Origin of the sequence: Neoroseomonas marina (assembly GCF_012927745.1) — a bacterium.
Taxonomy (GTDB): domain Bacteria; phylum Pseudomonadota; class Alphaproteobacteria; order Acetobacterales; family Acetobacteraceae; genus Neoroseomonas; species Neoroseomonas marina.
On record NZ_JABBKX010000002.1, the window covers coordinates 751,023 to 806,628 of the forward strand.

Annotated in this window: 52 protein-coding genes and 1 tRNA gene (2 of these 53 only partly in view); 25 read left to right on the plus strand and 28 right to left on the minus strand. The window is 71.7% G+C overall.

All coding sequences use genetic code 11. From position 1 onward, the window contains the following. The 3 genes in view from GWK16_RS08895 to GWK16_RS08905 are tightly spaced (at most 36 nt apart) and all read left to right on the plus strand, a layout consistent with a single transcriptional unit that may run on beyond the window. On the plus strand, positions 1-217 hold the end of the coding sequence (locus GWK16_RS08895) for a hypothetical protein (RefSeq protein WP_170053563.1). Its footprint begins 962 nt before the window's first position; the window shows 217 of its 1,179 coding nt (coding positions 963-1,179); the start codon falls outside the window, past its left edge; it ends in the stop codon at positions 215-217. Positions 218-253: 36 nt separating this feature from the next. Next, complete coding sequence (locus tag GWK16_RS08900) at positions 254-1,006, plus strand: ABC transporter ATP-binding protein (protein ID WP_170053564.1); 753 nt, start codon at positions 254-256, stop codon at positions 1,004-1,006. Continuing rightward, positions 1,006-1,809: an ABC transporter permease gene (locus GWK16_RS08905; RefSeq protein WP_170053565.1), complete on the plus strand. Its 804-nt coding sequence runs from the start codon at positions 1,006-1,008 to the stop codon at positions 1,807-1,809. The genes GWK16_RS08900 and GWK16_RS08905 overlap by 1 nt, the downstream gene beginning before the upstream one ends. 138 nt (positions 1,810-1,947) lie before the next feature. Here the strand turns inward: GWK16_RS08905 and GWK16_RS08910 are convergent, their stop codons facing one another. Next, the gene (locus tag GWK16_RS08910) at positions 1,948-2,436 is read right to left on the minus strand and encodes a GNAT family N-acetyltransferase (RefSeq protein ID WP_170053566.1); all 489 of its coding nucleotides are present in this window, start codon (positions 2,434-2,436) and stop codon (positions 1,948-1,950) included. Positions 2,437-2,494: 58 nt separating this feature from the next. On the opposite strand from GWK16_RS08910, the gene GWK16_RS08915 reads away from it, so the two are divergent. After that, the gene (locus tag GWK16_RS08915) at positions 2,495-3,133 is read left to right on the plus strand and encodes a histidine phosphatase family protein (protein WP_170053567.1); all 639 of its coding nucleotides are present in this window, start codon (positions 2,495-2,497) and stop codon (positions 3,131-3,133) included. Positions 3,134-3,309: 176 nt separating this feature from the next. Further along, positions 3,310-4,143 (plus strand): lipid-binding SYLF domain-containing protein, encoded by an 834-nt coding sequence (locus GWK16_RS08920; protein WP_170053568.1) that lies wholly within the window; start codon positions 3,310-3,312, stop codon positions 4,141-4,143. Between the two features lie 67 nt (positions 4,144-4,210). Here GWK16_RS08920 and GWK16_RS08925 read toward each other — a convergent pair whose 3' ends face one another. After that, complete coding sequence (locus GWK16_RS08925) at positions 4,211-4,645, minus strand: DoxX family protein (RefSeq protein ID WP_170053569.1); 435 nt, start codon at positions 4,643-4,645, stop codon at positions 4,211-4,213. A gap of 112 nt (positions 4,646-4,757) precedes the next feature. On the opposite strand from GWK16_RS08925, the gene GWK16_RS08930 reads away from it, so the two are divergent. From GWK16_RS08930 to GWK16_RS08955, 6 genes are all read left to right on the plus strand, one after another. Then, entirely contained in the window at positions 4,758-5,708 is a 951-nt protein-coding gene (locus GWK16_RS08930; RefSeq protein WP_170053570.1) for a LysR family transcriptional regulator, read from the plus strand. A 546-nt stretch (positions 5,709-6,254) separates the two neighbouring features. Then, complete coding sequence (locus GWK16_RS08935) at positions 6,255-7,856, plus strand: GMC family oxidoreductase (protein WP_170053571.1); 1,602 nt, start codon at positions 6,255-6,257, stop codon at positions 7,854-7,856. 59 nt (positions 7,857-7,915) lie between these two features. Next, positions 7,916-8,572 (plus strand): MlaA family lipoprotein, encoded by a 657-nt coding sequence (locus GWK16_RS08940; RefSeq protein ID WP_170053572.1) that lies wholly within the window; start codon positions 7,916-7,918, stop codon positions 8,570-8,572. A gap of 98 nt (positions 8,573-8,670) precedes the next feature. Beyond that, positions 8,671-10,509 (plus strand): transglycosylase domain-containing protein, encoded by a 1,839-nt coding sequence (locus tag GWK16_RS08945; protein WP_170053573.1) that lies wholly within the window; start codon positions 8,671-8,673, stop codon positions 10,507-10,509. 55 nt (positions 10,510-10,564) lie between these two features. Then, on the plus strand, positions 10,565-11,431 hold the full coding sequence (locus GWK16_RS08950; protein WP_170053574.1) for a DMT family transporter: 867 nt from the start codon (positions 10,565-10,567) through the stop codon (positions 11,429-11,431). Positions 11,432-11,597: 166 nt separating this feature from the next. Continuing rightward, a complete protein-coding gene (locus GWK16_RS08955; RefSeq protein ID WP_170053575.1) occupies positions 11,598-12,302 on the plus strand; it encodes a class I SAM-dependent methyltransferase in 705 nt (234 codons plus the stop codon). A 6-nt stretch (positions 12,303-12,308) separates the two neighbouring features. Here GWK16_RS08955 and GWK16_RS08960 read toward each other — a convergent pair whose 3' ends face one another. The 5 genes from GWK16_RS08960 to GWK16_RS08980 form a co-directional block, all read right to left on the minus strand. Continuing rightward, positions 12,309-12,956, minus strand: a complete 648-nt coding sequence (locus GWK16_RS08960; protein WP_170053576.1) for an ankyrin repeat domain-containing protein — start codon at positions 12,954-12,956, stop codon at positions 12,309-12,311. Between the two features lie 151 nt (positions 12,957-13,107). Continuing rightward, positions 13,108-15,195, minus strand: a complete 2,088-nt coding sequence (locus GWK16_RS08965; protein WP_170053577.1) for a hypothetical protein — start codon at positions 15,193-15,195, stop codon at positions 13,108-13,110. A gap of 148 nt (positions 15,196-15,343) precedes the next feature. Further along, a complete protein-coding gene (locus GWK16_RS08970; protein WP_211187206.1) occupies positions 15,344-18,076 on the minus strand; it encodes a DUF4159 domain-containing protein in 2,733 nt (910 codons plus the stop codon). Beyond that, positions 18,076-18,924: a DUF58 domain-containing protein gene (locus GWK16_RS08975; RefSeq protein WP_338144438.1), complete on the minus strand. Its 849-nt coding sequence runs from the start codon at positions 18,922-18,924 to the stop codon at positions 18,076-18,078. Before GWK16_RS08975 ends, GWK16_RS08970 begins: the two co-directional genes overlap by 1 nt. Before the next feature lie 251 nt (positions 18,925-19,175). Then, positions 19,176-20,183 (minus strand): AAA family ATPase, encoded by a 1,008-nt coding sequence (locus GWK16_RS08980; RefSeq protein WP_170053578.1) that lies wholly within the window; start codon positions 20,181-20,183, stop codon positions 19,176-19,178. Between the two features lie 121 nt (positions 20,184-20,304). Between GWK16_RS08980 and GWK16_RS08985 the strand changes: the two genes are divergently transcribed. Together GWK16_RS08985 and GWK16_RS08990 are read left to right on the plus strand one after the other, a co-directional pair. Beyond that, entirely contained in the window at positions 20,305-20,889 is a 585-nt protein-coding gene (locus tag GWK16_RS08985) for a DUF1285 domain-containing protein (RefSeq protein WP_338144439.1), read from the plus strand. Then, positions 20,886-21,512: an NUDIX hydrolase gene (locus GWK16_RS08990; protein ID WP_248291222.1), complete on the plus strand. Its 627-nt coding sequence runs from the start codon at positions 20,886-20,888 to the stop codon at positions 21,510-21,512. The genes GWK16_RS08985 and GWK16_RS08990 overlap by 4 nt, the downstream gene beginning before the upstream one ends. On the opposite strand, the gene GWK16_RS08995 is transcribed toward GWK16_RS08990, so the two are convergent. Further along, positions 21,509-22,264, minus strand: a complete 756-nt coding sequence (locus GWK16_RS08995) for a class I SAM-dependent methyltransferase (protein ID WP_170053579.1) — start codon at positions 22,262-22,264, stop codon at positions 21,509-21,511. The two genes, GWK16_RS08990 and GWK16_RS08995, sit on opposite strands and share 4 nt — an antisense overlap. Before the next feature lie 78 nt (positions 22,265-22,342). On the opposite strand from GWK16_RS08995, the gene GWK16_RS09000 reads away from it, so the two are divergent. Continuing rightward, positions 22,343-23,320 carry a Bug family tripartite tricarboxylate transporter substrate binding protein gene (locus GWK16_RS09000; RefSeq protein ID WP_170053580.1) on the plus strand — a complete coding sequence of 326 codons (978 nt, stop codon included), beginning with the start codon at positions 22,343-22,345 and terminating at the stop codon, positions 23,318-23,320. Between the two features lie 37 nt (positions 23,321-23,357). Here GWK16_RS09000 and GWK16_RS09005 read toward each other — a convergent pair whose 3' ends face one another. Beyond that, positions 23,358-24,425, minus strand: a complete 1,068-nt coding sequence (locus GWK16_RS09005; protein ID WP_248291223.1) for a S1C family serine protease — start codon at positions 24,423-24,425, stop codon at positions 23,358-23,360. A 75-nt stretch (positions 24,426-24,500) separates the two neighbouring features. Then, positions 24,501-24,905, minus strand: a complete 405-nt coding sequence (locus tag GWK16_RS09010; RefSeq protein WP_170053582.1) for a hypothetical protein — start codon at positions 24,903-24,905, stop codon at positions 24,501-24,503. A gap of 99 nt (positions 24,906-25,004) precedes the next feature. Here GWK16_RS09010 and GWK16_RS09015 point away from each other — a divergent pair, with 99 nt between their 5' ends. The 5 genes from GWK16_RS09015 (at position 25,005) to GWK16_RS09035 (ending at position 29,392) form a co-directional block, all read left to right on the plus strand. Further along, entirely contained in the window at positions 25,005-27,377 is a 2,373-nt protein-coding gene (locus tag GWK16_RS09015) for a heavy metal translocating P-type ATPase (RefSeq protein ID WP_170053583.1), read from the plus strand. Continuing rightward, positions 27,374-27,763 (plus strand): Cu(I)-responsive transcriptional regulator, encoded by a 390-nt coding sequence (cueR, locus tag GWK16_RS09020; RefSeq protein WP_168043688.1) that lies wholly within the window; start codon positions 27,374-27,376, stop codon positions 27,761-27,763. The genes GWK16_RS09015 and cueR overlap by 4 nt, the downstream gene beginning before the upstream one ends. Positions 27,764-27,768: 5 nt before the next feature. Next, positions 27,769-27,996 (plus strand): cation transporter, encoded by a 228-nt coding sequence (locus tag GWK16_RS09025; RefSeq protein WP_170053584.1) that lies wholly within the window; start codon positions 27,769-27,771, stop codon positions 27,994-27,996. A 79-nt stretch (positions 27,997-28,075) separates the two neighbouring features. Further along, positions 28,076-28,780 carry a Crp/Fnr family transcriptional regulator gene (locus GWK16_RS09030; protein ID WP_170053585.1) on the plus strand — a complete coding sequence of 235 codons (705 nt, stop codon included), beginning with the start codon at positions 28,076-28,078 and terminating at the stop codon, positions 28,778-28,780. Between the two features lie 63 nt (positions 28,781-28,843). Beyond that, complete coding sequence (locus tag GWK16_RS09035) at positions 28,844-29,392, plus strand: carboxymuconolactone decarboxylase family protein (RefSeq protein ID WP_170053586.1); 549 nt, start codon at positions 28,844-28,846, stop codon at positions 29,390-29,392. A gap of 72 nt (positions 29,393-29,464) precedes the next feature. Here the strand turns inward: GWK16_RS09035 and GWK16_RS09040 are convergent, their stop codons facing one another. The 4 genes from GWK16_RS09040 to GWK16_RS09055 form a co-directional block, all read right to left on the minus strand. Continuing rightward, positions 29,465-31,681, minus strand: coding sequence for a N,N-dimethylformamidase beta subunit family domain-containing protein (locus GWK16_RS09040; RefSeq protein ID WP_170053587.1), 2,217 nt, complete (start codon positions 31,679-31,681; stop codon positions 29,465-29,467). Between the two features lie 4 nt (positions 31,682-31,685). Next, positions 31,686-33,275 (minus strand): ABC transporter substrate-binding protein, encoded by a 1,590-nt coding sequence (locus tag GWK16_RS09045; protein WP_170053588.1) that lies wholly within the window; start codon positions 33,273-33,275, stop codon positions 31,686-31,688. A 109-nt stretch (positions 33,276-33,384) separates the two neighbouring features. Beyond that, positions 33,385-34,920, minus strand: a complete 1,536-nt coding sequence (locus tag GWK16_RS09050) for a serine hydrolase domain-containing protein (protein WP_170053589.1) — start codon at positions 34,918-34,920, stop codon at positions 33,385-33,387. 408 nt (positions 34,921-35,328) lie between these two features. Continuing rightward, positions 35,329-35,799, minus strand: coding sequence for a PRC-barrel domain-containing protein (locus tag GWK16_RS09055; RefSeq protein ID WP_170053590.1), 471 nt, complete (start codon positions 35,797-35,799; stop codon positions 35,329-35,331). A 430-nt stretch (positions 35,800-36,229) separates the two neighbouring features. Here GWK16_RS09055 and GWK16_RS09060 point away from each other — a divergent pair, with 430 nt between their 5' ends. From GWK16_RS09060 to arsB, 3 genes are all read left to right on the plus strand, one after another. Further along, positions 36,230-36,601 carry a hypothetical protein gene (locus GWK16_RS09060; protein WP_170053591.1) on the plus strand — a complete coding sequence of 124 codons (372 nt, stop codon included), beginning with the start codon at positions 36,230-36,232 and terminating at the stop codon, positions 36,599-36,601. 80 nt (positions 36,602-36,681) lie between these two features. After that, positions 36,682-37,038: an ArsR/SmtB family transcription factor gene (locus GWK16_RS09065; protein WP_170053592.1), complete on the plus strand. Its 357-nt coding sequence runs from the start codon at positions 36,682-36,684 to the stop codon at positions 37,036-37,038. Beyond that, positions 37,035-38,108 carry an ACR3 family arsenite efflux transporter gene (gene arsB / locus GWK16_RS09070; protein WP_170053593.1) on the plus strand — a complete coding sequence of 358 codons (1,074 nt, stop codon included), beginning with the start codon at positions 37,035-37,037 and terminating at the stop codon, positions 38,106-38,108. Before GWK16_RS09065 ends, arsB begins: the two co-directional genes overlap by 4 nt. 61 nt (positions 38,109-38,169) lie before the next feature. On the opposite strand, the gene GWK16_RS09075 is transcribed toward arsB, so the two are convergent. Beyond that, positions 38,170-38,373, minus strand: coding sequence for a hypothetical protein (locus tag GWK16_RS09075; protein ID WP_170053594.1), 204 nt, complete (start codon positions 38,371-38,373; stop codon positions 38,170-38,172). A gap of 449 nt (positions 38,374-38,822) precedes the next feature. Here GWK16_RS09075 and GWK16_RS09080 point away from each other — a divergent pair, with 449 nt between their 5' ends. Continuing rightward, on the plus strand, positions 38,823-39,617 hold the full coding sequence (locus GWK16_RS09080; RefSeq protein WP_170053595.1) for an SDR family NAD(P)-dependent oxidoreductase: 795 nt from the start codon (positions 38,823-38,825) through the stop codon (positions 39,615-39,617). A 210-nt stretch (positions 39,618-39,827) separates the two neighbouring features. Here GWK16_RS09080 and GWK16_RS09085 read toward each other — a convergent pair whose 3' ends face one another. Beyond that, positions 39,828-40,088, minus strand: coding sequence for a VOC family protein (locus GWK16_RS09085; RefSeq protein ID WP_211187209.1), 261 nt, complete (start codon positions 40,086-40,088; stop codon positions 39,828-39,830). A 564-nt stretch (positions 40,089-40,652) separates the two neighbouring features. Continuing rightward, positions 40,653-40,727, minus strand: a tRNA-Thr gene (locus GWK16_RS09090). A gap of 124 nt (positions 40,728-40,851) precedes the next feature. Between GWK16_RS09090 and GWK16_RS09095 the strand changes: the two genes are divergently transcribed. Both GWK16_RS09095 and GWK16_RS09100 read left to right on the plus strand, forming a co-directional pair. Further along, positions 40,852-41,844 carry an efflux RND transporter periplasmic adaptor subunit gene (locus GWK16_RS09095; protein WP_170053597.1) on the plus strand — a complete coding sequence of 331 codons (993 nt, stop codon included), beginning with the start codon at positions 40,852-40,854 and terminating at the stop codon, positions 41,842-41,844. Next, complete coding sequence (locus GWK16_RS09100; protein WP_338144440.1) at positions 41,841-43,085, plus strand: ABC transporter permease; 1,245 nt, start codon at positions 41,841-41,843, stop codon at positions 43,083-43,085. The genes GWK16_RS09095 and GWK16_RS09100 overlap by 4 nt, the downstream gene beginning before the upstream one ends. On the opposite strand, the gene GWK16_RS09105 is transcribed toward GWK16_RS09100, so the two are convergent. The 11 genes from GWK16_RS09105 to GWK16_RS09155 form a co-directional block, all read right to left on the minus strand. Further along, a complete protein-coding gene (locus tag GWK16_RS09105; RefSeq protein ID WP_170053598.1) occupies positions 43,082-43,843 on the minus strand; it encodes a glycerophosphodiester phosphodiesterase in 762 nt (253 codons plus the stop codon). The genes GWK16_RS09100 and GWK16_RS09105 overlap by 4 nt on opposite strands. A gap of 14 nt (positions 43,844-43,857) precedes the next feature. Further along, positions 43,858-44,679, minus strand: a complete 822-nt coding sequence (locus tag GWK16_RS09110) for an ABC transporter permease (protein WP_170053599.1) — start codon at positions 44,677-44,679, stop codon at positions 43,858-43,860. Positions 44,680-44,681: 2 nt separating this feature from the next. After that, on the minus strand, positions 44,682-45,617 hold the full coding sequence (locus GWK16_RS09115) for an ABC transporter permease (protein ID WP_170053600.1): 936 nt from the start codon (positions 45,615-45,617) through the stop codon (positions 44,682-44,684). Further along, positions 45,618-46,592 (minus strand): ABC transporter ATP-binding protein, encoded by a 975-nt coding sequence (locus tag GWK16_RS09120; RefSeq protein WP_338144441.1) that lies wholly within the window; start codon positions 46,590-46,592, stop codon positions 45,618-45,620. It abuts the gene before it with no gap. After that, complete coding sequence (locus tag GWK16_RS09125) at positions 46,589-47,578, minus strand: ABC transporter ATP-binding protein (protein WP_170053601.1); 990 nt, start codon at positions 47,576-47,578, stop codon at positions 46,589-46,591. The genes GWK16_RS09120 and GWK16_RS09125 overlap by 4 nt, the downstream gene beginning before the upstream one ends. Further along, positions 47,578-49,194: an ABC transporter substrate-binding protein gene (locus GWK16_RS09130; RefSeq protein WP_408903909.1), complete on the minus strand. Its 1,617-nt coding sequence runs from the start codon at positions 49,192-49,194 to the stop codon at positions 47,578-47,580. Before GWK16_RS09130 ends, GWK16_RS09125 begins: the two co-directional genes overlap by 1 nt. Before the next feature lie 191 nt (positions 49,195-49,385). Beyond that, positions 49,386-51,071, minus strand: a complete 1,686-nt coding sequence (hutU, locus tag GWK16_RS09135; RefSeq protein ID WP_170053602.1) for a urocanate hydratase — start codon at positions 51,069-51,071, stop codon at positions 49,386-49,388. A gap of 44 nt (positions 51,072-51,115) precedes the next feature. Continuing rightward, positions 51,116-52,654, minus strand: a complete 1,539-nt coding sequence (hutH, locus tag GWK16_RS09140) for a histidine ammonia-lyase (protein ID WP_170053603.1) — start codon at positions 52,652-52,654, stop codon at positions 51,116-51,118. After that, positions 52,644-53,840: an imidazolonepropionase gene (gene hutI / locus GWK16_RS09145; protein WP_170053604.1), complete on the minus strand. Its 1,197-nt coding sequence runs from the start codon at positions 53,838-53,840 to the stop codon at positions 52,644-52,646. The genes hutH and hutI overlap by 11 nt, the downstream gene beginning before the upstream one ends. Positions 53,841-54,022: 182 nt before the next feature. Then, positions 54,023-54,712, minus strand: coding sequence for a UTRA domain-containing protein (locus GWK16_RS09150; RefSeq protein WP_170053605.1), 690 nt, complete (start codon positions 54,710-54,712; stop codon positions 54,023-54,025). Positions 54,713-54,783: 71 nt separating this feature from the next. Continuing rightward, on the minus strand, positions 54,784-55,606 hold the 3' portion of the coding sequence (locus tag GWK16_RS09155) for a hydantoinase/oxoprolinase N-terminal domain-containing protein (RefSeq protein WP_170053606.1). 722 nt of this gene lie beyond the right edge of the window; the window shows 823 of its 1,545 coding nt (coding positions 723-1,545); the start codon falls outside the window, past its right edge — the gene reads right to left on this strand; its stop codon occupies positions 54,784-54,786.

Here is a 55,606-nt window from a genome sequence, read left to right on the forward strand (position 1 = left end):
GCGGGCGGGGCTCGACCGCGTGCGGCTGCGCTGGTCGCCGGGCCTTCCGGCCCTCGGCAGCACGGGCGCCGAGGCGCTGCGCGCCGTCCTGCCCGCGGCACCCGACGCCGTCGTGCTGGGCGGCGTCGACCGCCCCGCCGCCATCGCCTGGGGGTGGGAGATGGGCATCACGCTGTTCCAGGGACGCCTGATCGAAAGCCGTCGCCCGGCCTCGTGACTTGGCGGCGCCCCCGCGCCGTCCGATATGGGCGGAATGGAAACGCCGGCGCTGCTCGTCGAGGGCCTGACCAAGACCTACACCCCCGGCGCCAGGCCGGCCGTGGACGGCCTCAGCTTCACCATGCCGCGCGGGGAGACCTGGGGGCTGCTCGGCGGCAACGGCGCGGGCAAGTCCACCACCATCGCCATGCTGCTCGGCCTGCTGGTGCCGTCCTCGGGGCGCGTGCTCGCGCTCGGCCACGACATGGCGACGGACCGCTTCGCGGCGCTGGCGCGGATGAACTTCTCCTCCCCCTACATCGCGCTGCCGCACCGGCTGACGGTGCGGGAGAACCTGCGCGTCTACGGCCATCTGTACGGCGTGCCGGAGATGGAACGCCGCATCGCCGACCTCGTCGCGGAATTCGACCTGGGCGACTTCGCCGACCGCCCGGCGGGGCAGCTCAGCGCGGGGCAGAAGACGCGCGTCGCACTCGCCAAGGCGCTGATCAACACGCCCGCGCTGCTGCTGCTCGACGAACCGACCGCCAGCCTCGACCCCGACACCGGCGACTGGGTGCGCAGCGCGCTCGAGCGGTATCGCGCGGAAACTGGCGCGGCGATCCTGCTCGCCAGCCACAACATGGCCGAGGTCGAGCGGCTGTGCGCCAACGTCCTCATGCTCAAGGGCGGGCGCGTGGTCGATGAGGGCAGCCCGGCCGCGCTGCTCGCGAAATACGGCCGCGACGACCTCGAGGAGGTCTTCCTCGACATCGCGCGCGGGCGCGAGCGGGCGGAGGCGCTGTGATGGGCGCGTCCTCCGCACGCCGCATCTGGGGCCTGGTCTACCGGCACCTCGCGCTCTACCGCCGATCCTGGCCGCGGGTGCTCGAACTCATGTACTGGCCCGTGCTGCAGATGGTGGTCTGGGGCTTCATCACCGCTTATCTCGCGGGCGTGCAGCAGAACACGGCGACGATCGCCGCGGGCGTCCTGCTCGGCGGCGTGCTGCTGTGGGAGATCACGCTGCGCAGCCAGATGGGCTTCGCGATCTCCTTCCTCGAGGAGGTGTGGTCGCGCAACCTGGGGCACATCTTCGTCTCCCCGCTGCGGCCGTGGGAGATGGTCACCGGCCTCGCGGCGATGAGCGTGCTGCGCACCGTCGCGGCGGTGCTGCCGGCGATGTTGCTGGCCTTCATGCTGTATGGCTTCGGCGTTTGGAAGCTCGGGCCGGTGCTGGTGGTCTTCGTCTCCGCGCTGATGGCGATGGGCTGGGCGGTCGCACTTGCCGTCACCGCGCTGATCCTGCGCCACGGTGCGGGGGCCGAGGCGCTGGCCTGGGGCGTGATGTTCGGCATCGCGCCCTTCGCCGCGGTCTTCTACCCGGTCGCGGTGCTGCCGCCCTGGCTGCAGCCGGTCGCGCTGTCGATCCCGGCGGCGCATGTCTTCGAAGGCATGCGCGCGGCGCTGATCGACGGGCGCATCGCCTGGGACCACCTGGCCTGGGCGGTGGCGCTGGACGGCGTGTGGCTCGCCCTGGCCGCGTGGATCTTCCTGGCGCAGTTCCACCAGGCGCGGGTGCGGGGGGCGTTGCTCAACATCGGGGAGTGAGGATTGGAGGGGCCTTGCCCCTCCAAGCCACCCCACCAGGGGGCTGCGGCCCCCTGGACCGCGAGAACCCGGTATCGGTTTCCAAAGGCCTTTCGGCCTTTGGCGGGGGTGGTCCGGAGGGGCGGCGCCCCTCCGCCGTCACGCAAGGCGCAGCGCCATCCTGCGCTCCACCACGCGCCGCCCCCATTGTTGCGCCGCGACCTCCTCGGTCACGCGAAACCCCGCCTGTTCATACAGGTGCGTCGCGGCATCGAGCCCCGAGAGCGTCCAGAGGTAGATCTCCGGCAGGCCAAGGCGGCGCGCCTGGTCCACCGCCTCCGCGAGCCATCGCCGCCCCAGGCCCTTCCCGCGCAGGGCGGGGTCGAGGATGAACCAGCGCAGATGTGCCGATCCCGGGTCCTCCCCGCAATCCAACGCGATCGACCCGAGGACGCGCCCTTCGCCCGCGGCGCAGCGGAACAGGTCGCGCGCGGGATCGAAGCGCAGCAGGAATTCGCCCAGTTCGCGGGCCACCTTGGCCTCGAAATAGGCCTCGAAGCCGTGGCTCGCCGCATAGGTGCGGGCATGGAGCGCGGCGATGTCCCCGATCGCGCCCGGAATCCAGGCGCTGTGCAGCATGATGTCCATGGCTGCCATCCTGGCACGGGCCTCGTCAGCCCGCGCGGGGTGCGGTAGAGCGCCTGGCGTGACCCCGACCCGTTTCTTCCTCGTCCGCCATGCCCTGGTGGAACCCTCGGCCCGCGCCGTGCTCTACGGCTCGATGGACGTGGCGCTCTGCGACCTCGCGCTCCGGCAGGAGGCGGCGTCCTATCGCTGGCTCGCGCATCGCCTCCCGCAGCCGGCGCGATGGTTCGTGACCAACCTGTCGCGCACGCGGGCCACCGCCGCGGCGATCTTCGCCGCCGGCTACCCGGAAGCGGAGCTCGACGCGGAATCCGACCTGGCCGAACAGCATCTCGGCGAATGGCAGGGCATCCCGCATGAGGCGCTGCCGGCCCTGCTGCGCCACCCCCCGCATCCCTTCTGGCCCCATGGCGGGGAGGAGCACCCGCCCGGCGGCGAATCCTTCCGCGAGGTCCAGGCCCGCGTCGCCGCGGTGATGGAACGGATGGCGACGCTGCTCGAAGGGCAGGACGTGGTGATCGTCGCCCATGGCGGATCGATCCGCGCCGCGCTGGCCCATGCGATGGGGCTGACGCCGGACCAGGCGCTGGTGTTCAGCATCAAGAACCTCTCGCTGACCCGGATCGAGAAGCATGGGCGCGACTGGCGCGTCGCCGCGGTCAACGAGGAACCCTGGACGCCGCCGCCCATCGAGGGCTGAGGCACGCCGAGGCGAAGGACCGCGGGTGCGGTCCACCCAGTGTCTGCGGGCACAAGCAGCGCCTTGTCGTCGCGGCCGGAACCCCGGGCTCACGCTTTCGGCATCGCGAAACCTTTGTGTTGCCCGAGAACCACGGTTAGAAGGACGGACATTCAAAGGCTTGGGAGGTTCGCTTCATGCGCCGTCTCGCCCTTTTCGCCGTTGCGCTCTGCGCCGTGGTCCTTGTCGGGCGGGAAGCCCGCGCGCAGTCCGAGGAGCAGACGCTCGTCGATCGGGCGGCGTTGTCCCTGCGGGAGGTGTTCGACCTCGGCGACATGAGCGCCGATGCGCGGTCGCTGCTCGGGCGGGCGCGCGCCGCGATGATCTGCCCGCAGGTCATCCGCGGCGGCTTCGTCATCGCAGGCCAGGGCGGCGACTGCGTCCTGGTGGCACGCGACGGCGGCGGATCCTGGTCCTCGCCCGCCTTCTACACGATGGGCGGCGCCTCGGTCGGGCTGCAGATCGGCGTGCAGGACGCGCAGGTCGTCATGCTGATCATGAACGACAAGGCGCTGGATGCGGTGCTCGACAGCCAGTTCCGGGTGGGGGCCGACGCCAATGTGGCGCTCGGCACGCTGGGACGCGGGATTTCGGGGTCGACGACGGCGGCGGTCGGCGGCGACATCGTGACCATCGCCCGCGCGCGCGGCCTGTTCGCGGGCATCTCGCTCGACGGCGCCATCCTGTCGGCGCGCAGCCAGTACATGCGGAACTATTTCGGCCGTGACATCTCGCCGCGCCAGGTCGTGGTCGGGATGGAGGCCCACAACCCGGCCTCCGATCCGCTGCGGGCCGAGCTCATGCGCACGGCCCAGGCGCCGGCGTCGAATGCGGCTCCGGCCGCCCCGCCGCAGGGATCGGCGCCGCCCCAGGCGGTGATCACGCCGGGTCCCGGTCCGGGTCCGGGAACGACCTCCGGCCGGGTCCAGACCGAAAGCCTGACGGCACCGCCGCGCAACGGGACGCGCTGACCGGCGCAAACGAAAAGCGGGGGAGGTTGTCCTCCCCCGCTTCGGTCCCTGCGCGGAGCGGGGCCGGTCAGGCCGCCGCGGGGACGCTCCGGCGGCCGGTGAGGCGGCCGAGGTCGAGGGCGAAGGCGCCGGCGCCGAGGCCCGCCTGGACCAGCAGCAGCACCGTCCAGAAGGCCGGGAACTCCCAGCCGCCGCCACGGGCGCTGAACATCCAGCCATTGGGCAGGTGCTGCAGGGTCGCACCGATCATGATCGGCAGGGCCAGCAGGCTGACCGCCCGCACGCCGACGCCGAGGATGAGGGCGATGCCCGCGCCGATCTCGCCCGCGATGACGAGGATCGCGAAGAAGGGCGGGTAACCGAGCGAGCCGAAATAGCCCATCGTGCCGGTGATGCCGAAGGTGCCGAGCTTCAGCAGCGCGCCGTGGGCAAGGAACAGCAGCCCCATGCTCACGCGCAGCAGGAAGGCCGCATAGGGGGTGGTGGTCCGGGTATCGATCATCGTCGTGGATCCCATCTGGTGAAGGCCCGCGGCCTTCCGTTGGCGGGGAACATGCGTCTGCGGTCCCCCGGCTTCCAACGGGACCTCCGAACGTCCATCATCACCGGCGCGAATGGCGGACCTCTCCACCCTCGACCTCAACCTGCTGCGCGTCTTCGACGCGGTGGCGCGAGAACGGCACGTCACGCGGGCGGCGCGGCGGCTGAACCTGTCCCAGCCGGCGGTGTCCAACGCGCTCGCGCGGCTGCGCGCGGCGCTGAACGACGAATTGTTCCTCCGCCGGCCCGGCGGGGTGGAACCGACCGAACTGGCGCTCGCGCTCGCCGGCCCGGTCGCGGAAGTGCTCGACCGGCTGCGCGATACGCTCGCGGTCCACGCGCCCTTCGATCCTGCGACCTCCGATCGCGTCTTCCCGGTCGCCTTCAGCGAGTATGCCGAGGCGGTACTGGTGCCCCGCGTCGTGCAGCGCCTGGCGCGCGAGGCGCCGGGCTGCCTGCTGGCGGTCCGCCACGCCGACCGGACCAACTGGCAACAGCTGCTCGAACGCGGGGAGACGGAGCTCGCGCTCGGCGTGCTGCCCGAGCCGCCGGCGATCTACACGCGCATCCGCCTGCTGCCCGAGGGATTCAAGACGCTGATGCGCGAGGGCCATCCGCTGGCCGAGGGCGTGCTCACCGAGGACCGGCTGATCACCTTCCCCCACCTGCTGCATTCGCCCAACGGATCGCGCAACGGCGCCGTGGACGTGGCGCTCGCCACGCGGGGGAAGCAGCGGCGCCTCGGTGCGGTGGTGGCGCATCTTTCGGCGGTGCCGGAGATCCTGCAGCGCACCGACATGGTGATGACGCTGTCCGCGCGGCTGGCCCTGGCGCTGGCGGAGGCGCACGGGCTCAAGGTGCGCGAGAGCCCGGTCGAGATCCGCCACACCCGCCTGTCGATGCTGTTCCATCGCCGCTTCGAGAGCGATGCCGGCCATGCCTGGCTGCGGCGGCTGATCCTCGCCGTGGCGCGCGAGGTGCCGGCGGTGGAGCAGGGGGACGCGCCGCGCGGCGATGATGATTGAATGACCGACGCTTCTACGGCTTCCAGTCGTCAAACAGATCGAGCGTCTCGCTGTCACGCCCGTGCCCTAGGCCCTCCGCGACATGCAAGCATGGGTGCTTGACGCGGCGCAGTCCGGTACCTCCCTCGAAATGCGCCCATCCGCCATTCGGCATTGGAACGCTGAAAATTCTCGCGCCGCATCGTGGGCACGGCCGACTGCGCCGTCGTCGATTCGGCGGCGCGAGATCACGACCTTGCCAAGTATCGCGAACGTATACGCACTTGCCTGACTTCAAACGGCGGACGTGGGCCCGGCGACGACTCCAATTGCGTTCCATGGGGCACTTTCTCGGGCGGAATCCCGGGGGGCTCACGTGGATCAACTGCAACTCAATGCAGCGCGGTGCTCGATTCGCTCCAGCCAAATCCTTCATCGAACACTTCGGGACGGTGACGATGTCTCGGCCGCTCAACGGCTGTGCTGCACGCGAGGCTGACGGGACGAAACCGCTAGCGATTGGCGATCCGCTGGACCGTGGCTGATTACCGCGTTCTGATGTGCGGCATGAATGACACCTTCGACCACGTCATCGTCGGCGCCGGCAGTGCCGGCTGCGTGCTGGCCAATCGCCTCTCGGCCGACGGGCGGTCGACCGTCGCGGTGATCGAGGCCGGGGGCAAGGACCGCCACCCCTACATCCACATCCCCGCCGGCTATGCCCGCATCCTCAACCACAGGAAGCTGACCTGGGGCTTCCGCACCGAACCGGATGCCGCGACGGGCAACCGCGCGCTGGAGTACCCGCGCGGGCGCGTCTGGGGCGGGTCGTCCTCCATCAACGGGCTCGGCCATGTGCGCGGCGATCCGTCGGATTACGACCTCTGGGCGCAGAAGGGCTGCGCCGGCTGGGGGTGGGACGACCTGCTCCCGTATTTCAAGCGCCACGAATCCTTCGCCGGCGGCGGGGAAGGGCGCGGCACGCAGGGGCCGCAGCCGGTCGAGCACCTGGCCGAGCGCCCCGAGCTGCTCGACCGCTTCGCCGCGGCGGCCGAGGCGATCGGCCTGCCGGTGAACGCCGACATGAACGGCCCGCGGCGCGAAGGCTTCGCCACCTTCCAGCAGACGCGGCGCGGGCAGCGGCGCATTTCGGCCGCGCGCGCCTATCTCGTGCCGGCGCTGTCGCGGCCGAACCTGACGGTGATCGACGAGAGCCTGGCGCTGCGCATCGTGGTCGAGGACGGCCGCGCCGCCGGCGTGCTGATCCGTCGCGGCGGGGAGGAACGCCTGATCCGCGCCCGCTTCGGCGTGGTGCTGGCCGCCGGCGCGATCGGATCGCCCCACCTGCTGCTGCTCTCGGGCATCGGCCCGGCGGAGGAGGTCGCCCGCCACGGCATCGCGCCGCTGATGGACATCCCCGGCGTCGGGCGGAATCTGCAGGACCACTACATCGTCCGGCTGACCTATCGCCTGACCGACCATCGCTGGTCGGCCAACCGCCGCATCGTCTGGCCGCGCCTGGGGCTCGAGGTCCTGCGCTGGATGACCACCGGCAAGGGCGTGCTGACCTGGTCGCCGGGGATGATGTCGCTGTTTGCCCGCACCGAACCGGGGTTCGAGGCGCCGGACGTCCAGATCAACGGCGGCCCGCTGTCCTGGCAGGACGGCCGCATCGGCGTGCCGGAGACCGAGCCCGGCTTCACCCTCGGCGTCTGGCAGTGCCGGCCGCAGAGCCGCGGGTCCGTCACGCTGAAGTCCCCGCGCCCCGAGGACGCCCCCGCGATCAATCCGCGCTTCCTGACCGAACGCGCCGACGAGGCCTGCGTCGTGCGCGGCCTGCGCCTGGCGCGTCGCTGGATGGCGGCCGCGCCGCTGCAGGGCGTCGTCGCGCACGAAGTTCGCCCCGGCCCGCAGGCCGAGAGCGACGAGGCGCTGCTCGCCGTCGCCAAGGCGACAGGCGGGACGGTCTATCACCCGTCCTGCACCGTGCGGATGGGGGGCGATGCGGCGGCGCCACTGGACGCCCGGCTGCGCTTCCGCGGCATCGAGGGGCTGCGGGTCGCGGATGCCTCGGTCTTCCCGGACATCCCCGTGTGCAACATCAACGCGACGGTGCTGAGCGTCGCCGAGAAGGCCGCCGACCTGATCGCCGAGGACATGCGTCGCTGACGCAGGGCCGCCACGATCGCGTAGCATCGTCGCCGAACCGTCCTGCCCGAGGCCCACCGATGGTCCTTCGCGTCGCCGCGCTGCTGCTGATCCTCCTCGCCGCGCCCGCCCGCGCCGAGGCGCCACCCGATCCCTTCGAGGAGGCGAACCGCGGCATCCAGGCCTTCAACGACCTGCTGCGGCAGCATGTGCTGGGTCCGGTGGCGTCCTTCTACGTCGAGACGACGCCGCAGCCCGTTCGGGCCGGTATCGCACGGGCGCTGTCCAATCTCGGCGAGCCGGTCACGGCGGTGAACGCGTTGCTGGCCGGCGAGGTGGAGATCGCCCGCAACGCCGCGATGCGCTTCGGCATCAACACGGTGCTCGGCTATGGCGGCGTGCAGGATGCGGCGGCCGAGCGTGGCCACGCACCGCGTCCCTTCACGCTCGGCGATGCCGCCTGCCGCTGGGGCGTGCCGGCCGGCCCCTACCTGGTGCTGCCCGTGCTGGGCCCGTCCTCGCTGCGCGATGCCGTGGCGCAGATGGTGACCGGCGTCGCGCTGTCGCAGGCCGTGGGCTCGGAGGCCGTGACGGCCTGGGCCTCGGGCCTCGGCTTCACCGACTATGCCGAGATCCACCGCGACCTGACCCAGGCCGAGGCGTTTTCACTGGACCCCTACGCCCTGCACCGCGCCGCCTGGTCCCAGCGTCGCGCCGCGACCTGCCCCTCGGACTGACCGCCTGTGTCCCGAAGGCCCCAAATGGCAAAGAAGGTTGGGGGGCGCGGGGGGAAGTTCCCTTCCCCCCGCCCTTCCTCATGCTAAGCACCCACTAGATGCCCCGTGCCGTCGCGCCGCGGGTGCGGCGTGCCCCCCGCGTTGCGCCTGTCCGACCAGCACCCCCCGCCCCGCCGCGTCGCCGCGGCCTGACCTCGCGCCTGTTCGGCTGGGCGGCGATCCTGGTCGCCTGGGGTCTCGTCGCCGGCTTCGTCGCGCTGGTGGTCCTGGCCTGGGACCTGCCGCGGCCCGAGGATGCGCTGGCGGCGACGCGCCGCCCGTCGGTGACGCTGCTCGCCGCCGATGGCGCGCTGCTGGCGACGAGTGGCGACCTCTATGGCGAGACGGTGCGGCTGCGCGATCTGCCCGCCCATGTCCCGGCCGCCTTCATCGCCATCGAGGACCGGCGCTTCCGGGATCATCTGGGCCTCGACCTCATTGGCCTTGTGCGCGCCGCCGTCGTGAACGTCACGGCGGGGCGGGTGGTGCAGGGCGGGTCCACCATCACGCAGCAATTGGCGAAGAACCTGTTCCTGACGCCGGAGCGCAGCCTGCGGCGCAAGGTGCAGGAGGCGCTGCTGGCGCTGTGGCTCGAAAGCCGCTTCACCAAGGACGAGCTGCTGACGATCTACCTCAATCGCGTCTATCTCGGCGCCGGGACCTTCGGCGTGGATGCGGCGGCGCGGCTCTACTTCGGCGTGCCGGCGGCGCGTCTGACGCCGGGCCAGGCGGCGGTGCTGGCGGGCCTGCCGCGTGCGCCCTCGCGGCTCAATCCGCGGGTGAACCCCTCCGCCTCGGTACGCCGCGCGGTCGAGGTGCTGGACGCCATGGTCGAGACCGGCGCGCTGACCGCCGCCGTCGCCATGCAGGAAGCCGAGCGCCTGCGCTTCCCGCCCGCGCCGTCGCGCGACGCCGGCTGGTTCGCCGACTGGGTGCGGGAGGGCCTGGCGGAACGCGCCCCGCCGGGCCGCGACCTGACGCTGCGCACGACGCTCGATTCCCGCCTGCAGGCGGCGGTGGAGGCGCGGCTCGAGGCGCTGCTGACCGGGCCCGGCCGCGCCGCCGGCGTCAGCCAGGGGGCGGTGGTCGCGATCGATGCCGAGACCGGCGCGGTGCGCGCGATGGCGGGCGGGCGCGACTACCGCAGCAGCCCCTTCAATCGCGCGACCCAGGCGCGGCGCCAGCCTGGATCCGCCTTCAAGGCCTTCGTCTACCTCGCGGCGATCGAGGCGGGCGCCTCGCCCGACGACCTGGTGGGCGACGGGCCGGTCAACCTGGGCGGCTGGTCGCCGGGCAACGGCAATTGGCGGACGCGCGGCGAGATCAGCATCGAGGACGCCTTCGCCCATTCGGTGAACACCGCCGCCGTGCGGGTGATGCAGCGCGCCGGCGGGCCGCGCGCGGTGGCGGCGGCGGCGCAGCGGGTCGGCCTGCCGGGGCCGTTTCCGCGGGAGGCCTCGATCGCGCTCGGCACGTCGGAAGTCACGCTGCTGGACCTCGTCACCGCCTATGCGCCCTTCGCCAATGGCGGCAACCGCGTCGCGCCCTTCGGCGTGGCGGAAGCCCGCGCCGAGGGCCGCCCCGTCGCCTGGCTGCCGCCGGCGCCGAGCCCCGCGATCTCGCCCGCCCAGGCCGCGGCGATGCGGCGGATGATGGGGGCGGTGGTCGCGCGCGGCACCGGACGCGCGGCGGCGGTCCCGGGCCTTGCGGTGGCCGGCAAGACCGGCACCACGCAGGACAATCGCGACGCCTGGTTCATCGGCATGGCGGGCGGGCTGGTCATGGGCGTGTGGCTCGGCAACGACGATGCGACGCCGATGGAAGGGGTGGCCGGCGGCGGCCTGCCGGCGCGGCTGTTCCGCGACATCCTGGAAGCGGCGCGCGCCGGGCGGGGCTGAACCCCGCATTGGACGCCTTCACGCCGCCACGCAGCGCGGCAATGGTATGGGCCCGATGCAATCACGCCTTGCCGGTGTCGCGCTGCAGCTCGCAGCGCTCGCGACCTTCGTCGCCATGGACACCATCATCAAGCTCCTCACCGCGGGCTTTCCCGTCGTGCAGGTCATGTGGGCGCGCTTCTTCTTCGGCGTGCTGACCGTCACGCTGGCGATGCGGGTGATCACGGGGCAGATCCCCTGGCGGTCGCGGGCGCCGGGGCTGCAGACGCTGCGGAGCCTGACGCTCGCCTTCTGCAACCTGCTGTTCACCATGGCGCTCGTGCACATCCCCCTGGCCGACGCCACGGCGGTCGGCTTCGCCTCCCCGCTGCTGACGATCGCGCTCGCGGCGGTGTGGCTGAAGGAACCGGTGGGCTGGCGGCGCTGGACCGGGGTGGGGATCGGGCTCCTGGGCGTGGTGGTGCTGCTGCGCCCGCCCTTCATCTTCGGCACCGCGCCGGTGCATTGGGCGATGCTGCTGCCGCTCGGTACCGCCGCGCTGTTCGCCGTCTACCAGATCCTCACGCGCAAGCTGGCGGCGATCGACGACCCGCGCACCACCATCCTGCACACCAGCTTCGCCGCATCGCTCGTGACTTCCGCCGCCCTGCCCTTCGACTGGGTCTGGCCCTCCGCCGGCGGCTGGGGCGCGCTGATGATGCTCGGCGTGCTGGGGGGGCTTGGCCACGGGCTGCTGGTGCTCGCCTACGCCCGCGCGCCGGCGAGCCTGCTCGCCCCCATGTCCTACACCCAGATGATCTGGGCGGTGCTGGCGAGCATGCTGGTGTTCGGGGATGTGCCCGACATGCTGACGCTGGTGGGCATGGCCGTGATCGCGGGGGGCGGGATTCTGGTCGCGCTGCCGGACCGGGCCCGGCGGTGAGGCTGCCGCCGGCCGCGCGGGCGCGGCGGTTCACGCAAGCCGGAACGGTCCCTGTGGCGCTTGCGCCGCCGACCCCGCTGCGTTACCGAACGTCGTTGCAGGCAGCCGGTCCCCGGCGCCCGGCGACTCGCGGCACCACCCTCCTGGGCCGCGCATGAGGGACGCGATGGCGGACATCGGATTGGCCAAAGGGGCCGAGGAACGCGGGCACGCCCGGGCGGCGCTGGACGCCGAAAGCGTGCGCGAGGCGTATCGCCGCTGGGCGGGCGTCTACGACACCGTGTTCGGCGGTGTCTCGGGCTTCGGCCGGCGGCGCGCCGTGGCGGCCGTCAACCGGCTGACCGGCCCGCGGGTGCTGGAAGTGGGGGTGGGCACCGGCCTTGCCCTGCCGCAGTACCGGCGCGACCTGCAGGTGATCGGCATCGACCTCTCCCGCCACATGCTCGAGATCGCGAAGCAGCGCGTCGAGGCCGAGAGGCTCGCGAATGTCCGCGGGCTGCTCGAGATGGATGCCGAGCGCATGGCTTTCGCCGACGGGTCCTTCGACATCGCGGTGGCGATGTTCACGGCCTCGGTCGTGCCGGACGCGAAGAAGCTGTTCGCCGAGATGTCGCGCGTGGTGCGCCCCGGCGGACACCTGCTCTTCGTCAATCATTTCGCCGCCGAGGGCGGTCCGCGCTGGTGGATCGAGCGTGCCATGGCGCCGCTGTCGCGCCGGCTCGGCTGGCATCCCGATTTCGCGCTGCGCGACCTGCTCGACCCCGAGGCGACCAAGGTCGAATCGATCGAGCCCTGCCCGCCGGCGGGGATCTTCACGCTGGTGCAACTGCGCAATCCGGCGGCGGCGGAACAGCTCCTCGCCGCCGAATAGCGCGCGTCAGCCGCGTCGCGGCCGCGCTTCGCGCGCCGGCGCCCCGCCGGACGAACGTCCGGCATCGAAACCCAGGAAGCCGATATCGGGTCGCGCCGCGCCGCCGTCATTGGCGAACAGCCGCGGCCGCGTCGACGGCGCAGGCCCGAGCCGCGTGGGCCCGGTGCCGCGCAGCCCGGCGGCGGCGCGTGCGGAGCGTTCCGCTTCCTCCCGGATCGCGCGGTCGCGCGCGGCGCGCTGGGCGGGCGTGAGGGCCGCTTCCGCCGGCGGCGTCGGACCGCGGGCGGTGGTGCGGGCCGCGAGCAGGTAGAACAGGATCTCGTTGCGCCCCTGGTCGACCGCGGAATCGATCGCGGTCATGCCGAGCACGTTGCGTTCCTCGAGGCTCGCGCCGCGACCGACCGCATCTCGCGCCGCGGCCAGGTCGCCGCGGTTCACCGCGTCGAACAGCGCGGCGGTCGGGGCCAGGTTGGCGTTGGGGTCGGCCGGGATCGGCTCGGGCGCGCGCCGCGCCGCCAGGCCAGGCAGGGCCGGTGGCGGCGGCTGCTGCGTCGTGGTCGAGGTCGGCGGCGTCGGGCCGGCGAACTGGGCCGCGGCCGGCAGGGCGCCCAGGGCCACGAGGCCGGCGGCGAGGAGGGGAAGGGACCTTCTCATGACCGGGCTTTTACGCCGGTTCGGCGGCGAGGGAAAACACGACATCCGGAAGGGCGGCTGCGGGGGTGCCTTCTCCGGACCGCGGGCGCCGCGCTTCGGGTTCCGGAATGGCCTTCCGGCAAACGGGGCGCGACGGACGATGGCGCCGCCGTCAATGCCCTTCCCGCCGCCAGGCCATGACGGCCGCCCCCATGACGAGCGCCAGCGCCAGCCAGGGCGGCAGGAGGGGCAATGCGCTGATCCCGGTCACGGTGTGGTCCCCGTTCCGCCGCAGCCCGATCCAGCCGGGGCCGGCGACGTCCCGACCCGGCGCGACGCGCCGCAACTCGGGCAAGCCGGGCGACGCGCCGTCGCCCATGAACCGGGCCACCCCACCGGTTCCGGTCAGCAAGGGCCTCAGCCGTTCGGGGTCGGCGCGCAGGTCCGCGACCTCGAGCGGATTGGTCGCCGCCGAGGCCGCGAAGGCGGTGCGCCGCCCATCCGTCGCCTGCCAGACCCCGGGTTGGGTGGCCGGCATCGACAGTGTCGCCCGGCCGCCTCCGGCCTCCTCCGGCCGCGCGCGCGTCACGGTTCCATCGGGCGCGGTGACGGTGATCTCGGGCGGCGGGCCTTCCGCGAGGCTGCGCCGCGTCACGGTCAGGCGCCCGGCCTCGATGCGCGCGGCGAGGTCCTCTTCCTCGAGCTCCGTCTCCCGCATCAGCCAATGGGCGATGCGGCGGAGCAGTTCCTGCTGCGGCCCGCCCCCGTCATGGCCGCGCGACCACAACCAGATGTGATCGGACAGCAGCAGCGCGACGCGCCCTTCGCCGACGCGGTCCAGCACCAGCAGCGGCGCCCCGTCGGGGCCTTCCATCACAGTCGACCCGCTGCGGGCATCGGCGCGCAGCCAGCGATACCAGCGGCCCCATTGCGCCTCGGCCTGCTGTTCGGTGTTGGCACCCGAAAGCCCCTCGGTCACCGGGTGGCGGAAGCCGAGGCCCGAGACGCGCGGGCGGAACGCCCCTTCCGCCACGATGTTCTGCCGCCCCGAAGGCCGCGCCGGCAGCACCTGACCGAGCGGCGTCAGCGCCAGCGACACCGGCCCGCTGAACTCGGAGCCCGTCGACATCAGCAACGCGCCCCCGCCGCGCACGTAGTCGGCGATGTTGCGCAGGTAGGCGACCGGCAGGATGCCGCGGTTGCTGAAGCGGTCGAAGACGATCAGGTCGAATTCCCGCAGCTTCACCTGGAACAGCTCGCGCACCGGGAAGGCGATCAGCGCGAGCTCGTTCAGCGGCGTCAGGTCGTCCTTCTCCGGCGGGCGAAGGATGGTGAAGTGCACCAGGTCGACATTGGGGTCGGCCTTGAGCAGGCGGCGCCAGGTGCGTTCCCCTGCATGGGGCTCGCCGCTGACCAGCAGCACGCGCAGCCGGTCGCGCACGCCGTTGATAGTCACGACCTGACGGTTGTTGCGGGTGCTGACCTCGCCGGGCCGTGCCTCGGCGTCGATCTCGACGACGGTCGGGCCGCCGCGCTGGATCGGCACGGCGATGCGGTGGTCGCGGCCGATCGGGACGCTCTCGGTCCGCGCGGCTTCGCCGTCGCGGCGGATGGTCAGCCGCGCGGCGCCCTGCGCGTTCGGCACGCCGAGGTCGTCGACCGCGACGCGGATCTCGACCTCGCGCCCGACGATGCCGAAGCCCGGCGCCTCGATGACGCGCAGCCGCCGGTCGGTCTCCCCCGCACGGCCGGGCATCAGCGCATGGAAGGGCGCATCGAAGGGGGAGGCAGCGGGGATGTCGTGCGCCTGCCCATCCGTCAGCGCGATGACGCCGGCGAGGCGCGCGCGAGGGATCTCGGCGAGCGCACGCTCGATCGTGGCGAACAGCCGCGTGCCCTGGTTGCCGGCCTCGGGCACCTCGACCGTGCGCAGTTCCAGTTCGGGCAGGCGGCCGGCGCGCGCCTCGATCTCGCGCCGCGCCGCCTCGATCTGCGCGGTGCGCGTGCCGACCGTGGTGGAATCGCTGTGGTCGACGACCAGCAGCGCGATGTCGGGGCGCGTCTCGCGCGATTCCTCGACGAGGCGCGGATTGGCGAGCGCGAGCAGCATCAGCGCGAAGGTCGCGGCGCGCCAGATCGTGCCGCGCGCACGACGCCACGCCGCGGGCGCCAACGCCAACACTGCGAGGACCGCCGCGGCGCCAAGCAGCCAGAGCGGCAGGACGGGGGCGAAGTCGATGCCGGCGATGGTCTGGGTCATGGCGCCGCCGGGCAAGGCGCTGCCTTCCCCGGACCCCATCCGCCAAAGGCCGAAAGGCCTTTGGAAACCGTTACGGGTTCCGAGGGCCTTTCGGCCCTCGGCGGGGGAGCTTGAGGGGGCAGCGCTCCCTCAATGCCGACCACGGCGCTCAATTCCCCAACCTCTCGAGAATGGCCGGCACATGCACCTGGTCGCCCTTGTAGTTCCCGGTCAGCGCGTACATCACGAGGTTCACGCCGAAGCGATAGGCCAGCACCCGCTGCCGCGCCCCGCCGGGGATCGTCGCGTAGGGATTCTGCCCGCGGCTGTCGATCGCCCAGGCCGCCGCCCAGTCATGGCCGCCGATGATCACCGGGCTGACGCTGTCATTCGCCCGGTCCTGGTCGCGCGCCACCCAGACCTGCCCGCCCGAGAACCGCCCCGGCAGATCCTGCAGCAGGTAGAAGGCGCGCTTCAGCACATGGTCCTCGGCGACCGGCGCGAGCGGCGGCACCGCGAGGTCCCGTGTTACCCGCCGCAGCGCCGCCCGCGCGCCGGGGTTCATGCCTTCGCCCGTGCCCTCGTCGCGGGTGTCGAGCAGGATGATCCCGCCATTGCGCATGAAGGTGTTGAGCGCGGCGACCATTGCCGCATCCGGCTGCGGCGCATCCGCCAGCACCGGCCAGTAGAGCAGCGGAAAGAAGGACAGGTCGTCCCGCCCCGGCACCACCGCCGCCGGTTCCGCCAGCCCCGCCGCCGTGCGCCGGTTCACGAAATCCGACAGCCCCAGCAGCCCGAGCCGCGAGACCTCGTCCACCTGGTTGTCGCTGGTGACGACATAGGCGAGCCGCGTCGCATTCGCCGCCGCGCCATCCGGTTCCTGCGCCATGGCGGGTGTGGCCAATCCAAGCGCCAGCGCGACGGCCGCCGCCCGCGCCCAGCGCGGCCCGATCAGCCCGCGCTGGATCAGGGAGATCACCAGGTCCGCCGCCAGCAGCAGCAGCGCCAGCGCCAACAGCCATGGCCCGAGGTCACGTTCGCCCGGCACCCCGCCCACGCTCTCGATCCGCGCCGAGGCCGGCGGCGGCGCCGATGCGCGCGGCGCGGGCAGATGCGCCGTCAGGTTCAGCGCCCGCCGCCAGGCGGCCTCCTCCGCCTGGCCCGGCGTGCCGTACCAGCCCGGCGGATGACGCGGGGAGGCCACCGTTTCCTCCACCTTGTTCGCCGGGATGGGCGCGGCGGCCGGCGTCGCAGGGCCGAGCCGCCCGAAGCCGTCCAGCATCTCGAGCGGCGCGAGCGGCGCCTCGCTCTCCGCCCCCTGCACGCCGGCCGACAGCGCGACCAGGCGCCGCAGCATGTCCACGAACAGGCCCGACAGCGGCAGGTTCGACCACTCCGCATTCGCGGTCACATGGAACAGCACGATCCGCCCCTGCCCGCGCGACACCGCCGTGACCAGCGGCGTCCCGTCCGCCAGCCGGGCCCAGGACCGTTCGGTCAGCCGGGGGGAGGGCTCGGCCAGCACCTGGCGTTCGATCGTCACCTCGGCCGGCGGCACGAGACCCGCGAAGGGAGACCCGTCCGGGAAGGGTGCCAGCGTCTGCGGCCGGTCCCAGGACAGCGCGCCGCCCAATTGCCGTTCGCCCGCCCGCAGCCCGACCGGCAGAAGCGGGTCGGGGCGTTCCGCGAGCCGCGGCCCGGCGAAGCGGATCAGCATCCCGCCCTGTTCGACCCAGCGGGTCAGCGCCTCGCGCTCGCGCCCCTCGGGCACCTCGCGGTCCGCGAGGATCATGACCGCCAGCCGCCGGCCCAGCAGCGCCTCCGGCGTCCCGCGCCGCACCTCGGCATAGGGTGCGAGCGCACGTTCCAGGTAATAGAGATCGCCGGTCAGCGGCGCATCGGCCGAGGTCTCGATCGCCGCGGCGAGGCCAACGGGCCGCCGCCGGAACCGCTCATCCAGCAGCACCGTCCCCGCCGCGCCCGCCTCGGGTTCCAGGTCCAGGCGCACGACCTGGTTGCGGATCTCGATCGGCAGGTCGAGCGCCGCCTCGGCCTCCGTCGCACCCGCCGGGAAGGACAGCGTCGCCGAGGCGATCGCCCGCCCGTCGCTGGTCCGGGCCAGGACGTTCGCCTCGCTCGGCGCCGCGACCGGCGTCTGCAGCGCGCGCACCACCAGCCGGTCAGCCTCGGCGCGCGGCGGCGGCAATATCCGCGCCGGGCGCGCCTCGGCCCGCGCCACCGTCAGCGGCCCGGCGTCGGTCAGCGCGCCGGCGAAGGGGGTGAAGGCGCTGCCCGCGGGTGCATGTTCCACGCCATCCGCGACGTAGAAGGTCGCGAAGGGCCCAGGATTCGCGGCCCGGAAGGCATTGAGCGCCGCCAGCGCCGCCACCCGGTCCGGCGCCCAGGCGCGCGGCCGCAGGGCCGCGAGGCGCGCCCGCGCTTCTTCCGCCGGCACCAGCCCGGTTGCGGCGATCGGCTCGCCCGTCTCCGGTGCCGCGGTGGTCAGCAGCGCGACGCGCCGCCCCTCCCGCGCCGCCCCATCCAGCGCCGCCGAGGCCGCGGCCACCCGCGCCGGCCAATCGGGCGCGGCCGCCCAGCCATTGTCGACCACCAGCAGCAGCGGCCCCGACCCGCCGCCGCCCGCCTGCGGCTGCCAGACCGGGCGCGCCAGGCCGATGATCACCAGCGCCGCCGCCACCAGCCGCAGCAGCAGCAGCCACCACGGCGTGCGGTGCGGGGTCTCCTCCGTCGGCGGCAGGTCCCGCAGCAGCCGGATCGCCGGGAAGGCCTGCGTCCGCGGCGCCGGCGGACTCACCCGCAGCAGCCACCACAGGACGGGCAGCGCCGGCAACGCCAGCAGCAGCCACGGCGCCGCGAAGGCCAGGGGACCGAGATGCCACATCAGCCGGGCGCCAGCCTGCGATGCAGCGCCATCAGGGCCGCCTCCGGCGGCTGGTCCGTCCGGTGCGTCGCAAACGACCAGCCCGACGCCGAGGCGAGCGCCGCGAGCCCGTCCCGGTGCCGCGCCAGGCGTTCCTCATAGAGCGCCCGGACACCCTCCACCCGCGGCACCAGCGCGTGCTCCGCCACGCCCAGCGCCTCGAAGCGCACGCGGCCGGTGAAGGGCAGGGTCTCTTCCGCAGGATCGAGCACCTGCAGCAGATGGCCCCGCACGGCCCGCGCCGCCAGTTGCGCCACCACCCGCCTCGTCTCCTCGAGCGGCGCGAGGAAATCCCCGATCAGCACCGCCCGCGCATGGCGCGGAATCCGCCCGTCCTCCGCCACCTCGGCCGCCGCCGGCAGCGACTGCGCGATGGTCCGCAGCGCCCCTCGCCCGGCGAAGGCCCGCGGCAGGCCGAACAGCCGCACCCGTTCCCCGCCCCGCAGCAGCAGCGCCGACAAGGCCAGCAGCAGCAACTCCGCCCGCACGCGCTTGGTCGGCAATTCCTTGCCGCTCCGCCAGTCCATCCCCGGCCCGCCCTGGCACCAGAGCGCGACCGTCTGCGCCGCTTCCCACTCCGTCTCGCGCACGAACAGCCGGTCGGACTTGGCCGATTGCCGCCAATCCACCCGCGCCGCCGCATCGCCCGGCAGGTACGGCCGGAACTGCCAGAAGGCATCGCCCTGCCCCGGCCGCCGCCGCCCATGCACCCCCTGCATGACCGTCGCCGCCACACGCTCGGCCTGCACGACGAGCGGCGGGAGCGACGCACCAAGGGCCTCGGCCCAGGGGACGGGAACGGTGGTCACGGGCGCGCGCCGGGGAGGGCGCCGCCCTCCCCGGACCCCTCCCGCCAAGGGCTTAAGGCCCTTGGAACCCTCGACTTGATCGGGGTGGAGAGGGAGGGGGCATGGCGCGCCTGCGATCGAGGGCGCGCGGGTGACGCCCCCTCCCTCTCCACCCCGATTGAAACTGGTTCCCAAAGGCCCTTCGGCCTTTGGCAGGGAGAGGTTTGGAGAGGGGCGGCGCCCCTCTCCAACGCGACCTGTGCCACCGTCCCCTACCCCAGGCTGGCCTTGAGTGCGTCGATCACTTCGCTCAGTCGCACGCCGTCCGCGCGGGCGGCGAAGGTCAGGGCCATGCGGTGGCGCAGGACGGGTTCGGCGAGGGCGATGACGTCGTCGATGGACGGTGCCAGGCGGCCGTCGAGCACGGCGCGGGCGCGGGTGGCGAGCATCAGGGCCTGGGCCGCGCGCGGGCCGGGCCCCCAGGAGAGGTTCTGGCGGACGGTCTCGAGGTTGGTGGTCTCGGGGCGTGCGCTGCGCACCAGTTTCAGGATGGCGTCGAGGACCTGTTCGCCCACGGGGATGCGGCGGATCAGGGCCTGGGCGGCGATGAGCTCGGCGCCGGTCATGGCCTGGACGGGCTTGGCTTCGCGGGCGCCGGTGGTGGCGAGCAGCATGGCGCGCTCGGCGGCTTCGTCGGGGTAGCCGACTTCGATTTCCAGCAGGAAGCGGTCGAGCTGGGCTTCGGGCAGGGGATAGGTGCCTTCCTGCTCGATCGGGTTCTGCGTGGCGAGGACGTGGAAGGGGGCGGGCAGGGGGTGGATCTCGCCGCCGATGGCGACCCGGTGTTCCTGCATGGCCTGCAGAAGCGCGGACTGGGTGCGCGGGGAGGCGCGGTTGATTTCGTCCGCCATCAGCAGCTGGCAGAAGATCGGGCCCTTGATGAAGCGGAAGGCGCGCTTGCCGTCGGCCGCTTCCTCGAGGACCTCGGAGCCCAGGATATCGGCCGGCATCAGGTCCGGGGTGAACTGGACGCGGCGCGGATCGAGACCGAGCACGGTGCCGAGCGTGTCGACCAGCTTGGTCTTGCCCAGGCCCGGCACGCCGACGAGCAGCACGTGCCCGCCCGACAGCAGGGTGATGAGAGTCCGCTCGATCACCAGGTCCTGGCCGAAGATGACGCGGCCGACGGACTCGCGCACCCGGGCGAGGCGGGCGCCGAGCGCCTCGACCTCCGCGACGAGAACGGCGGGGTCCTGTGTCGTCTCGGCCACTTCACTCATGCGGGCAAGGCTCCCTATATGTCGGGCGGAGGCGCACCGTCCGGTGCCGCCCAGGAACTGGATTACCTCGCATCGGCGACGCTGAGTGCAAGGGCGACGATTGGCAATGATGCTCCAGGGCGTGGAAAGCGCGGATAAGCTCGCAGCAAGGACCATGCCGGCCCCCGGCACCGTCCTGGCGCGGGCGAAGATGGATTGCGGGAACTACGCGATCCGCATCGCACGGGACGGCACCTGGTACTACCGGGACAGCCCGATTCAGCGGAAGCCGCTGGTCTGCCTGTTCGCCTCGGTCCTGCGGCGCGGGGAGGACGGGTCCTATTGGCTCGAGACTCCGGCCGAGCGCGGGAGGATCGAGGTCGAGGACGCCCCTTTCCTGGCGGTCGAGCTGTTCTGGCGCGATTGCGACTGCGGCTGCGCGACGAAGCAGCAATGCCTGACCTTCCGCACCAACCTCGATGAGATGGTGACCGCCGGCGCGGCGCATCCGATCCGGGTGGCGATCTGCCCCGTCACGCGCGAACCGCGCCCCTACGTCACGGTGCGGCCGGGGCTCGAGGCGCGGATCAGTCGCGCGGTGTTCTACGAATTGGTGGCGCTCGCCCAGCCCGAGACGGTGGATGGGCGCGAGGTGCTGGGCGTGTGGTCCGAAGGGGTTTTCTTCCCGATCGACGAGACGCCGGCGATCGACATGGCGGCGGATTGAGTACCGCCCCGCTTCTCGCGCTCGATCCGGCGGGACTGAGGATGCGCCTGTCGGATCCCGACAGCCTGCCGCGGGACCGGCCTTCGCCGGAGGACGACCTTGATCGCGTGGCGCGGACGGGCGGGGTCGTCGTTCCGGCGGCCGTGCTGGTGCCGCTGGTCATGCGCCCCGAGCCGACGGTGCTGCTGACGCTGCGCTCGGCGCGGCTGAAATCCCATTCCGGCCAGGTTTCCTTTCCCGGCGGGCGCATGGAGGCGGGCGAGACGCCGGAGGAAGCCGCGCTGCGCGAGGCGGAGGAAGAGGTCGGTCTCGACCGGTCGCTGCCGGAACTCGTGGGACGGCTGCCGTCGCTGCTGACGGGCACGGGCTTCTCGGTGACGCCCGTGGTCGCCTTGCTGCGCCCGCCCTTCGCGCTTCGCCCCGAACCGGGCGAGGTCGAGGAGCCTTTCGAATACCCGCTGGCGCGGCTGCTCGACCCGGCGGCGCCGGAGCGGCGTCGGCAGGAGTTCCGCGGCCGGGTGCGCGAATTCTGGGTCTGGCCGCATGACCGGCACTACATCTGGGGTGCGACGGCCTCGATGCTGGTGACGCTCGCGGCGGTGCTGCGCGGCGAAGGCCCTTAGCCCAGCCGGAAGCTCGGCAGGTAGCGCATGACGCGACCCTGCCCGTCCACGACGCGCTTGTGGTGGATCGCCGGCGCCATCTCGGGCGGCAGTTCCACGGCGAAGCGGGCGGTCGAGACGAGGCGCCCGAGGAACGCCGCGCGCGTCCCCCCTGACCCGCGGCGCGCGAGGACGTAGGTCGCGAAGGCTTCGGCGTTCAGCACCAGGATCTCGAAGCCCGAGCGCTTGATGAATTCCGTCACGCCGCCGACCACGCCGAAGCCCATGCGCCGCGTGTCGGCGTGGCTCGAGAAGTCATGCCCCCAGAGCAGCCCATCGGGCTTGAGCTTCGGCGCATAGGCCAGCAGGTCCGCGAGCACCGCGTCATGCGTGTGCATGGCATCGACGTAGACGAGGTCGAGGCTGCCATCCGGCAGGCCCGCCGCGGCCTCGGCCGCGAAGGCGCGGTGGATGCGCACCGCCGGCATGCCGGCGAAGCGGGTGGTCACGGCGCGGAACCGTCCCTCCTGGTCGTCGTCGGCGACGTTGTTGAGGTCGCGGACGTAGTCCTCCCGCGACTGGTGCACCCAGGGATCGATCAGGTGCAGCGCGGAAGGCTGCACGCGCGCGAGGATCTGGGCCGAGAAATCGCCCTTGGCCACGCCGATCTCGGCGCAGGCCAGGCCCTTGGGCAGGCAGTCGAGGAGGTCCTCGCGCCGCGTGTCGACGAAATACATGGCGCCGACCCTGGCAGCCGCGCGGCGCGCTGTCACCGGGGCCTCGTCTGGCCTTCACGGCCCGGGCGCGATATCTCGGAGGTCACGAAGACTCCCGGGGAGAAAGCAACGTCCATGAGCACCACACGTCGCACCATGTTGGCCGCCGGCGCCGGCCTCCTCGCCGCGCCCGCCGTCCAGGCCCAGGGCGAATGGCCCAACAAGCCGGTCCGCATCATCGTGCCCTGGCCGCCGGGCGGGTCGACCGACGTGCTGGTGCGCCTCTATGCGGAGTTGCTGCAGCCGATCCTCGGCCAGCCCTTCGTCATCGAGAACCGTCCGGGTGCGGGCGGCAACATCGGCATCGACGCCACCGCCAAGGCGACGCCGGACGGGTACACGCTCGGCATCGCCTCGGTCGGGCACCTGGTCATCAACAACTATCTCTATTCGCGCCTGCCCTACGACCCGGCGAAGGACCTGATGCCCGTCGGCATCGCCTGGGACCTGCCGAACGTCGTGGTGGTCAGCAGCCAGCACAATCCGTCGCGCAGCCTGGCGGACTTCATCGCCTGGTGCCGGGCGAAGCGGGGCGGCTTCACCTACGGCTCGCCGGGCGTCGGCACGACCGGGCACCTGACCGGCGCGCTGTTCGCGAGCCGCATCAACGTCGAAGGCACGCATGTGCCCTTCCGCGGCGCGGCGCAGATCATCCCGGCGATGCTGTCGGGGGATCTCGATTCCGCGCTCGACAACCTGGCTTCCTACGTGCCGGTGATCCAGGAGGGCAGGATGCGCGCGCTCGCCGTCACCTCGGCGACGCGCTGGCCGACCATGCGGGACGTGCCGACCATGGCGGAGGCCGGCATGGCCAATTTCGTCGTCTCCTCCTGGCAGGGCTTCGTCTTCCCGGCCGGCACGCCGCGCGCGGCGATCGAGCGGCTGAACGGCGCGCTGCGCCGTGTCGTCGCCGACCAGGCGGTGAAGGACCGCTTCATCCGCATCGGCGCCGAGGCGGTGTGGTCCACGCCGGAGGAGATGGTCGCCCGCGCCCAGGCCGAGCGCCCGATGTGGCAGGAGGCGGTGCGGGTATCGGGCGCGCGGCTCGAATAGCGTCCGATCGCCGGGGCCGCGATCCGGCCCCGGCGTGCTACTTCTCGCAGCGGATGAAGACGGTGCTGGGGTGGACCTGCTCGCCCACCTCGGCCGCCGGCCGTTCCACCGAGGCACTTTCGCGCATCTGCGGCGTGACGCCGTTGCGACGCAGGAAGTCGACCGCCTCGGTTCCCTTCACCGCGAAGTTGACGTTCTGCGGGATGTCGCCGGTTCGCTGCGCGATGCGCGCGGCATTCAGCTTCGACACCACCACGCCGATCACGTTGCCCTGCCGGTCGAGCAGCGGTCCGCCCGAATTGCCCTGCTGCACCGGCGCGCTGATCTGGAACTGCTGCTGGTTGTCGCCGAGGCCCGATAGGGCGCTCACCTCCCCGGTCGTCAGCGTCGGGCCCGAGGAGAGCAGCCCGGCGAGCGGAAAACCGTAGGTCACGACGCTTTCCCCGCGCCGCACCGGGTTCGAGCGGAAGGAGAGGACCGGTCCGGCCTCCCCGGTGACGCGCACCAGCGCGAGGTCGCGCCGCGCATCCGCGGCCGGCACCTGGGCCGGCAGGGTGCGGTTGTCCGGCGTGCGGACGAAGACGCGCTGGCAGCCGTCGATGACGTGATGATTGGTGAGGATCGCGCCGTTGCCGACCACGAAGCCGGTGCCGGTGCTGACACGGGCATTGGGATTGGGCCGAGCCGTGCCGGCGGGCGGTGGAGGCAGGGCGCCGGCCACGCCTTCGGGTGCCGGCTTGCGGTCGGGCAGGCCCGGCAGGCTGGGCATCGCCAGGACCGGCGCCGGGGCGGCCATCACCACCGTGCGGTTGGTGCAGATGTCCACGTTGCGCTGGATGACGTCCTGACCGGCCTGCAGGACCAGGCGCAGGTCGAACGCGCAGCCCGCGCCTTCCGAGGGGCGCAGCGCAAAGGTCTGGCCCGGCCCGAGGGGGCCGCGGTTGAGCAGGTTCGAGCCCCATTCGGTGCGTCCGGTCCGCACGGCGAACAGCCCGACCGCGACCTCCGGCGTGCGGTTGACGATGCGGAAGGGTTCGTTCTGCGCCAGCGCCGGCGCAGCGACGAGGCCGGAGGCGAGCAGGGCGGCGGCGATGACGAGACGCATGGAGCGATTCATGGCCGCAGCGCCCCCGCGCCTGTCAATCGGCATCGCAGGGCGGCCGCGCGACCTGCGTCACGTTCATCGCGGCGCGGGCGCGATGTTGGGGAGCAGCCGGTCGCCGCCGCCGACCTGCGGCAGGGCGCCGACGGGTGGCGCCACGGCCGGACCGCCGCCGAGATCGATGGTGCGCTGGGCGCAGACATCCGCGTCGCGCTGGACGAGCTCCTGCCCATTCTGCAGCACGAGGCGGATGTCGAAGCGGCAGCCGGCGCCCTCACCGGGCCGCAGGGCGAAGAAGCTGCCAGGCGGGAGTGGGTCGCGCAGCAGGTTCGCGCCCCAGGGCTGGCCGCTGCGTGAGACATGGAGGGCCGTCGCCGGAACCGCCGCCCGGTTCGTCACGCGAAAGGGCTCGTTCTGGGCGGAAGCCCCCGGCGCCACGGTGAGGGCCGTCAGGACGCAAAGGCACGCGATCAGCCGGATCATCGACGGTGCATGTCGGCAGTCGCGATCGCGGAGTCAATTGTGGAGTGCCCTTGACCTTCCCATCATGGGAAACCCCATCTGGGCGGCGAGAGGTTGACCATGCCCGAAGCCCCCCTGTCCGAACCCCGTCTTCTCCTGCCCGTCGAGGGCATGACCTGCGCCGCCTGCGCGCTGCGCGTGCGCCGTGCCCTGACAGCCGTCCCCGGCGTCGCATCCGCCGAGGTGAACCCCGCCTCCGGCCAGGCCGAGGTGCGCGGCACCGCCCCCGTCGGCGACCTCGCCGTCGCCGTCGCCAAGGCCGGCTACCGCGTGCCGGAGGTCACCTTCGACCTCGGCGTCGGCGGCATGACCTGCGCCTCCTGCGTGAAGCGCGTCGAGAAGGCGCTGTCGCGCGTGCCCGGCGTGCTCGAGGTGAGCGTGAACCTCGCGACCGAGCGCGCCCATCTGCGCGCGGTGGCGGGCACCGAGGAAGCGGCGCTCGCCGCCGCGCTGACCCGCGCCGGCTACCGCCTGGTCGCGGCGAGCGAGGCGGCGGCGGAAGATCCCGGTGCGTCGCGCGAGAAGCGCGACCTGCTCCTCGCCGCCGCGCTGACCGCGCCCTTCCTGGTCGGCATGGTGGGCCTGCCCTTCGGCCGGGACTGGATGCCGGGCGGCTGGTGGCAGGCGGTGCTCGCCACGCCGGTGGTGTTCGTGCTGGGCGCGCGCTTCTGGCGTGCGGGCTGGGCCGGGGCGCGGGCCGGGACCGGCAACATGGACCAGCTCGTCGCCATCGGTACCGGCGCCGCCTGGGGCCTGTCGATGTGGCTGCTGCTGCGCCACGGCGCGGCGCACGCCCATCACCTGTACTTCGAGGCCGCCGCCGTCGTCGTCTTCTTCGTGCTGCTGGGCAAGTGGCTCGAGGCGCGGGCGAAGCGCGCGACGGGGGCGGCGATCCGCGCCCTGCTCGGCCTCGCCCCGCGTACCGCCCGGCGGATCGAGGACGGCGCGGAACGCGAGGTGCCGGCCGCGGCCCTTGTCGTGGGCGACCTGGTCGTGGTGCGGCCCGGCGAGCGCATCCCGGCCGATGGCGAGGTGCGGGAAGGCCGGTCCGGTGTCGACGAAAGCGCCCTGACCGGCGAGAGCCGCGCCGTCGAGAAGGAGCCCGGCGCCAAGGTCGCGACCGGCACCATCGCGCTGGACGGCCGGCTGGTGATCGAGGTCCGCGCGGTGGGCGGTGAGACGATGCTCGCCCGCGTCGCGGCGCTGGTCGCCGCCGCCCAGGCCTCCCGCGCGCCGGTGCAGAAGCTGGTGGACCGGGTCAGCGCGATCTTCGTGCCGGTGGTGCTCGCCATCGCCGCGGTGACGCTGGCGGGCTGGCTGCTGGTGGGCGCGGATGCGGAAACCGCGATCATCACCGCCGTCTCGGTGCTCGTCATCGCCTGTCCCTGCGCGCTCGGCCTCGCCACGCCGGCGGCGATCATGGCCGGGACGGGGGCCGCGGCGCGCGCCGGCATCCTGGTGCGCGACGTCGATGCCATTGAGCGCGCGCAGGGCGTGACACTGGTCGCCTTCGACAAGACCGGCACGCTGACCGAAGGCAAGTCGCGACTCGCCGCGCTGCACGCGGCCGAGGGCGTGACCGCGGACGATGCGCTGCGCCTGGCGGGCGCGCTGCAGGCGGGGAGCGAGCATCCGCTCGCCCGCGCGGTGGTCGCCGCAAGCGGCGCCGTGCCGCCCGCGGCCGACTTCCGGGCGCTGCCCGGCCGCGGCGTGGAAGGCGTGGTGGAGGGACGGCGCATCGCGCTCGGCAGTCCGCGCCTGTTGGCCGAAAGCGGCGCCGATGCCGGCGCGCTGGTCGCGGCGGCAGACGCCGAGGCCGCTCAGGGCCGCAGCCTCGCCTGGCTGATCGAGGGTGACCGGGCGCTCGCGCTTTTCGCCTTCGAGGATGCGCCGAAGCCCGGTGCCGTCGCCGCCATCGCCGGCCTGCGCGCCATGGGCATCCGCACGGCGATGCTGAGCGGCGACATCCGCGCCGCGGCCGAAGGTGTCGCCGCACAGCTCGGCATCGACACCGTCGCCGCCGAGGTCCTGCCCGACGGCAAGGTCGATGCGGTCGCCGCCTGGCAGGCCGAGGGCGCGCGCGTCGCCATGGTCGGTGACGGCGTCAACGACGCGCCGGCGCTGGCGAAGGCCGAACTCGGCATCGCCATGGGCACCGGCACCGACGTCGCGATCGAAGCCGCGGGCATCACCCTGCTGCGCGGCGACCCCGCCCTGGTCCCCGCGGCGATCGAGGTGGCGCGGCGGACCCATGCGAAGATCCGCCAGAACCTGGTCTGGGCCTTCGGCTACAACGTCGTCGGCCTGCCGCTCGCGGCCTTCGGCATGCTCTCGCCCGTCGTGGCGGGGGCGGCGATGGCGGCGTCCAGCGTCAGCGTCCTGACCAGCGCCTTGCTGCTCGCGCGCTGGCGGCCGAAGGGAGATGCACGGTGAACATCGGCGACGCGGCCGCGGCCTCCGGCGTCTCGGCCAAGATGATCCGGCACTATGAATCGATCGGCCTGCTCAAGGCCCTGCGCAGCACCAACGGCTATCGCGTCTATGCCGAACGCGATGTCGCGCTGCTGCGCTTCATCCGCCACGCGCGCGACCTCGGCTTCCCGCTCGAGGACGTGCGCCGGCTGCTCGCCCTCTGGCAGGACCGGGACCGGGCGAGCAAGGAGGTGAAGCGGCTTGCGCTGGCGCATGTCGCCGCCCTCGAGACCAAGGCAGAATCGCTGCGCACGATGGCGGCGAGCCTGCGCCACCTGGCCGCGCATTGCCACGGCGATGCGCGTCCCGACTGCCCGATCCTCGACGACCTCGCACGGAAGGAATGAGACCCATGGCCAAGACCGAGAACGCCCCCGCCCTGATCACGCTGAAGGTGGACGGCATGTCCTGCGGCCACTGCGTCAGCGCCGTGACCGCCGCCATCCAGGCGAAGGACCCGACCGCGAAGGTCGTGGTCGACCTGGCCGAGGGCACCGTGAAGTCCGAGACCGTGCTGCCGCGCCACGTCGTGTCGATGGCCGTGGAGGAGGAAGGCTACGAGGTGAAGTCCTCGGACTGAGGCCGCGCGCCACGTTGATCTGAATCAACCTGGGTCCGCGCCGCTCCTGCGATGGTGCCGTCATGCGGATACCAGGCCCATGCCGGCGATACGCAGCGCCAACGGCGTGAAGGACGCCGGCCCCCTCCTCGCGGCAGCGATGCCGGAGGTGCGCGCGCGGCTTCTTGCGGAGGCGAAGCCCCTGCTGGTGCCGCGCGGGGGCACCGTCCTCGCACAGGATGCCACGGCGGATTTCCTCTATGTGCTGACCCAGGGCTCGATCGGCCTCAGCACGGCCGAGGAGGGTGCGAGCGGCACGATGGTCGAGATCCTCGCCCCCGGCGAGGCCTTCGTCATCGCCGCGGTCATGCTGCGTATGCCGAGTCCGGTGACGGCCGCGGCACTCGCCCCCTCCCGCCTGATCGCCATCGAAGCCGAGCGTCTGCGCGCCGCGGCGGCCGGCGATCCCGGCCTGATGCGCGCGGCGATGGAACAGATGGCGCGCCAGTGGCGGTTGATGATCGACCAGGTGGTCGACCTCAAGACGCGCGATGCGACTCAGCGCGCGGCGCGTTTCCTCGCGCGCCGGCTGCCGGCCGCGCGCGGGCCGGTCGACCTGCCCGAACCGCGCGCAGCGATCGCCGCGCGGCTCGGCATGACGCCGGAAAGCCTGTCGCGTGCGCTGCATGGGCTCGAGGCCGCCGGGCTGCTGCGGCTGCACGGCCGGCGCGTCGACGTGCCGGACCGGGCGGCGCTGCTGCGCGTGACGCTGCCGCGCGGCGAGACGCGAGTCCGATCCGCCTGAGGGCTTTCCAGCCTCCGCCCCGCATGGTGCCATGCCCCCGAAACATCGAAGGGGGACATGCCGATGGCCCGTGTGCCAGACATGACGGTCGCCGACCTCAAGGAAGCCGATCGCGACCTGCTCAAGCGCAACATCGCGCTGCATCGCGCGCTGACCAACAGCCCGAACGGGGCGCGGGCCTTCTCGGGCCTCGGCCAGTTCATCCGCTACGGATCGACGCTCGATCCGCGCCTGCGCGAGCTCGCGATCCTGCAGGTCGGCTGGCTCGCACGCTCGGCCTACGAATGGTCGCATCATGTGAAGATCGGCTTCGACTTCGGCGTCAGCGAGGCCGACATCCACGCCCTGATCGCCGAGACCGAGGGCCGCGACAGCGCGCTCGAGCCGCTGGCGAAGCTCGTGCTGCTGGCGGCGCGGGAGGCCTATGCGGGGCCTGGCGTCAGCGAGGGAACCTTCGAGAAGCTGCGCGCGCATTTCGACAATGAGCGCCTGGTCGACCTGGTGCTGGTCATCGGCTTCTACTGCGCGGTGGTGCGGGTACTGGCGTCGCTCGATATCCAGGTGGAGCCGGACTACCAGCCCTATCTGGACAGGTTTCCGCTGCCGACCTGAGGAGGGGCGCCGCCCCTCCTCGCCACCCCGCCAGAGGCCGAAAGGCCTCTGGACACCATCACCTGGGTCGTCTCAGAGCGTGAAGGGAGCGGGATCGGCGAAGCGGCGGACCACGTTGCGGATGAGTTGCGCCGTGGGGTTGGCGTAGCCATCCACCGGCAGCGCGCCGATGAAGTTCATCGACCCCACCGAGAAGACGGCGCCGCCATTCGGCGTCTCGAAGAAGGTCACGTCGGACCGGATCAGGTCCTCCCGCGAGCCAGGCCAGGTGTGGTCGCGGCGTTCCTCGTTGACCGGCTGGTAGCTCGCTTCGTGCACCACGGCGCGCGCGACGATCAGCGCATGGCGTGGCGTGCCGAGGCTGACATCGGCGCGGTCGAGCTCATGCCCCGCCGCGCCGCCGCCCATCAGTCCGCGATCGCCGAAGATGCCGCCGGGCGTGGCGGTGGCTTCCATGCCTTCGCGCAGGAAGGCGACACGCGGATCGAGCATCGCGTCGGTGAAAGTATAGGGATGCCCGTTGTAGTTCCCCTGCGTGCTGAAGCCGACGCCGACGAGGGCCTGCGGCGGCCGCCCGAGCCGCCGCCACAGCCCGCCATAGCCGCCGTCGAAAGCGTGGTAGCCCTCGCCGGGCAGCGTTTCCCACAAGCGGATGCCGCCCTCGGCGCGGCGCAGCTCGAAGGCCCAGGGGCCGCTGCGATGCGGCGCGACGCGCCAGTAGAAGCCGTTGCCGCCGAGGTAGACGAAGCGCCCGCCGGCCGCGAGGTGACCCGCGATGGCGTCCAGCGTCTCATGCGTGTGGTATTCGGGATGCTGCCCGGTCAGCACCACGGCGTAGCGCGACAGCAGCGCCGCGCCTTCGGCATGGACGTCATGGTCGGTGATGACCTCGGCCTCGATCCCGGCGCGGTCGAGCATGTCGAGGATGTAGCTGTCCGCCGCGATCCAGTAGGTGCCCGACCCCGCCGGGTCGGGATCCATCAGGTGGAACTGGTTGACGCGCTTGTCGATCATCGGCCGGCGCATCGTGGACATCACGACGCCCGACCCGTCGGCATGATGGTTGTAGGGCGACAGCCCGTAGTCCGGATGCCCGTCCGGCGCCTGCGGCAGGGCGCCCCAGGCCGCGGCGCGCGGCGCGATCTGCGCCTGGCGGCCAGGCCGCACGAACTGGCTGTAGACCGTGTAGGTCATGGTCGGCGCGAGGAAGGCGACGCGCGCCTTCCGCCCCGGATCCCGCGCGCGGACGAAGAAGGGGATGTTGTCCCGCCCGCCCTCGGTCTCGAGGTGCAGGGCGTAGAGGCCGCTCGGCCAATCCGCCGGCACGTCGAGCGTGAGCGACGGCGACCATCCCGCATCGCCGATGTCGTCGGAATGGAAGTGGATGGCGTCGTAGTGGTGCGGCGCCTCGGTCCAGCGATGCGCGGCGCCTGTCCAGTCGGGGCCGGTCATGGCGCGCGTCGGCAGGTTGTGGCAGCGGCCATGCCAGCGGCCCGGACCGGTGTCGGCGACATCGTCGGTCGGGATGCCGATGGCGAAGTCCCAGTCGGCCAGCACCCCGGCCGGCGGCGGCGCGGCGCCGGCGGCCTGCGCCCCAAGGCTTTCGCCGATGCTCGCGGCGCCGCGCAGGAGGCGCGGGCGGGCGATCTTGCCGTCGAAATGCAGATGCGCGGCGCGCTCGGCCGCGATGGCGGCGCTGCCGACACCGGCGGGCGGCGCATCGCGCGTCGTCGCCTGCGCGGCGGCGGCCTCATCCACATCGAGGCGCTTCGCCCGCGGCGCCTGCGCGACCTCCAGCACGCCGCTCGCGGGGTCGATCCGGCAGGCGATGTCGTGCCAGGCGCGCTCGGTCAGCGGCACGCCGGCCTCGACGATCGTCGTCGCGCCGCCCGACGTCAGCCGCGCGAAGGCGCCGCGCGGCCCAAGGCCCAGCGTCAGCGTCGCACCGCCGCCCGCGCAGGACAGTACCGCCTGCGCGTCGCGCCCCGGCAGCGTCGGCCAGATCGTCGCAGCCAGCGTCAGCGGCGCGTCACCCGCGCCGAGATCCACCGCCGGGACCTCGACCCAGGAGCCGAGCCGTATCGCCTGCTCGGTGCCCTCATGCTCGCCCGCGATGCCGCAGGGCATCGGGATCTCGCGGTATCCGGGCCCGGCCGGGTTCGGATCGCCGCAGAGGATGCGGGCGACGCGCGCGCGATAGCGCCCGCCCCCCGCCACGCCGATCATGAATCGGAGCGCATCGCCCTGGCGCACGCTCCAGTGCTCGGCATAGCCGGTGACGGGCAGCATCGGTTCAGCCGCGCTTCACGTTCCAGAACAGCGGCAGGCCCTTCAGCATGTCCTCCAAGTCGTCGCGATAGGCCGTCGGCTGGTAGAACTGGCCGAGCGGCACATAGGGCACGTCGATGAAGGCCTGGCGCTGCATGTCGCGGCCGATGCGCGCGCGCACCTCGTCGCTGGTGGATTGCAGCCACTCGTCGCGCAGTTCCTCGAGCTTCGCGCTGGTGGACCAGCCGAAGGTCGCATTCAGGCCGCTGCCGCGGATGAAGTTGTGCGCGGCCGGGTTGAACTGGTTCACGCCCGCCGTGTAGGTGCAGTAGGCGTTGTAGCCGCCGCGCTCCGGCACGTCCCGGTTGGCCTGGCGCCGCAGTGCGGACGCCCAGTCCATCGCCGCGTAGTCGAGGTTGATGCCGATGCGGCGGAAGGTGTCGGCGACCACCTCGCTCATCGCGGTGATGGCGGGGAAGTCGGTCGGGCCCATCATCAGGACCTTCTCGCCCTTGTAGCCCGCCTGTTCGAGCGCGCGCCGCGCTGCGGCGAGGTCGCGCGGGCCGTTCAGAGCCTCCATCCCCACATCGCTCGCCATCAGCGATCCCGGCGCGAAGAAGCCGACGCCGGCGCGCCACAGCGACCGGTCGGTGCCGGCGACCGCCGTCATCACGTCTTCCTGGCTGATCGCGCCGAGCACCGCGCGGCGGATCGCCGGATTGTCGAAGGGCGGTTGCAGGTGGTTGAAGCGCAGCATGGCGATGGCGCCGGTGGGATCGAGCACGTCGACCTTCAGCCCGCGCTGGCGCTGCAGCAGCGGCAGCAGGTCGGAGGTCGGCTGCTCCCACCAGTCGACCTCGTTCCGCTGCAGCGCGGCCGAGGCGGTGCTGGCATCGGGGATGGTCAGCCATTCGACGCGGTCGAAGTTCACGACCTTGGGGCCCGCGAGCAGGCTCGGCGTGCCGCCCGAGCGCGGCACGTAGCCGTCGAACTTCGCGTAGACGGCGCGGGACCCCGGCACGCGCTCGCTGGCGACGAAGCGGAAGGGACCGCTGCCCACCATCTCGCTGATCGGCAGGGCGGGATCGGAATTCGCCAGGCGCTCCGGCATGATGAAGGCGACGTTGGCGCCGATCTTGCCGAGCGCATCGGGCAGCAGCGGGAAGGGCCGCTTCAGGCGCCAGCGCACCACGCGGTCCGAGGTCGCGGTGATCTCGTCCGTCACCGCCATGGCGGCGATGCCGAACTGGTCGCGCACGCCCCAGCGGCGCAGGCTCGCGACCACATCGCGCGCGCGCACCGGCTCATTGTCGTGGAACTTCAGCCCTTCGCGCAGCGTCATGACCCAGGTGCGGCCGTCATCCTCGACGACATGGCCTTCGAGCATCTGCGGATGCGCGCGGTACTGCTCGTCCCAGCCATAGAGCGTGTCGAAGACGAGGAAGCCGTGGTTGCGCGTGACGAAGCCGGTGGTCGCGATCGGGTCGAGGATCGCGATATCCGCCTGCGGCACGAAGCGCAGCACGCGCTGGCCCTGCGCCGCGGCGAGGCGCGGCGAGGCGATCGCACCGGCGCCGATGGCGGCGGTGGTCTGCAGGAAGGAGCGTCGTTGCATCGGGGATTCCTCACCTCGGCTTCGGGCCTGCGCGGGGATGCGCAGCGCCGCCGGTCGTGACGGGCGGAGCCTGCGACGCACGCCGCAGGCTGGCAAGGGGCTGCGCGCGCTACACGCGCCGGAAGTCGATGACGCGGCTGCGGTTCGTCGCGATGCGCAGCATCTCGGGTGACCGCAGCCAGAGGCAGGCGCGCCCGGGCCAGGGGAGGGCCCCGACCGGCATGATGGCGCGGTCCGGTGCGAGCGGCGTGAGTGGCACGACGCGATGCAGGGGGCCGCTGCCCATCGCCGCCGTCGCGTTGCCATCCGCCGCGATGGAGACCGAGAGCTCGGCCTGCAATGCCGGCGCGCGCCAGCGGCCGGCGATGTCGCCGGCGAGCCGCGCATCGGACGCGACGGGCTGAAAGCGCCGCGCGGCATGGCCGACGTCACCGACAATGCTGCCGTCGGTGTGGCGCAGCCGCATGGGGAGGTAGGGCGACAGAGCGACGACTTCGCCCTCGGCCGGGCCCGGCAGCAGCGCATCGCGCGATCCCATGAAGGTTGCCGTCCCCTGGTGCAGCTCGAGCCAGGTGGGCCCTTCCGTCTCGACGTAGAGGCCGGCCGGGAGCGACGGCGCGCTGGCGCGCGGCGGCTCGGTGCCGATCAGCCGCGCCATGATCCGCAGGGTGGGCAGGTAGGGTTCCGTCTCCTCGCGGTTCGAGAGGAGGACGACGCCGCTGCCGCTCGCGGGGTCGAGCAGGAAGTGGTTCTTGAAGCCGGGCAGGTGTCCGCCATGTCCGACGAGCCTCGCCCCGCCGAGTTCCGTCACATGCAGCCCGAGGCCGTAATGCGAAGGACGCCCATCCGCGAGGGTGACGGGCGTGGCGAGTCGTTCGAGCACATCGCCGGCAGGTCCATCGCCGCGCAGCAGGGCGCGCAGCCAGGTGGCGAGATCCTCGGCACTGCCGGCGAGGGCGCCGGAGGCCGACAGCGCCATGCCGTAGGAGCCGACGCGCCACGGTGCGTCGGGTGCTTCGCGCCAGTAGCCGTCGGCGAGGCCGGCAACCAACCGATCCCATCCCGCTGGAAAGCGGAAGCCGGTTCCGAGCGCCGCGTTCAGCGCGCCCTCGACCCACGCGGCGAAGACCCCGCCCTGCCGTGCCAGCGCGTGTTCCACCAACCGATAGCCGGTGTTGCTGTAGGACATCTCGCTGCCGGGGGCGAAGTCGAGCCCGGGCAGTTTCGTCGTGAAGTCGTCGAGCGCGGCGGCGTCCACGGCGGCGGAGGCCGGCACGCCGCAGAGCATGTAGCTCTGGAGAAGGTCCGGGATGCCGGCTGTCATCGACAGGGCCCGGAACGGCGGGAGCGCCGCGATGGCGTCTGGCAGCCCCGGGACGAGCCCGCCGAGCGGGGCGTGCAGATCGAGTCCGCGGTGCAGGGCGAAGGCGCAGAGCAGGTGCTTGGTGATCGAGGCGAAGCGGGTCGGCGTATGGGGGCTGAAGGCGATGCCGTGCTGGAGGCTCGCCAGTCCCGCGGACGCCGCGCCACGCACGCCGTCGCGATCAAACAGCAGGATGGCACCGCCGGGTGCCGGGCCGGACGTGTTCCACGACGCTGCGATCGCCTCGGCCTCGGCGCAGGCCGCCGTCCAGTCGAGCCTCATGCGGAGACGGTCCTGCCGCGTCCGATGACGGGCGCAGACGCGCCCGCCCGGGATCGCGCAGGACGACGCGGCATGCGGTGAAGCTTGGCGATATCGGCGCGCACGAGCGATCCCTGCATCTGGCGGGCCGATCCTGCCCGCGGATGCCGTCGTACGGAAGTCCTGGCGGGATGGGTGCTCGTAGGGTGGCCGAATCGATGGGGCGCGCCGTTGCGGTCAAGGCTATCGGGCGATCGGGACCACGCTGGAGATATTCCGCCCACGTCGTCTACGCAGCCGATTCACCGCGACCGATAAGCTGCTGTGGCGGCACCGAATGCGTGGCAGTCGGGCGTCCAGCACAAGGCGGTGAGGCCCTTCCCGCGACGGAAGACCGGCCGGGCGAATGCCCGGCCGGTCGTTGCGACGTCAGCTCCGCTCAGGATAGGTGAAGGCGGGGCGCGCCTTCAGACTGTCCACCGTGGCGCCGGGCAGCATCCAGCGATTGCGCTCGCTGCTCCAGCGGAGGTCGCCCAGCGGCACGGCCACGTAGCGTTCGCCGATGCCGAGGAAGCCGCCGACCGACAGCACGGCGGTCACCGGCCCGCCGGCCTGGCTGATCATGAGGTCGTGGACCTCGCCGACGCTGCGGTTCTCCTCATTGTAGACGTTCGCGCCGATGACGCGGCTCGCGCGGCGGGCGTCGGACGTCGTCGCGGGCGCGGTCGTCACGGCCGGTGCGGTCGTCGTGGTCCGCGGCGCGGTCTGCGGTGCCGGCATCGTGGTCGGCGGCGTCGGGGACGGCGTCGGAGAGGGGGCGGTCTGCGCCGAAACCAGAGCGGGCAGCGCGGCGATGCCGAACGCCAGCGTCGTTCCGAGCATCAGGGTCCTATTCTTCATCATCAACACTCCCTTGCTGGCCCAATCCGTGGGCAGGGGGACAACGTGCGGGATGAACGAGAGTTCACCGCTCATCGGGCTCCTTGTCGGCTTCGCGAAGCGCATCTGCGTGATCACGACGCGCCTTCTCGCGCTGGTGGCCTTCCTTCCCGAAGTCGGGCCCGCCTTCCTTGCGTTCATCCGGACGCAGGCGCGGGTCCGGCCGGTCGGGCGGCGGCGGCGCAGGCACGTCGCGTGGAAGCCGAGGTCGTTTCGGTGTGTTCATCGGCACTCTCCGTCGTGAAGGAGAAGAACGCCGAAGCGGGTCCATGGTTCTCGTCCCTGTCAGGAGACGTCCGCAACCGGATGCCGATCCGCCGCGTTGCGATCACGGTGTCAGATGGGCCGCGGCTGCTTCGCGCGGGCCACGGGTCGAGCGAGGAGGGCGCCCATGCCCATGCATTCGGAAGTCGCCTTCGCCCTCAGTTCGGACGGTCTGTTCGCGGCGCTCGAACTGTCGTCAGGCCCGGTGCCGAGTGTCCTGCATCTGGATGCGTTGGAGCTCGAGGACCTCATCCTTCAGTTGGCCCGCGTTCGCGAGATGATGTGCGACGCCGTTCCCGGCCAGCTCGAACCGGTGTTTCGAGCATCCCGCGTGCGGTCCGCGCAGTGGGTGTCCAGCCGGACGCCGCTGGGCGCGGCACTGTCGCTGCGCGACCCGGGCCTGGGCTGGCTGCATTTCCTGATGTCGCCTGAACAATGCCGCGACTTGGCGGACGCCTTGAACGATCTGGGCCGACCTGCGCCGGATGGGCGCGCCTGAGCCTCGGACGGCGACCGGCGAGGCGGCCGGGGTGTGGCAGCCGGCTAGGCGCGGATCATCATGTCTGTTAGTCTCGACATATGGACGCTGATCAGCTCACCGGGGCCTTCGCGGCCCTGGCGCAGGACACCCGCCTTCAGGTCTTCCGCCTGCTGCTGAACGCCGGACCCGCGGGGCTTCCCGCGGGCGAGGTGGCCCGTCGGCTGGGCACGCCGCACAACACCATGTCGACGCATCTGGCGATCCTGTCCCGGGCGGGGTTGGCGCGGTCCCGACGCGAGAGCCGGCAGATCATCTACACGGTGGACCTGGAGACCGTGCGCGGCCTGGTCGCCTTCCTGGTGCAGGAGTGCTGCGGCGGCCAGCCGGAGCGGTGCGCCGAGCTGCTCGAGGCCGCCATGCCCGCATCGTCCTGCCAGCCGGGGTGCGCGGCATGAGTGCGATCGCCGAAGCCGCGCCGCGGCGCCTGTCCTTCCTCGATCGCTGGCTGACGCTGTGGATCTTCGGTGCGATGGCGCTCGGGGTGGCGCTCGGCGCTGTCGTGCCGGGCCTGCCGGCGCTGCTCGACAGCGCCTCGGTCGGTGGCACCAACGTCGTGATCGCCGCCGGGCTGATCCTGATGATGTACCCGCCGCTCGCGCGCGTGCGCTACGAGGCGCTTCCGGAGGTCTTCGCCGATCGACGCGTCCTGCTGCTGTCCCTGGTGCAGAACTGGGTGATCGGGCCGGTGCTGATGTTCACGCTGGCCGTCGTCTTCCTGCCGGACCGGCCGGACTACATGACGGGGCTGATCCTGATCGGGCTGGCGCGATGCATCGCGATGGTCATCATCTGGAACCAGCTCGCGCGCGGGGACAACCAGTATGTCGCTGGGCTCGTGGCCTTCAACAGCGTGTTCCAGCTGCTGTTCTTCGGAGTCTACGCCTGGTTCTTCCTGGGCGTCCTGCCACCGCTGGTCGGGCTCGAGGGGCGGGTGGTCGACGTCTCCTTCGCCACCGTCGCAGGGGCGGTGCTGCTCTACCTCGGGCTGCCCTTCGCGGCCGGCTTCCTGACCCGGCGCGTGATGATCGCGCGCCGTGGCGAGGCCTGGTACCGCGATCGCTTCCTGCCGCGCATCGCGCCAGTCACGTTGGCGGCGCTGCTCTTCACCATTGTGGCGATGTTCGCGCTGAAGGGCGGCGATGTGGTGCGGCTGCCGTTGGATGCGCTGCGGATCGCGCTGCCACTGGGCATCTATTTCGTTGTGATGTTCCTGGTGAGCTTCTGGATGGGGAAGCTGATCGAGGCCGATTATCCGCGCACCACGGCCATTGCGTTTACGGCCGCGTCCAACAATTTCGAGCTCGCGATCGCGGTGGCGATCTCCGCCTTCGGACTGGCGTCGCCGGTGGCCTTCGCCACGGTGATCGGGCCCTTGGTCGAGGTGCCGGTACTGATCCTGCTGGTCAATGTGGCACTGTGGCTCGGGGAACGCTGGTTCGGGCGAGCGCGTGCATCGGCGTCGTGAGCGCCGGGCGAGGGTCCGGCTTGCGTGCCGACGCCGCTTTCGGCGGGCCGATCCTGCGCATCTAGTGGATTGCAGCCCCGTGCTTGGCGAGAACCTGCCGAACACGTTCACGCAGGATCGAGGATCGCGACCAGGTGAGCGGCAGCAGGTCGGCGATCCCGACCGCGGTTTCGCCGTCGCGGATCGCGGCGCAGGCCTTCCAATAGATTTCGACCTCGGTACCGCGATCGGCCTGGGACGGGATGCGGGGAATTGTGGTCTCCATGTCTGACGCCTCCTTGCCGTTCCGACCAACGCCTGACGGTCAGATCGGGTTGCAGCGAGGTCGACGACGGCCCTTGTCGCGTGCGAGCAACGCCGGGGTCACGATGGCGTGGTGAGCAGCCCGGTTGCCAGCGAGAGGCTCAGTTTCAAGCGGCTGCACACGAACGCGGCCTGCGCCGCCGCCAGGCGCTTCGACCGGGTACGGGCCCCGCTTCGTGGGGCCCCGCAGGTCGCGGCCGGGCACCGGCGCCGCCAGGACGGGCCATGACGTCCGTGCCTGCGATGCCGCACGGCAGAACGTGATGGTCGGCACCGCCTGGCCGCTGTTGCACGCTTGGGCAGCTCGCGCCCTTCATGCGCACCGAGATCGAGACACGGCCTGCCGTCGTTCGCCGCGAGGGTGTACGACTCGACGTCGATCGACCTTGCAGGACTCCAGGGAGAACCGCCATGAGTGATCGGACCTTCACCGGCAAGGTCGCCGCCGTCACGGGCGGCGCGAGCGGCATCGGCGCCGCCTGCTGCCGGATGCTCGCGGCCCGCGGTGCGAAGGTGGCGGTGACGGATCGCGACCTGCCGCGCGCGGAAGCCCTTGCGCGTGAGATCGGCGGCATCGCCGTCGCGCACGACGTCGCGACCATGGCGGCGAACGAGGCCGCCGCCGCGGCGGTCGAAGCGCAGCTCGGCGCGGTGGATATCCTCGTCACGTCCGCGGGTGTCATCCAGCGACCACTGCGTGCGGAGGAACTGCCGGAGAAGGACGTCGAGGACGTCATCCGCATCGACCAGATCGGTACCTGGAATTCCGCCGTCGCCTTCGGGCGGCGCATGGCGGTGCGGGGGCGCGGTGCGATCGTCACCATCGCGTCGATCGCCGGCATCCGTTCCATGCCGCTGCACGCCTATTCGCCGGCCAAGGCGGCGGTGATCGAGATGACGCGCTGCCTGGCCGCCGAATGGGGGCGGTCGGGCGTGCGCGTGAACGCCGTGTCGCCTGGCTTCACCCGGACCCCCGCGCTGCAGGCGGCGATCGACAAGGGTGAGCGCGACGTCTCGCTGCTCGAGGGGAATAGCGCGCTCGGCCGCATGGTGACGCCGGAGGATATCGCGGAAGCCGTCTGCTTCCTGTCCTCGGACGCGGCGGCGGTGATCACGGGCATCAACCTTCCGGTGGATGCCGGTTGGTTGGTGACGGGATCGTGGTCGACCTACGGCGGCTTGCCGGGCCCGCGCGGGAACGCCTGAGGGGTCGGCGCGTCGGCCGCTGGCGGCGGATACTTCGGCGGGCGAGGAAAGTCGCTTCGCCGATGCGCAAGGCGCAGGAGGGACTTGCGTTCTCAGAAGGCCCTCGGTTGCCTTCTGCGCTGACCTGGCTCTTGCGTCCGCGGGGCAGCGGTCCGCGATATCCCGAAGCCGGCCGGTCGCGGCACCGCGCGCGGCAAGCAGGGAGCCGCTTCAACTGGCTGGCGGATAGGGCGGCGAGGGCACCGTCGCGAACGTAATCATGTTGCCGTCGGGATCGCGCACCTGCGCCAGCGTCGAATAGTCGCCCGCGATGTCGTCGCCCAGGGCGATCCCCAGGCCTTGGAGCCGATGACGCTCGGCCGCGACATCGTCCACGATGATGAATATCGCGCCTCTGCTGGCAATTTCATCGTCGGTTGAAAGCCCCACGCCGGCCTGCGCGAAGAGCTCCCATTGCACCAGCGTTCCCATCGGCCTGTTATCCGGTCCACGCCCGAATAGTTTCGTGTACCAAATTTCTGAAGTCGCGAGGTTGGAGGTCAGCAAGAATGTGTAAATTCTGCGCGTGAGCATTCCTGTTCTCCCGGCCAGCCGAAATAGGAATGCCATATCTGCCGGCGGGCTCCCACGATATTCGGCCTTCATCCAGAGAGCCGTTCGGCTGTTGTGGCCCGCCGTCATGCACCGGGGTAGCGGAGTACAAGAACCTCCGGGAACCTTCCTGGCTCGGGCAATCCGTGGGGCTCGTCCCTCCTGGCGCTGTGCTCTGAAAGCTCCTGGAATCTCAACGCCCGTGCCGGAACCAACCTTCTACGCTGAGGCGCGCCGATGTCCCCGATGCGCCGGCTCGGAAGGTGGTGCTGGGCATGCGGTCCCGCAATCGCCACCGACGCGGCGGCGGCGGCAGCGCATCAGCCGGCACTCCCGGCCTGAGCACAAGGCCGGCTGCGCGGCCGTGACGACGCCAGCGAAACTGCCATGGCGGCGTCCGCGCGAGATCCGAAACGTCTGGCGGTGTCCAAGTCCAGCCAGTGCTGGTGCCGGCACGCGGATTTGAACCGCGGACCTACTGATTACGAATCAGTTGCTCTACCACTGAGCTATGCCGGCTCCTGGCCGCCGCGTCTTCCGACGCAACCCGGGCGGCGCGTCATACCCGCGCTCGGCCCAGGCTGCAACCGGGTGTTTCCGACCCAAGCCAGGCCGCCCGTTCCATGCTATTCCATGCCCAGCCATGCGCCGCCGCGCCCTCCTCATTCTCACCATCCTGGTGGCCGCCGGCGGCGCCTGGGCGTGGCGATCCTTGCCGCCCTCTGTTGCAATCGCTGTCGCAACGACCGGCCCCGCGCTGCGGGCCGTCTATGCCACCGGTAGCGTCGAGCCCGTCCATTGGGCCAAGGTCGGCCCCGCCGTCCGGGCCCGCATCACGGCGGTGATGGTTGAGGAAGGCCAACGCGTTGTGGAAGGTCAGCCCATGGCCCGCCTCGATGACCGCGAAGCCCTCCACCGGGTCGAGGAAGCGGATGCTCGTGCGCGCTTCGCCGAGGATGAGCTCGCCCGCACCCGGACGCTCGTGACGCGGGAGGTCGCCTCGCGCTCCGCCCTCGATCGCGCCGAATCCGAGGCGCGGGCGGTGCGTGCCGCCGCCGATGCCGCCCGTCGGCGCCTGGACGACTACATCGTCCGCGCGCCATCCGCCGGCCTGGTCCTGAGGCGCGATGCGGAAGTGGGGGAGGTCGTCGACACGCCCGCCGCGCTGTTCTGGATCGGCGAGCCGCGACCCCTGCGCGTCACCGCCGAGGTGGACGAGGAGGACATCGCGCAGGTTCGTGAAGGCCAGCGCGCCCTGCTGCGCGCCGACGCCTTTCCCGGCCAGGTCCTTCCCGCGACCGTCGGCCAGATCACGCCGAAGGGCGACGCCACGCGCAAGGCGTATCGCGTGCGCCTCAACCTGCCGGACGATACGCCCCTGCTGATCGGCATGACCGTCGAGGCGAACATCGTCCTGCACCAGACCGACGCGGCCGTTCTGATTCCGCCGGCCGCGGTGCGCGATGGCCATGTCTTCCTCGTCCGCCGCGAGCGGGTTGAATCGCGCAGGGTCGAACTCGGCGTGCAGGGCGCGCGCTCGGTCGAGGTCCTGCGGGGCCTCGCGCCGGGGGACATGGTCGTGGTCGATCCGCCCGCAGGCCTGGCGCCTGGCCAGCTTGTCAGGCTGCGGTCGTGAAGCTGCTGCTCGACCTGGCGCGCGGCATGCTCGCGCGGCGGCGCCGGCAGACGATGGTGAGCGTCACGGGCGTCGCCCTCGGCGTCGCCTTCTTCATCGCCATTGCATCCTTGATGCGTGGTTTCCAGACGTACTTCATCCAACAGGTCATCGATGTGCAGCCGCACGTCGTCATCAAGGACGAAACGCGGACGCCGCCCGCCCAGGCCGCGGAACTGGCCGTCGCCGAGGGCGCCGTTTCCATCAGCGGCGTGAAGCCGCGGGACCGCGTGCGCGGCATCCGCGCATCGGGGGAGAAGCTCGCCACACTCGAGGCCATGCCGGGCGTCGCCGCGGCCCCGATCCTGACCGGTCCGGCCCTGCTGCGCTACGGTGCGCGCGACCTGAGCGTCACGATCACCGGCATCGATCCGCAACGCTATCGCCGCGTCGCCAACCTCGAGAAGGACATGGTCCAGGGGCGCCTCGAGGATCTGCGTTCGGCGGCGAACGGGCTGATCATCGGATCGACGCTCGCCTATCGGCTCGGCGTGCAGCTGGGGGATACGGTCATCGCCGTCTCCCCGCGGGGCGTGACGCTGCAGATGAAGATCGTGGGCATCTTCCACACCGGCCTCGTCAGCCTCGATCAGACGCAGGGCTACGCGCTGCTGAAGGTCAACCAGGTCCTGCAGGACCGCAGCAATGTCGTGAACCAGATCCTGCTGCGCCTGGACGACGTCACCCAGGCCGAGCCGCTCGCCCGACGGATCGAGGCGCGCTTCGGCGACCGCACGGAATCCTGGGAGGAGCAGAACCGCAACATCCTGACGGTCTTCGTCATCCAGAACGCCATCATGTACAGCGTGACGGGCGCGATCCTGCTGGTCGCCGCCTTCGGCATCTACAACATCATCTCGACCGTGGTGTTCGAGAAGACGCGCGACATCGCCATCCTGAAGTCGCTCGGCTTCACGGAAGGCGACATCCAGGCGTTGTTCCTGCTGCAGGGTGCGATCGCCGGGCTGCTGGGCGCCGTCCTGGGCTGCCTTCTCGGGCAGTTGATGATCGAAGGCCTGGCGCAGGTACGCTTCGCCACCGAGACGCCTGCGGGCAACGATCGCTTCATGCTGGCCGAGGACTGGCGGATCTTCGCCGTTGCGTCCGGTTTCGCCATCGTCTCGGCCGGGATTGCGGCCGTGATCCCGGCGCGGCGGGCCGCGCGGCTCGATCCCGTGCAGATTGTCCGCGGGGCCGCTTAGGGCGCGACCCCGTCCGGCGCTCCGCGCATGTCGAGGGCGGCGACGGGGTCGTCGCTGGTGAAGATGTCCACCCCGAGGTCCAGCACGCGCCGAATGTCCGCCGCGTCCTTCAGGCCCCATGCGCCCGGCGACAGGCCGGCGGCGCGCGCTGCGGACAGGACGCCCGCATGCAGCAGCGAATGGTGGATGCCGATCCCCGACGCGCCGCAGGCCCGCGCCGTGGCGAAAGCCATGTCCATGCCGATGTCGTGCCAGACCTGCGGCGCGCAGAGCCAGATCAGCGTGCCGCCGAAGCGCTTCGTATCGCGGATCGCGGCGACCATCGGCGCCTGGAAGGAGGTGATGGCCGCTTGGCCGAGCATCCCCTCGGCCTCCAGCACGTCGAGCACCTTCGGACCGATGCCCGGATAATGGATGCGGTCGGCATCGGCCTTGATCTCGACGCGCAGCAGGATCGGCGTGCCGCGATAGATGCGCACCACCTCGGCCAGGGTCGGGACGCATTCGCCATGGGCGCCGCGCAGGCGGATGCGACGCAACTCCGCGAGGGTCCGCCCGCGCACGGGGCCGCGCGCATCCGTGGTGCGGTCCAGCATCGGGTCGTGGATCACGACGCATTCGTCGTCGGCCGAGAGCTGGACGTCGAATTCGACCTGGTCGACCGTGAGCTTCGCCGTCTCGCGGAAGGCCATCAGGCTGTTCTCTGGCCAGAGGTAGGAACCGCCGCGATGCGAGGCGATCAGTGTGCGATGGGCCATGGAGATTCTTCCCTTCAGCGGAGCGTGGGATCGAGCCGGTCGCGCAGCCAATCCCCGAGGATGGAGACCGCGAGGGTCGTCACCACGATGGTGATGGAGGGCGCGAGCAGCACCCAGGGTGCGCGCGTGAGGTACTCGCGCCCGTAGCCGACCATCGAGCCCAGCGACGTCGCCGGCGGCTGCACGCCGAGCCCGAGGAAGGACAGGCCGCTTTCGAGCAGCACGATCTCGGGGAAGGCGAGCGTCATGGAGACGATCAGGGTGCTCGCGATGTTGGGCAGGATATGGCGGCCATAGATGCGCAGCGGAGAGGCGCCGAGCTGCCGCACGGCGGCCGCATAGCCCTGCGCGCCGGCGCTGATGGCGAGGCCGCGTGAGATGCGTGCGTAGCGTTCCCAGCCATGCAGCCCCAGCAGGCAGATGAAGAGCGGCAGCGAATTGCCGAAGAAGGCGAGGACGGACAGCGCCAGGACCAGGAAGGGCATGCTCGCCTGGAAGTCGACCAGCGCGAGGACGACATGCTCCACCGCCCCGCGGAAATGCGCGGCGAGGAAGCCCAGCGCCGTGCCGAGCACGGCGGCGATGATGCAGGCGCCGAAGGCGATCAGCAGCGACATGCGGATCGAATGCACCAGGCGCGACAGCACGTCGCGGCCGAGCTCATCCGTGCCCAGCGGATGCGCCCAGGTCCCGCCGAAGCCGATGGGCGGCGACAGCCGCGCCCGCAGGTCGAGTGCCGTGTAGGAATAGGGTGCGGCGGCGTCGGCGAGGATGGCGACGCCGAGCATCAGCACGACCCAGGCGAGCGCCAGCGCGACCAAAGGCGGGATGCGCATGGTCAGCCCTTCCCCCCGCCGCGCGCCGTGCGCAGCCGCGGATCGAGCACGCCGTAGAGCAGGTCGACGATGAAGTTCGACGTGACCATCGTCGCCGCCACCAGCAGCAGCACGCATTGCACGACGGCGAGGTCGCGGTTGGACACCGCGACCACCAGCAGGCGGCCGACACCGGGCCAGGAGAAGACGCTTTCGACGACGACGGCGCCGGCGATCAGGCTGCCCACCATGAAGCCGACGATCGTCACCGTCGGGATCGCCGCATTGGGCAGCGCATGGCCGCGCACCACGGCCCGCCAGGACACACCCTTCGCGCTCGCCGTGCGGATATAGGGCTGGCCGAGCACCTCCAGCATCGCCGAACGGGTGAAGCGCGCCAGCACCGCCGCCCCGCCGATGCCGAGCGTGATCACCGGCAGGATCGCATGCCGCCAGGAATCCTGCCCACCCGAGGGGAGCCAGCCGAGTTGCACCGCGAAGACCAGCACCAGCAGCAGGCCGAGCACGAAGGACGGCACGGCGAAGCCTGCGACGGCCATGACCATCACCACCCGATCCGTCGCCGAGTTGCGATGCAGCGCCGCGTAGACACCCGCCGGTATGCCGATGCCGACCTTCAGCGCCAGCGCGGGCAGGGTGAGGGCGAGTGTCGCCGGGATACGTTCGGCGACCAGGTCGATGGCGTCGCGCCCGTCCCGCATCGATTGCCCGAGGTCGCCCTGCAGGATCGCGCCGAAATAGCTGAAGTATTGCACCCAGAGCGGCCGATCGAGGCCCCAGGCCTCGCGGAAGGCGGCGACGGCTTCGGGCGGGGCATCGACGCTGAGGATCAGCAGCGCGGGATCGCCCGACAGCCGCAGCACCACGAAGGCGAAGGTGACGACCATGACGATGGTCAACGCGGCGCGCAGCAGGCGCCCGGCGATGAAGCGCAGCATCTAGGCAGCCTCTCCCATCGCCTCGCCCTGCGCGACATGGCAGGCGACGCGGCGCCCGTCGGAGGCGCGCGGCTTGAGTTCGGGCACAACGCTGCGACACAGGCCCACCGCCACCGGGCAGCGTGGATGGAAAGCGCAGCCTGGCGGGCGCGCTGCCGGGTTCGGCGGGTCGCCCTGCAGCACCTGACGCCGCGCCGTCCGCCCCGGATGCGGGATGGCCGAGACCAGCGCCTGAGCATAGGGGTGCGCGGGATCGCGCAGCACGGCGTCGGGCTCGCCTTCCTCGACGATGCGGCCGAGATACATGACGGCGACGCGGTGGCTGACCTGCCGCACCGCGCGCAGATCGTGGCTGATGAACAGCATGGTCAGCCGGCGTTCCGCCTGCAGGTCGATCAGCAGGTTCATCACCTGCGCCTGGACCGAGACATCGAGCGCGCTGATCGGCTCGTCGCAGACCAGCAGCGCCGGATCGGTCGCGAGCGCGCGCGCCAGCACCGCGCGCTGCCGCTGTCCCCCGGAGAGCTCATGCGGGTAGCGCGCGGCGAAATCCTCACGCAGGCCGACGTCACGCAGCAGGCCGGCGACGCGGTCCTGCGCGCCGGCCATGCCGTGGATCTCGAAGGGTTCGGCGATCTGCGTGCCGATGGTCAGGCGGCGATCCAGCGCGCCGAGCGGGTCCTGGAAGACCATCTGCATCCGCGCCCGCTGCGCGCGCCAGGCGGCGGAGCCGACCGGCGGCACGGGCGCGCCATCGAAGCGGACGGTACCTTCGTCGGGCGCCTCCAGCCCCAGCACCAGCCGCCCGGTGGTCGACTTCCCGCAGCCGGATTCGCCCACCAGCCCGAGCGTCTCCCCGCGTTCGAGCCGCAGCGACACGCCGTCGACGGCGCGCAGCTCCACCTGGCGGCCGAGCAGGCCGCGCCGCATCGTGTAGCGACGCACCAGGCCTTCGGCTTCGAGCAGCGCCGTCACGCCGCTGCCAATCCGAAGGCGGGCGGCACGTCGGCCCCCAGGATGCGGCAGGCGGCGCGCTGGCCAGGCGCGACGTCGACCAGCAGCGGCACCTGTTCGTCGCACAGGGACGCACGGCGCGGGCATCGTGGGCCGAAGGCGCAGCCGGGCGGCAGGGCGCGCGGTTCGGGCACGCTGCCGGGGATTGCGGCCAGGTGCTGGCGCGGCAAACCATCGAGTGGCGGCAGCGCTGAGAGCAGGCCCTGCGTGTAGGGATGCGCCGGCGCGTCAAACAGCCGCGCGGAGGACACTTCCTCGATCACCAGGCCGGCATACATCACGGCAACGCGGTCGCAGGTCTCCGCCACCACGCCGAGGTCGTGCGAGATGAGCACCAGCGCCATGCCCGTCTCGGCGCGCAGGGTCGCGAGCAGGTCGAGGATCTGCGCCTGGATCGTCACGTCGAGCGCGGTGGTTGGTTCGTCCGCCACCAGCAGGCGCGGCCGGCCGGCGAGCGCCATGGCGATCATCACGCGCTGGTTCTGCCCGCCCGACAATTCGTGCGGATAGGCCTCCATGCGGTTGCCCGCATCGGGGATGCCGACCTGGTCGAGCAATCGTCGCGTCTCCGCACGCGCCGCGGCACCATCCATGCCGCGGTGCAGGCGCAGCGCCTCGCCCACCTGGCGGCCGATGCGGTGCACCGGGTTCAGGCTGCTGGCGGGATCCTGGAAGATCATCGCGATCTGCCCGCCGCGCACCCGGTCCAGCAACGGCATCGGCGCGCCGAGCAGTTCCTGCCCGTCCAGCACCACGCTGCCCGTGACCTGCGCCTTGCCGGGCAGCAGGCCGAGTGCGGCGAGCCAGGTGACCGACTTCCCACAGCCGGATTCGCCGACAAGGCCGACCGCCTCGCCCGAGCCCACGGCCAGATCCACGCCCCGCAGCACCGGGACGCCGTCGAAGGCGACGCGCAGCCCGCTGATGCGGACGAGGGGGTCGTCCATCAGCCGCGACGACCCCAGTTCGCCGCGGTGAAATCCATGAAGAAGGACTGCGCCGGCTTCCAGGCGATGTCCTTGCGCTTCGCCGTCAGGTTGGTGGTCTGGTGGAGGACGATGTAGGCGGGGTCCTCGCGCTCGGCGATCACCATCATGCGCTGGAAGGCGCGGCGGCGCTCGTCGTGGTCGACGGAGCTGTCGAGCACCTCCGACAGCCGGCCGAATTCGTCGTTGCGCCAGGCGCCGACCTGCCATTGCTGGCCCTGCGGCCCGTGGTTGTTGGGCAGGGAGGAGACGGGATCGTTGAAGGTCGCGGAATTCGACCAGTCCCAGATGCCGCGCTGCCCCTGGTTCGACAGCACTTGCGGGAAGTTCTCGCGCATCTCGATGGCGACGTTGATGCCTACCTGGCGCCAGCCCTCGACCAGGATCTGCGCGGTGGGGACCTGCGCCGTGTAGTAGTTGTTGAGCAGGCGATAGGGGATCGGCTCGCCGCGATACCCGCTCTCCCGCACCAAGCGGCGCGCTTCGGCGAGGTCGTATTTCGGCACCTCCCAGTCGCGGAGGAACATGGTGCCGTAGAATTCGAACTGCAGGCCCTTGGGGACCTGCGTGCGGCGGTCCCACAGCGCGTCGACGATCGACTGGCGATCCACGGCGTGGGACATGGCGCGGCGCAGGAGCGGGCTGCGCAGCGCCGGCTGGTTCTTGTCGAAGACGGAGATGCGGTGGTTCATCACCGCGCCGCCGACGACCTCGTGCCGCGCGCTGCGCTGTACGGTCGTGATCTGGTCGGGCGGAATGTCGCAGGCGAAATCCGCCTCGCCGGAGAGCAGCATGTTGATGCGGCTCGCGACCTCCGGCACCTCGACGAAGCGGATTTGCCGCAGCGGCGGCCGCCCGCCCCAATGGTCGTCGAAGGCGACGAGGGTGAGCGACTGGTCCGGGCGGAACTCGGTGACGCGATAGGGCCCGGTGCCGACTGGCTTGCGCGCCCAGTCGAGCCAGCTCGGCGCGGCGTCGAAGGCGGCCTGGGACATGATGACGCCGATGCTGCGCGCGAGGCGGCCTTCGAGCGTCACGTCCGGCGTCTTGTTCACCCAGCGGACGGTGCGGGGGTCGACGATCTCGAACTTCTCGAAGCCGGGATAGGCGCGGCGGGCGATGGCCGGCACCTCGGGCGGCGGGGCCTTGCCCTGGCTGCGGCCGGGCGCGGCGCCGAACATGTTGCGACTCTGGTCGCCGCTGCCCCACATGCGTTCCGGACCGAAGGAGAAGACGACGTCCTCGGCCGTGACCGGCCGGCCGTCATGGAAGCGCGCGCCCTGCCGCAGGGTGAACTCGACGGTGCTGTGGTCGATGCGCCGCCAGGATTCGGCCAGCGACGGCCGCAACGCGAGGTCGCCGATCCAGTCGATGTCGATCAGGCTCTCGCTGAAGCTGCCGGAGACGCGGGTGCCGACATTCGACTGCTCGCGCAGCGGTTCCAGCACGTTGCTGTTGGCGAGCTTCTGCACCGCCACGGTGATCGCGGGCCGCTGATCGGCCTGCGCGATCGCAAAGCGCGGCAAGGTCGTCGCCGCCGCTGTCAGCGCCATGCGCCGCGTCAATCGCATGTCCATGTCCCGGTTCTTTCCTCCGCGGAGGGGATGATACGCAAGCTTCGCCGCGCTGTCAGGGGCGACGAGCCGCTTCGCGGCGGCCGTGATTGACGACCGCCGAGACCGGTTGTCCACGGAAGGATTGATGACATCGGGACCCGGCCGCAGCTTCATGCTGCGCCGTGCATCATATCGCGGCGATGCGCCGCGCCTCAGTTGCCCAGTATGCCCGGCAACCGAAGCCCGTGATCCTTCGCGCACTGGATGGCGATGTCGTACCCTGCATCGGCATGCCGCCAGACGCCCGAGGCGGGGTCGTTCCACAGCACGCGTTCCAGGCGCTTCGCCGCCTCTGGCGTGCCGTCCGCGACGATCACGACACCGGCATGCTGGCTGAAGCCCATGCCCACGCCGCCGCCGTGATGCAGCGACACCCAGGTCGCACCGGACGCGGTGTTCACCAATGCGTTCAGCAGCGGCCAGTCGGACACGGCATCGGACCCGTCCCGCATGGCCTCGGTCTCGCGGTTGGGGGAAGCGACGGAGCCGGAATCGAGATGGTCGCGCCCGATCACGATCGGTGCCTTCAGCTCGCCGCTGGCCACCATCTCGTTGAACATCAGTCCGGCGCGATGCCGGTCGCCCAGGCCGATCCAGCAGATGCGTGCCGGCAGGCCCTGGAAGGCGATGCGATCCCGCGCCATGTCCAGCCACCGATGCAGATGCGCGTTGTCCGGGAACAGCCGCTTCATCGCCGCATCGGTCTTGTAGATGTCCTCGGGGTCGCCCGACAACGCGCACCAGCGGAAGGGCCCGATGCCCTTGCAGAACAGCGGCCGGATGTAGGCCGGCACGAAGCCGGGGAAGGCGAAGGCATTCTCGAGGCCTTCCTCCTTCGCGACCTGGCGGATGTTGTTGCCGTAGTCGAGCGTCGGCACGCCGGCATTCCAGAAGCCGACCATCGCCTCGACATGGGCGCGCATCGATGCGCGCGCGGCGCGCTCCACCTCGGCCGGCGCGTTCTCCTGCTTCGCCCGCCATTGCGCGACGGTCCAGCCCGCGGGGCAATAGCCATACAGCGGGTCATGCGCGCTGGTCTGGTCGGTCACGATATCCGGGCGAGGGCCGCCGGCCTTCATGCGGCGCAGCAGCTCGGGGAAGACCTCGGCGGCGTTGCCGAGCAGGCCCACGGACTTCGCCTCGCCCTTCGCGGTCCAGCCGGCGATCATGGCGAGCGCCTCGTCGAGCGACTGGGCCTTGGCGTCGAGGTAGCGGGTGCGCATGCGGAAATCGATGCGCGTCTCGTCGCATTCCACCGCGAGGCAGCAGGCCCCGGCCATCACCGCGGCCAAGGGCTGCGCGCCACCCATGCCGCCGAGGCCACCGGTCAGGATCCAACGCCCCTTGAGGTCGCCGCCATAATGCTGGCGTCCCGCCTCGGCGAAGGTCTCGTAGGTGCCCTGCACGATGCCCTGCGTGCCGATGTAGATCCAGGACCCAGCGGTCATCTGGCCGTACATCATCAGGCCCTTGCGATCGAGCTCGTTGAAATGCTCCCAGGTCGCCCAGTGCGGCACGAGGTTGGAATTGGCGATCAGCACGCGCGGCGCGTCCGGATGCGTGCGCACGATGGCGATCGGCTTGCCCGACTGCACGATCAGCGTCTCGTCGGGCTCGAGGTCCTTCAGCCCGGCGACGATGCGGTCGAAATCCTGCCAGCTGCGCGCCGCGCGGCCGATGCCGCCATAGACGACGAGCTCATGCGGCTTTTCCGCCACGTCGGGGTGCAGGTTGTTCATCAGCATCCGCATCGCGGCCTCGCCGCCCCAGGTCTTGGCGGTCTTCTCCGGGCCGGTCGGGGGGAAGACGTCGCGGATGTTGTGGCGCGGGTCGGTCATGGGGGCCTCGGTCCGGATGATCGGTGGGACGGGAGCGATGGCGGTCACGGCGACAGCGCGGGCAACGGAACGCCCGCCGCGTCGGCGATGGCGCCCTCGGCGACCAGGCGTGCCGCGGCTTCGATGTCGGGCGCGAGGTAGCGGTCCTCGCCCAGCGTCGCGACGTCGCGGCGCAGGCGCGCGACCACCTGGCGCAGCGGTGCGGAGGTGATGAGCGGGGCGCGGAACTCGACACCCTGCGCCGCGCAGAGCAGTTCGATGCCGAGGATGCGCTGGAGGTTCCGCACCATCGTCCCCAGCCGCCGCGCGCCATGGGCGGCCATGCTGACATGGTCCTCCTGGTTGGCGGAGGTCGGCGTCGAATCCGTCACGCAGGGCGTCGCGAGATGCTTGTTCTCGCTCATCAGCGCCGCCGTGGTGACCTCGGCGATCATCAGGCCGGAGTTCAGGCCAGGATTGGGCGTGAGGAAGGGCGGCAGGTCGAAGCTGAGCGTCGGGTCGACCATCAGCGCGACGCGGCGCTGCGCGATGGCGCCGATCTCGGAGACGGCCAGCGCGATCATGTCGGCGGCGAAGCCCACGGGCTCGGCGTGGAAGTTGCCGCCCGAGACGATCATGCCGGCCTCGGTCAGCACCAGCGGGTTGTCGGTCGCCGCGTTGGCCTCGATCTCCAGCGTGCGGGCCGCCTGGCGCAGCACGTCCATCGCCGCGCCGGTCACCTGCGGCTGGCAGCGGATGCAGTAGGGATCCTGCACGCGCGTATCGCCCTCGCGATGGCTTTCCCGGATGACGGAACCATCCAGCAGCGCGCGCAGCACCGCGGCCGCTTCGATCTGGCCCGCATGGCCGCGCAGGGCGTGGATCTCGGGCTGCAGCGGCGCCGTCGATCCCATGATCGCGTCGGTCGACAGCGCGGAAATTACGAGCGCCGACCGCGCCCCGGACCAGGCATCGAACAGGCCGGCGAGCGCGAAGGCGGTCGAGAACTGCGTGCCGTTGATGAAGGCGAGCCCTTCCTTCGGACCCAGCTGAATGGGCGCCAGGCCCGCGGCCGCCAGCGCCTCCGCGCCCGGCAGGACGCGGCCATCGAACTCGGCCTGCCCCGCGCCGATCAGCACGGCGGTCATGTGCGCGAGCGGCGCCAGGTCACCCGAGGCGCCGACCGAGCCCTGCGCCGGCACCAACGGCGTCACGCCCCGCGCGAGCATGGCCTGCAGCAACTCGATCAGCGCCCAGCGCACGCCCGATGCGCCGCGCCCGAGCGAGATCAGCTTCAGCACCATCATCAGCCGCGTGTGGCGGCGCGGGATCGCCTCCCCCACGCCGCAGCAATGCGACAGGATCAGGTTGCGCTGCAGTGTTGCGGTGTCCTGCGGTGCGATCTTCAGGCTCGCGAGCTTTCCGAAGCCGGTGTTCACGCCATAGACGGCCGTGTCGCCGGCCGCGGCCTCGGCGACGCGCGCCGCGGCGGCCTCGACGGCTGGACGCGCGGCGGCGACAAGAGTCGCGGGCGCCTCGGTGCGGTAGATGCGTTCGAGCTGCGACAGCGTGACGGCGCCGGGGTGCAGGATCTCAGGCGTCACGACGGCCTCCGAAGATGCGGGCATGCAGCGGGGTGGCGCCGATGCGGTAGGACAGTTCCGCGGGATGCGCCGCCTCCCAGACGGCGAGGTCGGCGCGGCAGCCGGGCGCGATGCGCCCGCAATCCGTCAGTCCCAGCGCAGCCGCGGCATGGACGGTCGCGCCGGCCAGCGCTTCCTCGGGCGTCAGGCGGAACAGGGTGCAGGCCATGTTCATCGCGAGTGGCAGCGAGGTCATCGGCGAGGAACCGGGATTGCAGTCCGTCGCGACCGCCATCCTCACGCCGTGCCGGCGCAGCAGGTCGATCGGCGGCATCTGCGTCTCTCGCAGGGTGTAGAAGGCGCCGGGCAGGATCACCGCCACGGTCCCGGCCGCCGCCATGGCGCGCACGCCATCCTCGTCCAGGTATTCGAGGTGATCGGCCGATAGCGCCCCGTGCCGGGCGGCCAGCGCCGCGCCGTGCAGGTTGCACAGCTGTTCGGCATGCAGCTTGACCGGCAGGCCAAGCTCGCGAGCCGTGGCGAAGACGCGGGCGATCTGCGCCGGGCTGAAGGCGATGCCCTCGCAGAACCCGTCCACCGCGTCGACGAGGCCTTCGGCATGCGCCGCCGCGAGGGCGGGCAGCACGCAATCGGCGATGTAGTCGTCGTGGCGACCCGCGTATTCGGGCGGCAGCGCGTGCGCGCCGAGGAAGGTGGTGAGCACCCGCACCGGGCGGTGCTGCGCGATGCGCCGCGCCGCGCGCAGCATCCGCAGCTCGGTCTCGATATCGAGGCCGTAGCCCGACTTGACCTCGATGCAGGTCGTGCCCTGGGCCAGCATCTGGTCGACACGCGGCAGCGCGCCGGCGAGCAAGTCGTCCTCCGTTGCCGCCCGCGTCGCACGGACGGTCGAGAGGATCCCGCCCCCGGCCCGGGCCACCTGCTCATAGGTCGCGCCTTCGAGGCGCATCTCGAATTCCCGCGCGCGGTCGCCGGCGAAGAGGAGATGCGTATGGCAGTCGACCAGCCCTGGCGTCACGAGGCGGCCGCCGAGGTCGATCGCCTCGCCCCCGGCGGGCGGTGCCGCGGCTCCGGGGCCGGCCCAGACGATCCGATCGCCCTCGATCACGACGGTGCCGCCTTCGACGAGGCCATGGCCGGCGGCCGTCATGGTCGCGAGCGTCGCGTTGCGGAGGATCATCGCCATGACATCCTGTTTTGTCTGACGTAGGGATTTTTATGTATGCACATAATAATCTGTCAAGACGAAACCGCCGGCGCGTGCGGGCGCGCGCCGGTGGACAGATCATGTCCGCCGCCGCCCTGTTTCAGGCGTGGGATCTGCGGGAGGTCGCCGTCTTGTGACCCGCGCGGCGCCGGCGCGACCGGTCAGTACCGCGCAGTCATCCGATGGCCGCGATGGTGCACCAGGCGCACGAAGGTCACCGCCTGACCCTTCCACCGCGTGGATCGTTCGATCTGCAGCAGGGGGTCGCCCAGGGCACAGGCGAGGTGCTCGGAGAGCGCCGCGTCAGCCGCGGTCGCGGCGATGCTGATCTCGGCTTCTGAGAAGGGGATCTGCGCTACCAGCCACTCATTGGGGCCGGCGGTCGCGAAATCCGCATCGCGCGCCTGCGGCAGGACCGAGAGATTGATCCAGCGATCCTCATGTTGATAGGGCGCGCCATCGGCGAAATGCAGGCAGACGAGGTGCCGAACCTTGCCGCCCGGCGCGAGGCCCATGCGCGCCCGGACCCAATCCGGCGCTGCGACCAATTCCGACTGCACCAGCGCGTAGCGATAGGCCGCGCCCTGCTCCTCGATCTCGCGCCGGACGATGGGGATGTCGAAACGTGCCTGTCGCAGCGGGGAAAGACGGACGCGTGAGCCGGATTTCCGCTTGCGCTCGATGATGCCGTCCTCTGCCAGCTCCCGCATCGCGCGGTTCACTGTCGCCCGGGCGGCACCGTAGGTTTCGGCGAGCTCGAGCTCTCCGGGGATCAGGCTGCCCGGCTTCCAGTCCCCGCGCGTGATCCGGCCAAGGATATCCGCCTTGATCTCCCGATAGGTGACCGCCACCGTCTGCCCCTGGCTTGCTGCGCAGAGCAGACATAATAGCCCTCAAGTCCAGACAAAAGGCCGTCATGCGATCAGGGCGCCGACGCGATCTCCCCCACGACGCGCGCCCGCACCCGGATCGCACCCCCCGGCAGATAGGCGATCGGCAGGTCCTCGATGTCCACGAGCGCGAGCGTCCCGCCATCAGCGCCGGCGTCCACGGCACGCTCCCGCGCGATGCGCTCCGCCTCCACCATCGCTTCGGCGCGCGACATGCCCTGGAAGACCTGGTCGGCCTCTCCGCTCACCTGGGCGATCGCGGCGCCGACGGCGTTGGCGACGGCGGCATGGGCGGGGCGCAGCACCGTCGAGACGCCTGGCAGATGGTCCGGGACCAGGAACGCCCCGCCACCCACCGCGAGCAATGGAACCTCCGCCGCGTCGGTCTTCATGCGATCCACCGATTCCTCGAGCATCCGCGCGGCTTCAGCGAGCACCGCTGTCGCGAGGTCGGGCGCGACATCGCCGACGCGCGCGGCATCCCCCAGCGCGAGCAGCCCCGCTCGCACGGCGATGTCGCTGGTCGTGAGCTGCGGACCGCCGAAGATCCGCGCAAGTTCCGGCAGCCGGAACCCGACGCTGCGCGGGCCGATGGTGATTCGCCCGTCTGCCTGCGCCACATGCGACCCGCCGCCGAGGCCGATGGAGAGCAGGTCCGGCATGCGGAACAGCGTCCGCACGCCACCCACCTGCACGATGGCATTGGCTTCGCGCGGGAAGCCGGCCTTGAGTGCCCCGATGTCGCTGGTGGTGCCGCCGACATCGACCACCAGCGCGTCCCTGAGGCCTGTCAGGAAGGCCGCTCCGCGCATGGAATTGGTCGGACCCGACGCGAAGGACAGCACGGGGAAGCGC

What these genes read in the sequence shown, in the direction of transcription:
- GWK16_RS08900 (WP_170053564.1), top strand. Translation starts at nt 254, where the DNA reads ATGGAAACGCCGGCGCTGCTCGTCGAGGGCCTGACCAAGACCTACACC.
- GWK16_RS08905 (WP_170053565.1), top strand. Translation starts at nt 1,006, where the DNA reads ATGGGCGCGTCCTCCGCACGCCGCATCTGGGGCCTGGTCTACCGGCAC.
- GWK16_RS08910 (WP_170053566.1), bottom strand. Translation starts at nt 2,436, where the DNA reads ATGGACATCATGCTGCACAGCGCCTGGATTCCGGGCGCGATCGGGGAC.
- GWK16_RS08920 (WP_170053568.1), top strand. Translation starts at nt 3,310, where the DNA reads ATGCGCCGTCTCGCCCTTTTCGCCGTTGCGCTCTGCGCCGTGGTCCTT.
- GWK16_RS08925 (WP_170053569.1), bottom strand. Translation starts at nt 4,645, where the DNA reads ATGATCGATACCCGGACCACCACCCCCTATGCGGCCTTCCTGCTGCGC.
- GWK16_RS08930 (WP_170053570.1), top strand. Translation starts at nt 4,758, where the DNA reads ATGGCGGACCTCTCCACCCTCGACCTCAACCTGCTGCGCGTCTTCGAC.
- GWK16_RS08935 (WP_170053571.1), top strand. Translation starts at nt 6,255, where the DNA reads ATGAATGACACCTTCGACCACGTCATCGTCGGCGCCGGCAGTGCCGGC.
- GWK16_RS08940 (WP_170053572.1), top strand. Translation starts at nt 7,916, where the DNA reads ATGGTCCTTCGCGTCGCCGCGCTGCTGCTGATCCTCCTCGCCGCGCCC.
- GWK16_RS08945 (WP_170053573.1), top strand. Translation starts at nt 8,671, where the DNA reads ATGCCCCGTGCCGTCGCGCCGCGGGTGCGGCGTGCCCCCCGCGTTGCG.
- GWK16_RS08950 (WP_170053574.1), top strand. Translation starts at nt 10,565, where the DNA reads ATGCAATCACGCCTTGCCGGTGTCGCGCTGCAGCTCGCAGCGCTCGCG.
- GWK16_RS08955 (WP_170053575.1), top strand. Translation starts at nt 11,598, where the DNA reads ATGGCGGACATCGGATTGGCCAAAGGGGCCGAGGAACGCGGGCACGCC.
- GWK16_RS08960 (WP_170053576.1), bottom strand. Translation starts at nt 12,956, where the DNA reads ATGAGAAGGTCCCTTCCCCTCCTCGCCGCCGGCCTCGTGGCCCTGGGC.
- GWK16_RS08965 (WP_170053577.1), bottom strand. Translation starts at nt 15,195, where the DNA reads ATGACCCAGACCATCGCCGGCATCGACTTCGCCCCCGTCCTGCCGCTC.
- GWK16_RS08970 (WP_211187206.1), bottom strand. Translation starts at nt 18,076, where the DNA reads ATGTGGCATCTCGGTCCCCTGGCCTTCGCGGCGCCGTGGCTGCTGCTG.
- GWK16_RS08980 (WP_170053578.1), bottom strand. Translation starts at nt 20,183, where the DNA reads ATGAGTGAAGTGGCCGAGACGACACAGGACCCCGCCGTTCTCGTCGCG.
- GWK16_RS09000 (WP_170053580.1), top strand. Translation starts at nt 22,343, where the DNA reads ATGAGCACCACACGTCGCACCATGTTGGCCGCCGGCGCCGGCCTCCTC.
- GWK16_RS09005 (WP_248291223.1), bottom strand. Translation starts at nt 24,425, where the DNA reads ATGCGTCTCGTCATCGCCGCCGCCCTGCTCGCCTCCGGCCTCGTCGCT.
- GWK16_RS09010 (WP_170053582.1), bottom strand. Translation starts at nt 24,905, where the DNA reads ATGATCCGGCTGATCGCGTGCCTTTGCGTCCTGACGGCCCTCACCGTG.
- GWK16_RS09015 (WP_170053583.1), top strand. Translation starts at nt 25,005, where the DNA reads ATGCCCGAAGCCCCCCTGTCCGAACCCCGTCTTCTCCTGCCCGTCGAG.
- GWK16_RS09025 (WP_170053584.1), top strand. Translation starts at nt 27,769, where the DNA reads ATGGCCAAGACCGAGAACGCCCCCGCCCTGATCACGCTGAAGGTGGAC.
- GWK16_RS09030 (WP_170053585.1), top strand. Translation starts at nt 28,076, where the DNA reads ATGCCGGCGATACGCAGCGCCAACGGCGTGAAGGACGCCGGCCCCCTC.
- GWK16_RS09035 (WP_170053586.1), top strand. Translation starts at nt 28,844, where the DNA reads ATGGCCCGTGTGCCAGACATGACGGTCGCCGACCTCAAGGAAGCCGAT.
- GWK16_RS09040 (WP_170053587.1), bottom strand. Translation starts at nt 31,681, where the DNA reads ATGCTGCCCGTCACCGGCTATGCCGAGCACTGGAGCGTGCGCCAGGGC.
- GWK16_RS09045 (WP_170053588.1), bottom strand. Translation starts at nt 33,275, where the DNA reads ATGCAACGACGCTCCTTCCTGCAGACCACCGCCGCCATCGGCGCCGGT.
- GWK16_RS09050 (WP_170053589.1), bottom strand. Translation starts at nt 34,920, where the DNA reads ATGAGGCTCGACTGGACGGCGGCCTGCGCCGAGGCCGAGGCGATCGCA.
- GWK16_RS09055 (WP_170053590.1), bottom strand. Translation starts at nt 35,799, where the DNA reads ATGAAGAATAGGACCCTGATGCTCGGAACGACGCTGGCGTTCGGCATC.
- GWK16_RS09060 (WP_170053591.1), top strand. Translation starts at nt 36,230, where the DNA reads ATGCCCATGCATTCGGAAGTCGCCTTCGCCCTCAGTTCGGACGGTCTG.
- GWK16_RS09065 (WP_170053592.1), top strand. Translation starts at nt 36,682, where the DNA reads ATGGACGCTGATCAGCTCACCGGGGCCTTCGCGGCCCTGGCGCAGGAC.
- arsB (WP_170053593.1), top strand. Translation starts at nt 37,035, where the DNA reads ATGAGTGCGATCGCCGAAGCCGCGCCGCGGCGCCTGTCCTTCCTCGAT.
- GWK16_RS09075 (WP_170053594.1), bottom strand. Translation starts at nt 38,373, where the DNA reads ATGGAGACCACAATTCCCCGCATCCCGTCCCAGGCCGATCGCGGTACC.
- GWK16_RS09080 (WP_170053595.1), top strand. Translation starts at nt 38,823, where the DNA reads ATGAGTGATCGGACCTTCACCGGCAAGGTCGCCGCCGTCACGGGCGGC.
- GWK16_RS09085 (WP_211187209.1), bottom strand. Translation starts at nt 40,088, where the DNA reads ATGGGAACGCTGGTGCAATGGGAGCTCTTCGCGCAGGCCGGCGTGGGG.
- GWK16_RS09095 (WP_170053597.1), top strand. Translation starts at nt 40,852, where the DNA reads ATGCGCCGCCGCGCCCTCCTCATTCTCACCATCCTGGTGGCCGCCGGC.
- GWK16_RS09105 (WP_170053598.1), bottom strand. Translation starts at nt 43,843, where the DNA reads ATGGCCCATCGCACACTGATCGCCTCGCATCGCGGCGGTTCCTACCTC.
- GWK16_RS09110 (WP_170053599.1), bottom strand. Translation starts at nt 44,679, where the DNA reads ATGCGCATCCCGCCTTTGGTCGCGCTGGCGCTCGCCTGGGTCGTGCTG.
- GWK16_RS09115 (WP_170053600.1), bottom strand. Translation starts at nt 45,617, where the DNA reads ATGCTGCGCTTCATCGCCGGGCGCCTGCTGCGCGCCGCGTTGACCATC.
- GWK16_RS09125 (WP_170053601.1), bottom strand. Translation starts at nt 47,578, where the DNA reads ATGGACGACCCCCTCGTCCGCATCAGCGGGCTGCGCGTCGCCTTCGAC.
- GWK16_RS09130 (WP_408903909.1), bottom strand. Translation starts at nt 49,194, where the DNA reads ATGGACATGCGATTGACGCGGCGCATGGCGCTGACAGCGGCGGCGACG.
- hutU (WP_170053602.1), bottom strand. Translation starts at nt 51,071, where the DNA reads ATGACCGACCCGCGCCACAACATCCGCGACGTCTTCCCCCCGACCGGC.
- hutI (WP_170053604.1), bottom strand. Translation starts at nt 53,840, where the DNA reads ATGGCGATGATCCTCCGCAACGCGACGCTCGCGACCATGACGGCCGCC.